Source organism: Sphingobacterium sp. DR205, from assembly GCF_011064245.1.
GTDB classification, from domain to species: Bacteria; Bacteroidota; Bacteroidia; order Sphingobacteriales; family Sphingobacteriaceae; genus Sphingobacterium; species Sphingobacterium athyrii.
The window spans coordinates 5,940,164-5,997,834 of sequence record NZ_CP049333.1 but is presented as its reverse complement, the minus strand read 5'-3'; the positions used below and the strand labels follow the sequence as shown (position 1 = coordinate 5,997,834).

The window sequence follows — 57,671 nt, the reverse complement described above, 5'->3', positions numbered from 1 at the left end:
CCACCGAAATAGACCATCCAGCAGATGCCAAACTGATCTTGGAATGAGCTGTATAGCTCCGCGAAAAATGTTTCACCCAAAGGCATTTCCACTACTTTTGCGTTGACGCTGAGGGCTTCATGGAGTGTTTTGGCTTCATCAGCATTGTCACACATCAACATGACATAAGTATTGTTGCCCTGTACATATTGCTGGCCGAAAGCAGGAATAACGTCTGCTCCCATAAGCATGCTCTCGCCATTGATTGAAATGGCGGTATGACAGATCTTGTTTTTGGCTTCATCCGGAACTGGGGGCATTTGCGGATCAGCAGGAATATCACCATATCGCATGTACCCCGGATTTTTTGTTTTAAAGACTTTTTCGTAAAATGTGAAAGCTTCTTCACAGTTACCGTTGAAATTTAAATAAGCGTGTAATTTTGCCATGATTTCTAATTTTTGGATATATTGATTTTCTCAAATTTTTCTTTCCTATAGTATAGCAACCAGGAGGGCTATCTTCGGAAGTGAAGATAAAATTAAGCGGAACTTTCGATAAAAATCTTGCCCTAAGGCAAGATTTGAAAATAGACTTTTGTCGATGGGAAGAGCATTAATTGCCGTGAACAATTTCTTTGCGGATTCGGCTCAACGAAGTATCTGTGATGCCCAGGTAAGAAGCAATATGTTTCAGCGGGGCCTGCTGAATCAGGATGGGTTTTTCTTTTATCAGGTGCAGATAGCGGCTAGTCGCTGGCTCGGTAATCATTGCGATAGCTCTATTTTTGCTGTGAACCAGTTCCTGTGCCATCCATGAACGCCCCCATTCCCTAAATTCGGGGATGCGATGAAATAATTCCTGATGATCTTCAAATCGTATTTTCCAAAGTTTTGTGTCCGTAAGCGCCTGTATATTTTCCACGGTTGGGGTGCGCTGGAAAAAAGATGCGACCTCGATCACTACGTCATTATCACTACAAAAACCGATGGTGACTTCGTTGCCGTCGTAGTCGTGTAAAAAAGACCGTGTAAGTCCATGTTCTATTAAATAATAGGCATTGGACACCTGCCCTTTGCTTAAGATAAAATCGCCTTTTTTTATTGTAATGTCCTGGTGTTTCTCTTTTATGGAATTCAGTTCGTCCGTCGTGATAGCGAGGCCACTGTAAAAAGTTCCTATTAGATCCATTGTCCTTGGTTTATTTGATTACGTAGTGAATTTAAAGATAAATCTTGAAATGCTTTGTTAATTTGATGTGTGATTATTGTAAACAAAAAGCTGTTTTGTTGCTAATTTGATTTGTTTGAATAATTTTTGTTGATAAAAATATAATAAAGTTTAAAAATTATTATGAATTTAGTTTTTAATTGTTTTACTTTGTATCAATAACATAATGTAAAAACGAAATATTTAAAATTTTCATAATATGTGTGGAATTATTGGCGCTTTTGAATTGAAGCAACCCGCAGACTCATTGAGATCCCAAGTATTGGAAATGTCGAAACGTATTCGTCACCGTGGTCCAGATTGGTCTGGTATATTCACTGGCGAGAAGGCTTTATTGGCGCATGAGCGATTAGCTATCGTTGATCCGAAATCGGGTAGTCAACCTTTGTACAGTCCAGATGGCAAAGTAGTACTGGCTGTGAATGGCGAAATCTATAACCACCATGAATTAAGAAATAGTCTTCCGGATTATGAATTTGCAACACAGAGTGATTCCGAGGTGATATTGGCGCTTTATCTGGCCAAGGGGCCATCGTTTGTCGATGAGCTGAATGGTATCTTTGGTTTCGCCCTATATGATTCACGTGATGATTCATTTTTTGTAGCCCGTGACCACATGGGAATTATCCCGTTGTATTATGGAAAGGATGCACAGGGACAACTGTTCGTGGCCTCTGAATTAAAATCACTGGAGGGGTTCTGTGAAACGATTGAACAATTTCCTCCGGGACATTATGTATATAGCAAAGAAGGTCTGGCCCCACAACGCTGGTACCAACGGGACTGGGAAACTTATGATACGGTAAAAGACAACGAGACTGATATTGCTGTTTTGCGTAAAGCCCTCGAAGATGCAGTACATCGTCAGCTGATGTCGGATGTACCTTATGGTGTATTGCTGTCGGGGGGACTTGATTCCTCGGTGATTGCTGCCGTGACCAAAAAGTTTGCGTCCAAGCGTATTGAAACGGACGATAAAGAAGAGGCCTGGTATCCACAATTGCATTCTTTTGCCGTGGGGCTGAAAGGGGCTCCGGATTTAATCGCTGCAAAAAAAGCAGCAGATCATATCGGAACAATCCATCATGAAATCAACTTTACCATCCAGGAAGGCCTGGATGCTATCCGTGACGTGATCTATCACTTGGAGACCTATGATGTCACGACCGTGCGTGCTTCAACACCAATGTACCTTTTGGCGCGTGTGATTAAATCAATGGGCATTAAAATGGTGCTATCCGGTGAAGGTTCTGATGAGCTTTTTGGGGGCTATCTGTACTTCCATAAGGCGCCAAATGCACAGGAGTTTCACGAAGAAACCGTCCGTAAGCTGAAAAAACTGTATCTCTACGACTGTCTACGTGCCAATAAATCACTGGCAGCATGGGGTGTTGAAGGGCGTGTTCCTTTTCTTGATAAAGAATTTATGGATATTGCCATGCGTATCAATCCATCGGATAAGATGATCCGTGATGGCCGAATGGAGAAATGGGTCGTGCGTAAGGCTTTTGAAGATTATCTTCCGGAAAGCATTGCTTGGCGCCAGAAGGAACAGTTTTCAGATGGGGTCGGATATAGCTGGATTGATACCTTAAAGGAACAGGCTGAAAGCAAGGTTTCAGATCAGGAATTTGCTGCCGCTGCAGAACGTTTTCCGATCAACACGCCAAAAAATAAGGAGGAATTTTTGTACCGTACAATCTTTGAATCGCATTTTCCGTCTACTGCAGCTGCGCAGACCGTTCCGTCAGTGAAGTCTGTCGCCTGTAGCACGCCAGAGGCACTGGCATGGGATGCTTCATTCCAGAACCTGAACGATCCATCGGGTAGGGCTGTAGCCTCCGTACATCAGGAAAGTTATGAGAAATCCAAAGTCGAAGCCGTGTAACTAATCAACCAATCTCATATAATGTTGTAATAGGGGTATCCGAGGATATCCCTATTTTTTTTGAGCTGTAGATTCCCAAAGTCTGATCCCTGCTTCGTAAAGGCATAGGCAGATGAAGAATTGCTTTGACATAAACAAGGGCTATGCGTATGTTTTTTGAATTATCTTTTGTAATTTTCCGAAAACCAATCCTGCCGAACCTACAGGATGCTGAACGAATTAACATACGATGAAAGAATATACGAAACAAAGAAATCTGAAGTCTTTTGGACTGGCATTTTTGCTGTTGAGCAGCACAGCTATTTTTGCGCAAAATAAGGATGCCGTCGTTGCTGCCATTGTCCGGGAAGCTCAGGTCAATTCGCAGCTCGAAAACTATGCGTTTGAACTCGTTGATATGATCGGTCCACGGCTGGTCGGAAGTCCGCAGATGCAGCAGGCACATGACTGGGTCGTGAAGCAGTATACCGCGCTGGGTGCGGATGCACGTAATGAGGCTTACGGTGAATGGCGCTCCTGGGAAAGGGGCACCTCCCAGGTGACCATGACTTATCCGCGGATTAAATCGCTCGAAGGAACACAGCTGGCTTTTAGTCCGGCGACAAAAGAAAAAGGTGTGGAAGCTGAGGTGGTGGCGATGCCGCCATTTCGTTCTCAAGCTGACTTCCAGTCCTGGCTAAAGACAGTTAAAGGTAAAATTGTCCTGATCGGGATGAATCCCATTTCGGGTCGATCCGATGCCAACTGGAAGGAATCGGCTTCTGCCAAAGCTTATGAAAAATATCAGGCGCTCAAAAGTGAGCAGCTTAGGCAATGGGAGCTCAGTATGTCCTATACGGGGAGTACGCGACGGACTTTGCCATTGGCACTGGAAGCTGCCGGAGCTATAGGGGTAATCGATTCCTATTGGACCGAACTGCCCGGTATTACCCGTATTTTTGACGCAAAATCCAAACAGATTCCGGTCTTTAATATCGCTTTGGAAGATTATAGCCTCCTTTATCGCATGGCTGAACGTGGTGTCAAGCCGCGCATACTTTTGCAGGGAAAATCCCGGGAACTGGGAACGGCGAAGACGTATAACAGCATTGCTGAGATCAAGGGGAAAGAAAAACCAAATGAATATGTGGTCCTGTCGGCACACCTGGATTCCTGGGATGGAGCTTCGGGGGCAACCGACAATGCAACAGGGGTCATCACGATGATGGAAGCCGTTCGTATCTTACGAAAAGTGTATCCCGACAACAAACGAACGATTTTGGTGGGCAATTGGGGCAGCGAGGAACAGGGGCTGAACGGCTCGTCGGCTTTTGTCGAAGATCATCCCGATGTCGCTAAAAATATTCAGGTGGTTTGGAACCAGGATAATGGAACCGGACGTATTGTGCGCATCGCTGGAAGTGGTTTTGAAAAAGCTTATGAATATATTGGCCGCTGGTTGCAATATCTGCCCGAAGAATTTCGTACTGAAATCCAGACGAGCTTTCCTGGAATGCCGGGAACCGGTGGGAGTGACCACTCTTCTTTTGTCCAAAAAGGAATTCCGGCTTTTGGTCTTTCTTCCACCTCCTGGGATTATGGAAAGGTAACTTGGCATACCAATCGGGATACTTACGATAAAATTGTCTTTGATGAGGTTCGGCAAAATGCGATTATCGTCGCGGTGTTGACTTACCTCGCCTGCGAGGAACCGACCTTGGTGTCGCGCGACAAAATTGTGCTGCCCATTGATAAGGCAGGTAAACAAATGTCCTGGCCGACAAATTTACAATCCAAAAGAACAAGTGGTAATTGATGCTGAAGAATGGACTTGTGCCTTCTGTCTTTTTCCGCTGTTCGGGGTTGGTCTTCGGCCGTACCGCCAGCGAGAAACTGCTATCTTACGGTCTGATCAGCGTTGGCTCCGATGCCTGGTTGGCCAAAGGGCAGCAGGCGCACAATGGCAGCATTTTGCTGATTCCTGGCAATGGTAATAAGTTATGTTTTTTTATTGTCTTTCCCTTGCGTAACCGGATTGTAGAATAATACCGGTATCTTCTAATCGACTAATAATACTGGGCCAAATCCTTATTCAAAGGCGCCGATCGGAAAGAAAGGCGCCTTTTATATGCTCGTCTATTTTTTAAGGTGCTGATTAAAATAATCGGCAATTTTCTCGTACATATGAATGCGGTCCTTGCCCATTACATTATGTTCGTGGGTAGGGTATAAGAAATAATCGACCTGTTTTCCAGCTTTAATGCATGCTTCCAGAAATTCCATGCTGTTTTGTTGTACAACGACCGGATCCTGTGCGCCATGGATGATTAATAAACGTCCTTTCAGTTGATCCGCTTTATTTAGTAAAGACGTCAATTTATATCCTTCAGGGTTTTCCTGTGGGGTGTCCATATAGCGTTCACCGTACATAACCTCATAAAATTTCCAGTCGATCACCGGCCCCCCGGCGACTGCTGCTTTAAAAATGTCGTTATGATGCAACATAAATGACGTTGTCATAAAACCACCAAAGCTCCAGCCGAAGATGCCCATGCGTTGTTGATCGACAAAGGATTTTGATTTCAGAAATTCAATTCCTTTTAGCTGATCGGCCATTTCATTTTGACCAAGGTTACGATGGGTAGCGGTATAAAAATCCCGGCCCCGGTAATTGGTGCCGCGATTGTCCATGGTAAATACGATGTATCCCTGTTGCGCCATATAGAGATCAAAGTAGCCTGCACCACCCAGCCATTTGTTGGAAACCAGTTGGGAATGGGAGCCACCGTACAAATAGTACATGACCGGATACTTCTTGGCCGGATCAAAATCATTTGGATAGATAATGCGGCCGGTCAATGGGTATTTGCCATCTGCCGAAGTCAGCTGGACAAATTCTATTTTTGGATTATTGATTTTTCCGTTAAACGGATTGTCAGCTTTGATCAATACCGTTCCTTTGCCTGATTTGACCGCTTTGACCTGGATCATATTCGGCGTCTTGAGATCGCTATATTGATCATAGATATATTTTCCGTCATCACTCAGCGAGGCCTGGTGTATACCGGGTTCGTTTGTTAGCTGAACTGTTTTTCCGGATTTAAGGTCTACCTCAAATAGCTGACGGTCCATGCCATTGTTGGTGACACCGATATAGCTTACTTTGTTTCCGTCCGCAGAAAAATCCAATAGATTGTCCAGCACAATATCCTGATAACCTAATTTTTTGATCAGTTTTCCTTCTGTATTGTAAAGGTACAGCTGGTTGTAGCCCTCTTTGTCGGACTGGTAAAGAAATTGGTCTGGCTTGTTAGGTAAAAATGTGAGCGGATTTTCCGGTTCTACCCAGGTCGTTGCAGTTTCCTCAAACAACGTTTTGACCAATGCGCCGTTTTCGGCATTGTATTTATTGAACTTAAGGTCATTTTGATCCCGGTTAAGTACACCCACATAGATAAATTTACCTGAAGGGTCCCAGGTTACGCAGGTCAGGTATTGTTCACTGTGGTCTCCGGTTTGTAGTGTTACCTTTTGCCCTGTCACTGTATTATAGATGACTAAAGTTACCTCTTCTGACTTCTGCCCTGTCATGGGGTATTTTATCCATTTAATCTCGGCGACTTTAGGGCTCCATTGTGGCAGTGGATAGTTGGCAACCATAGTCTCGTTCTTGCGATAATAGAGCAGTTTGTCATTTTGAGCATTCCACCACATTCCTTTTTTTATGCCAAACTCCTGACGGTGGGTATAATCACTGCCATTGACGATACCTTTGTCGCTGTCACTGGTAACTGCAGTCACTTTTCCATCTTTGTCAACGATAGCAATGTTGTTGTCGAGCAGATAAGCAACTTTTGAAAAATCTGCGCTCAATTCACGGTTTGCTCCCTGACTATCGTTTCCGATAAAACTTTCGATGCTTTTTGATTTGACGTTGTAGGTTACGGTGTATACCTTGTCCTTTCCGTTTACCTGAAGCAACAATGAATTACCATCACGCCATTTGTAGTCATAAGGAAACGTTTGCAAATGGAATGTCTCGTTTGGAATCGCGGCTTTTAAAGCTGCCTCAAGTTCTGTTTTCGACAGCAAGCTTGTTTCAGTCCAGTTGTTTTCCGCGCTTTTGGAGAACAGGTTTTGGTACGATTTATCGAGGTAAGAGAAGCTGTTTGATTTTGGGATCCAGGAAGTGGCAGGGATGGATGCTGGTGCGTAGATGCGTGGTCCAAATACCGTTTCTTCCAAATTAAGGTTTCGTTGGGCATGGCTGGTTAGAGCGCTTGCCAACAAGAAGAATAGCGCAATTCTTTTCATTAGAATATTTTATTTTTAATGATGCTGTACCATCATAAGTGCTTTTTGTCGCTATGATGGCATTTGCTTTTAAATTTTATAGGGCTAAATTAGGTAAATAGCCCTATAAAACCTAGTACAGAATTGTTGCTTGTCTAACTGAAATTGTTGCCAATGCCTATAATTTGCGGAGCCAGATGTTCCTGAACTGCACCAGATCCCCATGATCTTGCAGGATAATAGGACCTGGCCCATGGCTCACCTGTTTCGGTAGTCCGATGTATTCCGTTGTACCGTCAATCTGGGTGTTGTTTTGGACAATGACGCCGTTGTGAAGGACAGTAACTGTACCTTTGCTGATCAATAGACTGTCTTTATTAAACTGAGGTGCTTTGTAGATAATGTCGTAAACATGCCATTTGTCCGCTACAATAACCTGCGCTAGTGGTGGACGCTGCTTGTAAAGGCTTCCGGCGCCGCCATTGACATAGGTTGGATTGTTGTTGTTGTCAAGGACCTGGATTTCATAGAGGCCCTGCAAGAATATACCGCTATTGCCCCGACCCTGGCCTTCACCTTTGATCAGTTCCGGACTTTTCCACTCAATATGGAGCTGAAAGTCGGTGAAATGCTCGGTGGTCTCTATATTTCCGCTTCCGGGTTTTACTTCAAGCGTATTATTGGCTACCGTCCAATTTGCTTTCCCCTTTTCGCTCTTCCATTTGCTCAGATCCTTGCCGTCAAAAAGTACGATGGCATCACTCGGGATTCCTTTGTCAAGCGTTACCGTAGGCGGGACAGGACTATAATATTCTGTGTCGCTAGCTTTCATATTTGTCTGGGCATAGACTGCGCTGGCGCCGCATAGGATCGCCATCGTTAGTGCCGAAGGTAAAGAAAAGTTCATCTGTTGGGTTTTTGTTGTATTTAAACTTAGGAAAATTTGTTTTTATATACAATTATAATTTCAGAATAGCGCGTATCCCGCTGCTTATGTTGGCGTATTGAGGCCGTTTGCATGAGCTGGACATCATGGAATTCGCGGAGACCATTGTTTTTTTTGATTTGGAACAATTTGCTTAGGTTTGTGCATGGCAACCATTTTACAGACAGTATCCCTGAAAGAGGCGCGATTTTATGCGCCAATTGGCTATTACGAAGAAGAGCAGATTCTCGGTAATGAATTTTTTGTGTCCATTGATGTCTGTTTTCCTTTTCATAACACGGAAACAGAGGATTTGCGCAATACTTTAAACTACGAAGAGCTGTACCAGATTACGGCAAAGGTGATGCAGCCTCGACGGAAATTGCTGGAATCTGCCGCGGCAGAGATTCTGGAGCAGATTAGAACGGCCGTATCACATGCCGAAACAATCGTGGTTGTTATTCGTAAATCAAACCCACCTTTCGGCGGAGATCTGTCCTTTTCGGAGGTCAGTCTTAAATACCTGAAAGATTAATTTTCAAACTGGACCAGCTGAAGCCCGGAATGCTTGCTTAATTTTGCAGACCCATTGTATTAAAGTATTAAACTGATTAAATGAATATTTACGATCTTGTTATAGCCGATAAGGAAAAGATAGCACTAGCAGATGTTTTTTTAGCGGCTGATAGCCGGCAGAAGCTTCTGCAGCTGATCAAGGAACATCGTTATATCCGCGAACTTTCGGAATATGGCTTACCTGTAAGCAATAAGATTCTATTGCACGGTTATTCTGGCTGTGGAAAAACAACAACGGCAAAAGCGCTGGCGACAGCACTCGAGAAGCCCATCTATGTATTGAATTTAAGCAATCTGATCTCCTCCCGTATCGGTGAAACTTCACAGCATATCAAACAGGTCTTTGATAAGGCAGGTCGTGAAAAAGCGGTGCTGTTTCTGGATGAGTTTGACCAGATCGGGAAAGCACGCATCAGTGAAGAAAAAGATGTGGGTGAGATGCGACGCCTCGTGAATACGATTATCCAGCTGATCGACTATTTTCCAGCTGAAGCAGTATTGATTGCGGCAACCAATCATCCCGAAATACTGGACACGGCGATTATCCGACGATTCCAGCTTCGCCTGGCTTTTGAATTGCCCACTCAGGTACAGTTGGATGCTTATTACGATAAGTTGTTTTCGCCTTTTCCGCAATATGATGCCCTGGTATCACGCGTCTATGGAATTTCTTATGCCGAAGCAAAAGATTATACCTATAACGCCGTCAAATTTTTACTGATTGCGGCGCTGGAACATGGAGAAAAGCAGGGACAGGAAAGCTAAAGCCCTATTTTGATGTTTTGTCAAATTAAATTCTTCTGAAAACAGTTTGCCTACTGTGACGTTAATGCTATAACGGATAATTGGACATCGGCCCGTACCAATGACAAAATCGTTCAATTTTAAAGCTGTTTTAAATCTTGATGTGTCAATATGTCTTTTGTTTCTGTGATTGAATGACATTTTGTCTTTGTTTTGCGACTGGTACGTGAATTGAATATTCCCTACAAAAGAGTTAGAAAATAAAGCTTAACAAAAAATAAAAAAATTAGGAGGACAAAAAATGGCATTAATTAAATTCCCTACAAAAAGTTTAAACACCGATGCAGTAAACCCATTTGTGAATACCGTATTTGACAATCTGTTCAACGACAATTTTATCTCAGATCGTTTGGTATCACGTGTTCCTGCAGTAAATATCTCGGAATCTGAAAAATCATTTAAGATTGAAATGGCCGCTCCGGGATTGGATAAGTCAGATTTTAAAATCAATGTGGATAAAAATTTGATCACGATTTCAGCAGAGAAAAAAGACGAACAAACAAGTGAGGAAAAATTGTACAGCAAAAAAGAATTCAATTATAGTTCGTTTTCAAGATCATTTACTTTACCCGAAACTGTTGACTACAGCAATATTGAAGCAGCGTACGAAGGTGGAATATTGATCTTAACTGTCGGTAAGAAAGAAGACGCGATCATTGCAAAGCGTTTGATCGAAGTAAAATAGTTTATATAACGGGAACCGTCCGACTTAGGGTTGACGGATGTTTCATAAGATAGTTTTTAGGTTTAGTTTATGTTTTAATCCCCCGGCATCCATTTAGATTCCGGGGGATTTTTTTATCCAATTTCTTCGTATCCTGTGGCGCGTGGCACTTTGGCCAAATAGGGTTCCATTTCTTCGGGCAGTTTGGTCAGCTTTCGTCGTTTTAAATCAAGCCAGGCGCCGTCAACGTTGACCGTACAACACAGCGCTCCATCTTTGCGGTAGACCTGATGTACAAAAGAAAATCGGCTGTTTGTCTTACTGTATTTGGTTAATTCGACCTTTACCTGTACATACTCGTCGAGATGTACTTCCTTGGAGTAGATCAGCTCTTCCCTGAATAGAATCGGTCCGATCTGAAACTCGGCGAACTTATCCAGCGAAAAGCCCATTTTGTTTAACATATTGCTCCGTGCCTGTGCACAGATATCCGCATAAGCAGAATGGCGCATATGTCTATTGGCATCGATTTGCGCCCAGATGACCTGGCCTTCGTAAAATATATTTTCCATAATTATTATCCTGATTTGCCTCCTTTTTATGAACAATTTACATATTTTTAAATTAAGCTGTAACACTTTGTTTGTTTGCTATACTTATTAGCTGAAAAGATCTAAAAAAAATTACCATTGACTCATTCGGAAACAGAATTTCTTCGATTGATTGACGAAAATAAAGGAATTATCGTCAAGGTGAGCCGTATGTATATGGATGACCATGAGGGGCGGCAGGATCTTTATCAGGAAATTGTATATCAGCTCTGGAAGTCTTACGCCTCGTTTAAGAATCAAAGTAAGTTTTCGACCTGGATGTACCGTGTCGCACTAAATACCGCGATGGTATTTTTAAAGAAAGAGAAGAAGCAGCAGATTTACGATAGCCTCGAGGAACGTCATGATTTTGCGGAAGAGTCCTATAATCCGGATAAAGATGAGCAGCTAAAAATATTCTATCAGGCAGTACATGAATTAAACGCGGTGGAAAAAGCATTGATCTTTTTATTTCTGGAAGGTCAGAGCCACCGCGAAATAGCCGCGTATTTAGGGATATCTGAAGTGAATGCGCGGGTTAAATTAAATCGTACCAAAGAGCGGATTCAACAAATCATTAAAAAATACAATTATGAATTTTGATGAATTAAAAAAATCTTGGCAAGAACAGCCCATGGATGAGGATTTACAAAATCCAAATCTTAAACATTATAAGGAAGTCGGCAATATCATGGCCAAACTAAGACGTAATATCAAACGTGAATTTATTTCCTGGGTAGTCTGCATGTTTTTCCTGATTGCCGTACCTATGCTTCCTATCTATAAAATCTCTGGGTATGCGGCTTTTGCCTATTACTTTTTTATTGTGCAGATCTCCCTGTCAAGCCTGCTTTACTATCGTCGGTTTTATTATCTGATCAAAAGTGCCAAACAGATTGATCTGCTCGCATCAAGGGAGCACCTTCTCAAACTGTATTATGATCTCAAATATGCCGTAGAGACCTATCGTATTGTCGCCTACGTCATGATTCCCCAGGGCTTATTTCTCTACCTCATTATGATTGGCCAAAATAGGGCAGTCGCCTGGTTTGAAAAATTGTATCACTTCAAGGAAACTTTACAGCAGGATCCTAACTTTATTTTATGGATCATCTTGTCTGCAATTATTTCTATCGTAATTATTGTAGTGATTACTGAAATTATGATCCGTGTCTATTACGGGGATTACGTTAAACAGATCAAAGAAAATTTGGATCAGATGGAAGCTGAATAGCTTGTTTTTGGACGACCGAAACCTGCTGGAGTAAGTGAATTTTTACTTTCAGCAAACCGTAAAGCGAAAAAGGTAAGGTTTTTGTTCCGTATCTTGTTTTCGAAAATCCTTGTCCATGATGTACAATCCGACCAAGAAGTTACAGCGAAGTTCCCAGATATTGAGCATATTGGCAAAATATGGTTTCAAGGATGCTATTGCCCGGCTGCCCTGGAAAGGGTCAAGAGCGAGCTTAGAACGTAATATTGATGTTGACAAGATTAGTGTATACACACGTATCCGAATGGCTTTGGAGGAGCTTGGGCCTGCCTTTATTAAGTTAGGGCAGTCTGCTTCCACACGTGAAGGGCTGCTCCCAAAAGACCTGGTCGAGGAACTCAAACGTTTGGAAGACAATGTGCCACCCTTTGAAGTCAACATCCGGGAATACCTTGCTGAGGAACTGGGATTAGACGTTACAGCGCAGTTTCAGAGCATCGATACCGAACCTTTTGCCGCAGCCTCTATCGCACAGGTATATCGGGCAACCCTAAAAGACGGAACAAAAGTCGTTTTAAAAGTACGCCGGCCTGGAATAGATGAGGTCATGCGCGTCGATCTTGCGCTTATGCGGGATATCGCCAAGATCCTGACCATGTACAACGATGCCCTGGAGAATCTTAATCTTTCGTTGATTGTCGAATCTTTTGCAATGACGCTGCAGGAAGAAATGTCCCTGGTCATTGAACGGCATAACATCGAACGCTTTGCCAAGAATTTTAAAGGCAACAAACTGATCAAAGTGCCCAAAGTCTATCCTGATCTGTCTACCGACCGCGTGCTCTGTATGGAATACCTCGACGGATTCAAAGTGACGGATGTTGCTGAAATCAAACGGCGAGGAATGGACGTGGAGACCTTAGTGAAAAATGGGATCAACCTTTACCTGGAACAGGTGATTATCCATGGTTTCTTTCACGGCGATCCGCACCCCGGTAATATGATGGTAATGCCTGATGGCCGTATTGCCTTTCTCGACTTTGGCAACATGGGGAAATTGCTCGGAATTGACCGACGGCAGCTCGAAGAGTTTATTCAGTCCGCAATTTCCGAAGATGCAGTGCGACTCGCCGACGTTATTGAAGATGTGGCTGTCGTGAGCCATATCCCTGACCGAAATCAATTTGAGCGCTCCCTGTACGAAATATTCGACATGATCGATAATGTTTCCCTGGGTGATCTTAGTCTCGATCTGCTGTTCAATAAACTCTGGAAAATCATCGGTGATAATCGTTTGTATTTCCCAGAATATATCTATCAGCTGATGCGCGGTATCTCACTGATGGAAGGCATCGGCCGTCAGCTTTATCCTGATCTGAATATCATGGAAAGTATTAAGCCTTTTGCACGTCGGATTATGATGGAGCGGCTTTCGCCCGAAGCTATTTTCAAGAAAGGAAAGCATAAGATCGAATCTTTCGCACGGGATGTGGAAAAGCTTCCGGAAGACATGCGCGCTCTGGTGCGCCTTTTTCGTACCGGGAATTTTACGCTTAACCATCGCTTGATCAGCGCTCGCTCGTTCAATGCCATTCTCCGCAAAGGGGTAAACCGGATTGTGATCGGTATTATGTTTATGTCTCTCAACTTATTGGGTGGAATGGTTATTGTCGCACGTATTGAACCTCAATGGCTGGGGATTCCTGTTTTTGCCTGGATATGTCTGGGGTCAGCGTGGATCTTTGCCGTATATTTGTTTATCGCCATGATCAGGGCGAAGGATAATGATTAAATGGCTTGCTGGCATTAGCCTATTTTTTTGAATGATTTATGCAATGAGTAATCTCGGATAATCTAATAGCACAACACATATAATGGAAATCAATCTAATTGGAAAAAAGGCCCTGATCGGTGCCAGTTCTACCGGTATCGGCGCGGGCATAGCCCGAGTGCTGGCATCCTGTGGCGCTTCGGTTACCTTGGCATCACGCAGTGAAGAGAAATTGAAGCATACGTTGGAAAGCCTGGATACCTCAAAAGGGCAGCGGCACCAATATATCCTGGTCGACTACAATGATCACGAAGCCTATAAGGTAAAAATAGATGACTATTTTCAGTCAAATAAAGTGGATATTCTGGTCAATAATTCCAATGGGCCACAGGCGGGGACGATCGACCAGAAAAACCTGGCGGACTACCAGCATGCCTTTGAACTTTTGTTCCAGAATCATTGCTATACGACTTCCTGCGCATTGCCCTATATGTTGGCAAATCGATATGGACGGGTGATCAATGTATCGTCCTCTACAGTGAAGGAACCTGTATCCAATCTGGTTTTGTCCAATACCATCCGTACCGCATTGATCAGCTGGAGCAAATCGCTTTCGGATGATGTCGCAAAAGATGGCGTAACAGTCAATAGTATTTTAACAGGGTTATTCGATACCGAAAGGATTCAATCGTTGACCAATATGGATGCACAGCGGTTAGGTATATCGTATGAGGAAGCGCTACAGTTACGTTTAAAACAAGTGCCGGCCGCACGCCTGGGCAAGCCCGAGGAATATGGTTACCTGGTTGCCTTTATTTGCTCGGAGTACGCCAATTATCTCACGGGGACCAATATTCCCCTCGACGGCGGCATGTTAAAAGGCTTGTAAGGTAAAAAAGAAATTCGCCCGGGAACGGGGAGCTTTTGACTAAGTAAGCTGTAAGCTTTAAAAAAAAGTGGCTATCCAAAATCTTGAGTAGCCACTTTTCGTTAGTCTGTGTGATTTAATAATCTTTGCTTAGTTCAATACCAACTCCGTATTGACAATAATGTCGACATCAGAAGCAACAGCTTCTACACCCGAAGGTAATTTGTCGTTGTATTTTATACCAAAATCATGACGGTTAATTTTAGCTTTTGCTGTAAAGCCTGCACGTGTTTTCCCCCAAGGATCGGTAATGACTCCACCATTTTGGGTGACATCGAAAGTTACTTGCTTCGTTACATCACGGATGGTCAGATCTGCTACCATGATGTATTTACCTTTCACCTTGGCATTTTTGAAGGTAATTGATTTTAACGTCATTTTTGGAAATTTCTCTGCGGCAAAGAAATCATCCGTTTTTAAGTGATTGTCACGTGCTTCAATGCGCGTATCAATGCTATTGACATCAATGGAGAAATTTACTTTTGCATTGTTGAAACTTGTTGCGGTTGCAGTTTCAACTGTTCCCTCCACTTTGGTAAACTGACCGTCAACGAAACTGATGCCAAGGTGTTTGACATCAAATCGTGCATTGGTGTGCCCGGGGTCTGCCGACCATTTTACTTGTGCTACAGCAACATTAACCATTAACACTGCTACTGCCAGAAATTGGAAAAATCTATTCATGTTGTTTTCTATTTGTTTATTTATCAAACGTTTAATTGTTTAAAATGTTTGTTTGAACAAGCTTTTGCAAAGGTGAGATAATCTTAAATAGAAAAAATTGATGTAGGTCAAGAATTTCGATTGGGCTTTAAAATTTGTCTTTTTAAACGGCTTAAAAACTCTTGTGTGACCCCGAGATAGGAGGCCAGTTGCATATTTGATATCCGTGGATAGATTTTAGGATACCTTTTGATAAAATCCAAGTAGCGTTCCTGGGCTGTAAAACCTATGCTTGATATGATGCGGTGCTGGGAGGCGATTTGTGCCCGTTGGGCCATAATTCTGGAAAGCTTCTCATAGATCGGATGGTCTTCGTACAATTTATCTTTATCTGTTTTTGATAAGGTAAGTACAACCGAATCTTCCAGTGCCTGAATATTCTGCAGTGCCGGTTCCTGATAATTGAAACTGGCAATATCACCAACCCACCAGTCTTCAATGGCAAATTGTAGGATATGTTCGATACCGTCGGCTGTGACATAGAATGATTTAAACAGACCACTGAGGACATAGGCTTCATAGTGACAGATTTCACCGGCCCTTAAAAAGTATTCCTTTTTCTTGATTTTTCTGACATGATAACGCGATACAATATCATCTAATTCTTCTTCGCTGACATTGATACGCTTTTTTACAAATTCCTTGAATTGTTCCATTAGGGTGCAAAATACAAAATTTTGCTTTGCTAATTTAATAGGCTGGTTGATTTCAGCCAATTTTAAAGCAAAATAACCTAGCGACGAAACTTTGGGTGAAAGAATAGCGGTATTTGCTGGATATGAACAATATGATGGTTCAGGTATCTAGTAATTTGGACATTTTGGTGTAATATTTGAATAAAGAAAACGTAATTCAACTTGGTTTCATCAATAATTGGTATCTTTTATTGAAATTTTAAATTTTGGTAGAAGTCCAACGTTAAACATGTTCTAATGAAGTTTGTAGCACCGAATAAACTTGAAAATGATAAGGTCGTATTAAAATTGATTGACCCGGTCGATTTTGATGTCCTGTATCAAGTGGCGAAAGATCCTTTGATATGGGAACAACATCCTAATAAAGACCGCTGGAAGGAGAATGTCTTTCGTGCTTTTTTTGATGCGGCCCTGGAGAGTAAAGCAGCTTATCTTATTTTAGATAAAACAACCGGGCAATGCATAGGAAGCACCCGGTATTATGGTTTGAATGAAGCTGAAAAGTCTATTTTCGTTGGTTTTACCTTTTATGCGAGAGCCTATTGGGGAGCAGGAATAAATCCTTTGGTCAAGGAAATGATGTTTGACTTTGCCTTTAATTTTGTGGACAGGATTTATTTGCACGTAGGAGCGGAAAATTACCGTTCACAAAAAGCGGTAGAACGTTTGGGTGCGAGCAAGGTGGCCGAGAAAATGGTGTCTTATGTCAACGAGCCCGAACGAAAGAATTTTGAATATGCCCTGGATAAGTCCACATGGCTCAGAGCCAAGCGATAAACAGCTGTTGCTTAGCTGAATTATCCCTTGACTCCGCTCAATATACTGCCGATAATAACGGTCAATACAATCAATGTAATGATGATATAGAGCTTATCTTTTTCAATGATAAAACCGAAGAGGGAGCCGATTACCCGTACAATAGGTGTACAGATCAAGAGCAAAACCCCAAGTTGTATAATTTGGGGAATATTTTTGTTGAATACCCCAACAATAATCCCATGGATGGTGGTATTTGATTTTCCCTCACCGATAAAGTCTCTGTAGTTGGGTACTGAATCCTGTCCATGGACTACCAGATACCAGATACCACCGATCACCAGGATGGAGGAGGCCAGGATAACGCCTATGCGTAAAATTTGTCCCACCAAAAGTGAGATATCCTTATCACCCCAATAGTTTTTTGAAAATACCTGTTTCATCTGCAAATAATTATTTTTAAATGTTTATCGCCAACGGCAAAACGAAACGTATTATTGATATTCGTTAAAGATTTGCCTGCTTAAAATTTTTGTTGAAATCCATTAAAAATCATTTCGAGTGCGACCAATGTGATGGCTACAGCGAAAATAATACGCAAGGTCTTGGGGTTCATTCGTTTCAAAAGCTTTGACCCTGTAATAGCGCCACAAAGTACACCCAGAATGACAGGAAAGGCAATACCAGGATCCATATAACCCCGTTGTAGGTAAACCACGGCTGAAGCCGCTGCCGTCACCCCGATCATGAAATTACTTGTTGTTGTACTTACTTTAAATGGAATTTTCATCATGCTGTCCATGGCGAGTACTTTCAGGGAACCTGAACCTATGCCCAGTAGTCCCGAGAGCACCCCGGCAACGCCCATTAATGAAAAGCCGCCAACGACATTAGTCAGTTTATAGGGAACAAGCTTGCCTTCCGAAGGGTAGGTACTGTTCAGTTTTAACTTTTCGGCCAAAGCCGAACCACCGGATAGCGCATGTTCATTTTTCTTGCGCACCGTCATTGCGGCCGAAAAGATCAATACCACACCAAAGATAATGGCAATGGTGTTGGTGGGCATGTAGATCGCGATAACGGCACCAATGACAGCGCCGATTGTCGTTGCGATTTCCAAAAACATCCCGAGCCGAATATTGGTGATCCCTTCTTTGACGTAGGCTGTAGCTGCACCCGAAGAGGTTGCTATTGACGCCAGTAATGCTGCCCCAATGGCGTAACGGATGTCAACGTGGAACAGGAGGGTCAGCAGTGGAATGACGACAACCCCGCCCCCTAAGCCTGTCAGCGAACCTAAGAGTCCTGCTACAAATGCACCCAAAAGGAGGATGAGTGTAAAGGTGAGAATAGTCATATAGTTGTTTGTTGCTCCGGGGACATCAGTTAGCCTCCGGAAGATAATTTGCTGTAAACTTAAGGGCTTTTTGTTGTTTTTGAAACTTTGTAGCCCGAATAGATACAAATGTTACATCAATAGGTGCCCCATTGCATCCGGTGAAAGAGATGCTGCCTTACACCTCACGGCGTAGGCAGCAGCGTCATCTTTCTGTTTGAAGATTGCAATATTGTTTTGCCAGCAGTGTTTTCAGGACTGCCAACAATATTTTGTTGACCAGTAGCATTGGCGGTTACAGCCGCTTTCTGTTGGGCGAATGCAATTGAAATTAAAAATAGAGAAAATAGCAAGGTTTTCTTTGTCATCATGATCAAATCTTATGAAGCAAAGAAAAAGGACATAGATTAAAAGCCCCTTAATAAATGCTTAAAAAAAACTTAAAATTTAACTGTTTGACGATAAATAAAAGATGGTTCGATTTGTTTTTTAGCCCATGATGGGTAAAAATGCGAATGGGTTTGAAGGAGCGGTCTATTGAGCATTGGTTAGGATATTTGCCTCTTTAGCTGCTGGTAAGGGAAACTTTAGCACAAATATATGCGTAGATTGCTGCATATCGGCTTTGTATTCAATGTTTGCTTGATGTGAGTCCATAATGCGTTTGACAATCCTTAGGCCTAGGCCCGATCCCGTAATTTCTGAAGCGTTCTCCCCTCGGCTGAAGGCCTCAAAAATACGCTTTTGATCATTCGTGCTGAGCGGGGCACCATGACTGCTGACCACTACTTTTAGCTGGCTCGAGGACTCATGGATAACAACAGTCACCTCGGGATGATAGGAATAGAGCGCTGCATTTTTGAAAAGATTGACAAATGCTATTTCAATCAGTTGGGCGGAGCAAAAAATACTCAGTGTAGGGTCGTCGACGCCTTTTATAGAAAAGTCGATCTGCAGGTCGGGAAAGGTCTTTACTGCCTTTTCATATGCCATAAAAATAATCTCATCGATGCGTTCTTCCTGATAAGTGGTCTGTAGTGTTGCCGAATCAAATTTTGAAAGCAGCATCAACGAGTTTGTTACTTCCGAAAGATGCTGTGTCTCCTTTGAGATATTGTCAAGTATATGGCTGACGTCTTCATCCAGCTGATGTTGATGGCGGAGGTTCTCCAGTTGAAATGACATTCTGGCCAGCGGTGTCCTCAGCTCATGGGAGGCACTGGAATTGAATTCTTTTTGGGATTCAAATGCATTGGACAGCCGCTTCAACATGGTGTTGAATGCCTGGGTCAATACCGCGATCTCGTCCGTATTTCCGGCATATTTAACCGGATTGGTCAGCTTACTGGCATTGATCTGCGTGATGTCATTTTTTAGCCTGTCTAAAGGACTTAATAAACGTAGAATAAGGTTGTAACTAAAAAACCAGATCAGCAGGGCACTCAGTAAAAATAAGATGGTTAATACGATGGCCAGGTGGTCCAATTTTTCGTTGCCCGAATAATCCTGGGCCTTTACCAAAAGATAGTAGGCCTGTTGGTTAATCAGATAATATTTGCCCAATATTTCATATTGATCCTGTTTATAGAAGATGCGTTTTTCATTTTCCAGTCGGTTGATAATGTGCTGATCCCAGGCAATGGTTTTGTCTTTTACCGTGCTGAAAATAAGTTTTTTGTTCTTGTCCAGGATAATGACGTCTTCATAAGAAAGTCCATCTTCAATATCCTGGAAGTAGATTTTATAAGATTCGCGGTCAAAGGAGGGGGTATTGGCAATGTAATGTGAAATATAGTCCAGCTTATCTATCAGGCGCTGGCGGAATTGATCATTCCTGAAATCGACGCTGGCGTAATAGATAATTAGCATTGCAATTCCAAATAAAATGGAGAAGGCAATGCTAAAACCGATCGCTATTTTCTTTTTTAAAGTCATTTATCGGCAGCAAGGTAATAACCAAATCCGGGGCGGGTATGGATAAGCTTATTTTCAAAATTCTTGTCTATTTTTTTACGTAAAAAATTAATGTAGACTTCGATGGTATTTTGTGTTGTCTGAAATTGATTCTTCCATACTTCTTCTGAGATATACTGCTTGGACAAGGTGCGCCCATTGGCCTGAGCCAGGATTAGTAGTAACTGAAATTCTTTTTGTGTCAGGTTGATTTCTTCATTGGCCCGGAGGACGCGGGCTTCTTCGGGATAGATAACAAGATCATCAATAACCAAAGTTTTTAAGCTGTGGCTTTCCTTATACTGTTGCCGGCGCAGGAGCGAGTTGATGCGCATCAACAGCTCATCCAGCACAAAGGGTTTGACCAGATAATCATCTGCGGCACGTAGGAATGCTTCCTTTTTGTCGTCGATATCATCATAGGCTGAAAGAATGATGATCGGGGTCAGCGCATCATGGCTTCTTATCTTCTTACAGATTTCAAGACCGTTGATCTTTGGGACATTGATGTCCAACAGGTAAAAATCATATTTTTTTTGATGCGTCTGCGCTAGAAACTCAATGCCGTCATAAGCTAGATCACAAGTAAAGCCCTGACTCAGTAAAAAGGATTTGATTTCAGTCGAAAGAACCCTGTCATCTTCGAGTAGCAAAATGTCCACCATAATGTATGCATTGTCGTTTCGTAAAAGTAAACAAATTTTGCCAACCGCATCAAAAGTAACTTTGGGATAGCTCCCTATTGGTAAATCATTTAGTAACATAAGATTTACACGAAGAAATATGAAACAAAAAGAAATCTAAGTAGATTCAAATCGAAATTAAAGATAAACATTATGGAAAGCAGAAGAGAGTTTCTTCGAAAGACCTTGTTATTTTCAGGAGCCGCTGGTATTGCCAGCTTTATGCCGGCATCCATTCAAAAAGCCTTCGCGATAGATCCCGTGGCAGGGAGCAGTTTTCTGGATGCGGAGCATATCGTGATCCTGATGCAGGAAAACCGTTCTTTTGATCATACCCTGGGAAGCCTATCCGGTGTACGTGGCTTCAATGATCCCCGTGCCGTACGCCTGCCCAATGGTCTGCCTGCCTGGTATCAGACGGATAAATCGGGTAAGGTATTTGCTCCTTTTCGCTTAAATCTCAAAGACAGCAAGGTGACCTGGATGGGCTCGCTTCCGCACAGCAGGGCAAGTCAGGTTGACGCCTTTAATGGGGGGAAATACGACCAATGGTTGACGGCAAAGCAGTCCGGGAATAAGCAGTATGCCGCCATGCCGCTGACATTGGGTTATTTTAACCGCGAAGACTTACCTTTCCATTATGCCCTAGCAGACGCTTTTACCGTATGTGATCAGAATTTCTGTTCGGGTATGACCAGTACAACCCCCAACCGTTCGTTCTTTTGGACAGGAAAGATCACCGAGATGAAGGACGGTCTGCAGAAGGTCAATATTCGCAATGATGATTTTGGTTATGGCAAAATGACCTGGCAGACTTTTCCGGAGCTGTTGGAAAAGAATGGCATCGATTGGCGCTTTTATCAGAATGAAACAAGCTGTGGTGGCGGCTTATCGGGTGAAGAACGTGCTTGGTTGTCCAACTTCGGCTGTAATCTGCTGGAATTTTTTCAGGCCTATCAGGTGAAGTTCAAAGATACCTATGTCAGCAACCTTGCAGCGCAGGTGCGCGATCTGCCGGGGCAGATTTCGGCACTCGAAGAGCGGTCGCCCGAATCGGAGGAAAAGGCAGAGAAAATCCGTACTGATATCCGTAAGAAAAGTGAAGCGCTGGGACGGGCCGAAGCCGAACTGAAGGAATTCAATGCCGATCAGTACAATAAGCTTTCTGATTTCACCAAATCGCTGCATCAGCGCGCATTTACCATAAATAAAGGGGATGATAATTATCGTAAGCTTGAGACTCTGCAATTTAAGGATCAAGGTAAAAAACGGATGATCGAAGTACCCAAGGGTGACGTGCTCGATCAGTTCCGAAAAGATGTTGATGGCGGAAAATTGCCTGCGGTATCTTGGCTGGCTGGTCCTAAAAACTTTTCGGATCATCCCAGCGCACCTTGGTATGGTGCTTGGTACGTCTCGGAGGTCTTGGATATCTTGACCAAAAATCCCGAAGTCTGGAAGAAGACTATTTTTATCATTACTTACGATGAAAATGATGGGTATTACGACCATGTGAAACCTTTCCTGATTCCCGATCTGATGAAGAAAGATACCGGGGCCTGTTCCGCGGGGATCGACAGCGAGGTGGAAATGGTGCGGTTGGACAATGAACTCAAACAGGGGATTCCGAAGAAACAGGCCCGTGAAGGGGCTGTCGGATTAGGGTTCCGTGTGCCGATGTATATTGCATCACCTTGGTCGCGTGGCGGAAAAGTCTGTTCACAGGTATTCGACCATACGTCTACCTTACAGTTTTTAGAATACTTCTTTAATCATAAATACAACAAGAATATACGGCTAGATCATATCAGTGCCTGGCGAAGAACAATCTGCGGTGACCTGACATCGGCTTTTACGCCATTCGTCCAAAGACAGGAACAGCTTCCTTTTCTGGAGCGTAATCAATATATAGAAACTATCTACAATGCACAGTTCAAGAAAGACCCTGGCGGATTTGAGGAGATCGCCGATCTGAACCGGGCTAAACAGCAGGTATGGATGCCGCAATTCAACCGTATACAGGAAAAGGGAATTCGTAAATCGCCCGGTTTGCCTTATGGCCATGATGCCGTTGGCTATGTGCAGAACGGTCAATTTCATATGACGATGCTGGTAGATACCGTCCTGTTTGGCAAGAAGACCAGTGGTGCGCCTTTCAATGTGTATAGTCCGCTTGCCTATACCGATGTGGAGGGACAAACCGAAACCTATCGAAACTGGAATTTTGCGGTTAAGGCGGGAGATCGACTCAGCTATCAATGGGATCTTAATAAGTTTGAAGGTGGAGAATATGCCTTTGAGCTGCATGGGCCAAATGGCTTTTACCGGAGGTTCGCGGGGCATAAAGATGCGCCGGCCCTCGTGGCTACGGTGTCGCCGGAATTTAAATCACTGACCAAAGCGCCAAGCGGGAAGCTGCTGCTGACTTTAAAGAACCTCGACATCAAGGCCGTTCAGGTGGAAGTCAAAAGTTTGAATTATCAAACCTATAGAACGACAAAAGAAATCGAAGCGGGCAAAGAACTGGCCCTGATTTTGGATGTTGCCGAACAGGGCAATTGGTATGATTTTACCATTATGGGGCTGGGTGACGCAAATTTTGGGTTGCAGCTTGCCGGACGATTGGAGACTGGTACGGAAACCACCACTGACCCTTTATTGGCCTAGTTTTTTGTTCGGCAGTATAGACGGGATAAGATTGCGGCAACAGAACTGAATTCGCTGCGAAATCTTTTGCGTGGTTAATTAGGCATTGGCTAATTATGAATAGAATACCGCTATGTGAAGATACCGTGACTTGCCTTAACGCGTGGCAGATAACGGTAAAGTCGGATCTGCGAACTGCCAAACGACATTATAAGGGATCAACTGTTATATGACAATAAAGTTGGTTTCCGGAAACCGGGTTTGAATATATGTCCGCAGATAGCGCTGCGTATCTGCGCTAATGGTATTGTCTTCAGGTACAGGGAATGTGTTGTAAATCACTGTGTGCAGTTGAATCCTACGTCTGGCAATCGCCTCCAGGCTAAGAAGGGTATGGTTGATGCTACCTAATTTTCCGGACGTTACAAAAAGCAAAGGGTAGTCCATTTCCTTGATATAGTCTATAATCAGGTAATTCTCAGTGAGCGGCACCATTAAGCCTCCGGCGCCTTCAATCAGTACAGCGTCATAACGTTGGCTTAATTGGATTGTTGCCTGCCTGATTTTTTCAAAATTGATTTCCCGTTTATCTATGCATGCAGCCAGATGAGGAGAGGCCGGGTAGCTGAAAATTTCAGGCATGGTTATTTTTTGCATGTCCTCTTCCGTAAAAGTGATTCCCATAAGTTTACGGTGTAGGATAATATCTTCTGAAATTGACGTATTTCCTGTCTGCACCAGTTTTTGGGTTATTGTGCGCAGCCCCGCTGCATTCCATTGTTTTGCGATAAAGCCGGTTGCATAACTTTTTCCGATCCCTGTATCTATGCCAGAGACAAAATAAATGTTGTTGTTCATTTCTTTTTTATCATTTAATTTCTACTAAATCGTTGTTGCTAATCAATTACTTGTATTGATTAACTGCTTGCTTGTCTTTCGATAGATTTTCTTTCGATCAGCCGATGTGTATACATGCATTTTTTCTGTTTAGCGGTCCTTTCTTTTCTTTGCAATGATATAGATGGGATGGTAGGTCAGTGTAACCTCCCTTCCTACCGTATAGCGTGCCGTATAGGCGTTACAATACGCCTGCAGTTTGCCTTTTGTCCAGCCATGACTTGTTATGCCTGTCACGCCGGTTTGTTTCAGGTGATTAAGTACCTGTAAAGGGCTTTCAAGGTATAGTCTGAGCAGTTCTTCCTCCGCGAGCAGGATTTCATAACCCAGGGCGACTAGTTCTGCCACAAGTTCTGATTTCGAACCATAGCTGAGACCGACCTGTGTTGTTGCACTCATCTCGCGCATATTTTCCTCGCCAAAGGTGCTAAAAGCCAGAATGCCATTTTCAAGGAGGGCGGAATGACAGCGTGCAAAGAAAGAACCGCGGCGTTCAAACCATTGGATTGTGGAACAGGAAGCAATCACATCCAATTGTTCGGGGAGGGGACAGCTTTCGGCGTCATCACAGATAAAACAGTATTGGCTTGAAGGGTGTTGCGACTTCACCATATCCGTCACCCGGGTTATCATTTCTGGACTGATGTCATTGAAGATGATATGCTTTGGTAAGAAATGTTGGAGCAATAGGCTGGAGAAAAGGCCGGTTCCGCAGCCTATTTCCAATACACGGTCTGGTCTCATTGGAATAAATCCCTGCAACAGCGTGATCATTTTTTCGGCAATTTGACCTTGGATCACCGCTGTGGAATGATAACTCATTGCGGCTCTGGAAAAGCGGGATCTAACTCGCTGTTTGTCGATCGCTATTTTCATTTTAAACTATATGCATTTTAAACCTGCTGCAAAAGCTCTTGAACTAATTTTTTGGGGTAATGGCCAGCATCGAAAAACCTATGTGGGGTATGATTCCAGGCGCGTTGCTGATTTTCTGGACTAAAAATTCTGTCTTCCGTTCCGATGTAAGCCTGATCCCATTGAAAAGCCGTACCTGAATACGCTGCGACCTGCTCCCCAATAGCGATCAGCTCCGTTCGCAGGCTTTCGATATCACGCTTGGGTGTGTTGGCAAGAAATTGTTGCAACAGCTCCCTTGAGCCACACATCCGTAGCCGGAATTTATCCAGTGTCCGTTCGCTCAGGGTAGCGAGGGTACCTTTGAATACTTGGTTGGGAATACCTTTTTCGTTGTCGATCGGAAACGCTGTACCATTGATGGCTGTACAGGTACGGACCGGGTAATTTCTGGATTTTAGTCCGGGTAATACCTGTGCGGCAGCCCATACCCCCATAGACCAGGCAAAAACCTGGATCTCCTCATATCCCCGGAGCAGGCTTTCGTCCAGTGCCAGGGAATGGTAGTCATAGGCAATGATCAGATCCCGGTCGGACCTACCGTTTGCCAAAAAGGGCTGTTCATCCATTCCCCAGCCTGCAAAAAATAATATGAGCTTTTTGTTGGGCGGGCTGGTATAATCCATCAGAATTGGATTGTCCGGGGTTACGACATGAAGAACCGGGGGGATTTTTTTGAGTATCATAAGCTTGCTGCAAGTTGATGGATGAGTGACGTTTTTATGCCTGCTGTTAATGAAATGCGTATCCTTGAGGTTCCTTCCGGTACAGTGGGTGGGCGGATTGGGAATACATAAAACCCCTTCCGTTGTAGGTCTTCGGCTTTCAGTACTGCCGTCTTGCTGTCTCCGATAATCAGGGGAAGAATATGGCTTTCCGAACGACATTCATAACCTTTTGCGAGGATCTGCTGTTTGAGCAATTCGCTGTTTTTATGGAGTTGCTGACGGCGCTCTGTGAAACCGTCCAAGCGTTTTAGGACAAATAAACTCCACATGAGATTGACCGGAGGAAGAGCTGTTGTAAACAGTAGTGTTCGCATTTTATTGACCAGATAATCGCGGATAACTTGCCGGCAGACCAGATAGCCGCCCAGGGAAGCCAGCGCTTTTCCAAAGGTTCCGGTCAGGAAATCAATCTCAGCAATGCAATCTTGTTCTTCGGCACAACCCAGCCCCTTTACACCGCGGACACCCACGGCATGGGCCTCGTCGACATAAAGCAGTACGTTGGCATAGCGATGTTTGAGACTGACCAGGTCACCTAAGTCTGTGCAGTCGCCGTTCATACTGAAAATACTTTCGGTGACGATAACGATGCGCTCAAAGCGGGAAGCATACCTTGCCAATAATTCTTCGAGATGGGCGTGGTCGCCATGCCGGTACCGGAAATGCGGAGCCTTCGAAAGTCGGATGCCGTCAATTAGACTGGCATGTACCCATTTGTCGGCCAGGATGAGGGTGCCGCTATGGCAAATGGCAGGAAGGATACCCATGTTCATGTGGTAGCCACTGTTAAAAACCAGTGCGTTTTCAGTCCCAAACATCATGCTGAGCTGCGTTTCAAGTGCTGTGTACAACATATGGTTACCTGTCAACAGGCGTGAGGATGAGGCGCTGAATAACGCATTGTCCTTATCGAGCGACTGAAGGAATTCTTCGCGTAGTGCGGTATCTCTTGCGAGATCCAGGTAGTCGTTTGAGGAAAGATTATAGCTCGTTTGCTCTCCCTTTCGTATGGTATTTCCCTGTTGGGTAATCCAGGGGAGCTCGCGGCAATTACCTTGTTTTTTGAGTTCGTGGAGCTCTTCCGCGAAGCTATGCAATCGGTTTTTTTCCATTAATTGATTTCTTTGACAACCCGGAGCAAAGCCTGTGTTAACCTGTCTAGCTCCGCTGTACTAATGATAAAGGGCGGCATGATATAAATCAGTTTGCCAAAAGGCCTGATCCAGACACCTTCTTCAATAAATCGTTGTTGTATTTGGGCCATGGAGACTGGGCTTTTCATCTCGATGACAGCGATGGCGCCCAGCACCCTTACATTTTCCACCTGAGGGAAGTCTTTTGCTGGAGCAAGTGCTTGCAACAGCTGTGCTTCGATGGATTTGACCTTTGCTTTCCAGTCTGTAGACAATAATAATTTGACCGACGCATGGGCTACAGCACAGGCCAGCGGATTTGCCATAAAAGTCGGGCCGTGCATAAATGTGCCGGGATTACCATTGGAAATCGTTTTTGCAATAGCAGTAGAGGTAATGACGGCCGATAAGGTCATATACCCACCTGTCAATGCCTTGCCGATGCAGAGGATATCCGGTTCTACGGCGGCATGTTCGTAGGCAAAGAGCTTTCCCGTGCGGCCGAATCCCGTGGCAATTTCATCAAATAGCAGTAGGATGTTATGCTCTCTGCAAAGTTTAGCTGCCCGGCGCAGGTATTCGGGATGGTAGAAACGCATCCCGCCGGCACCCTGGACAATGGGTTCAAGGATTAGTCCGGCCAGTTCGTCCCGATGTGTTCGGATCAGTTCTGCCAGGGAAGCAATATCGCTCTCGTCCCAGGATTCATCAAACCCGATCTTAGGGGCTTCTGCAAAATAACGTATTGGAAGGGTATTGCCGAAAATGCGGTGCATTCCGGTTTCAGGATCGCATACCGACATGGCATTCCAGGTGTCACCATGGTAGCCTGAACGAACGGTGACAAAATTAGTTTTGTGAACCATGTTTTGCGCTACCCAGTATTGTACGGCCATTTTAAGTGCCACTTCCACGGCAACGGAACCGGAATCGGCGTAAAATATTTTGTCGAGCGAAGGTGGAGTGATCTCGAGAAGTGTTTTACCCAGCGCAATCGCCGGTTCGTGTGTCAATCCGCCAAACATCACATGGGACATGCTACCGAGCTGGGCAGTTACCGCAGCATTTAGTACCGGGTGGTTATAGCCATGGATGGTACACCACCAGGATGACATCCCGTCGATAAGCTGCTGCCCGTTATCCAGTTCGATGGTACAGCCCTCGGCGCGACTGACCTTGTAGGCAGGTAGTGGATCTGCGATGCGGGTGTATGGATGCCATAAATGCTGTCTGTCGAAATCGTCCGTAGCGTTGTATTGTGTCATTATTTTTATTTTGTTTTCAAAAGCTGAACACTGACTTTGTTTTATTTCTCCTGTTGTTTGGCAAGGTTTCGTTCAATGCTATGATCAGGTCTCGACCATTGCGGGCGTTCACCCAAAGCATGATATTGGGCAGCTTCTGCCGCGATGGTTTCGGGCTGGCTTTTTTTCTCAAAGGGCTGTTGCGGAATCAGGCCCAGGGTTTTGAACATCGCGAGGTCTTCATTGATGTCGGGATTAGGGGTCGTAAGTAGTTTGTCGCCTGCAAAAATCGAGTTGGCACCCGCAAAAAAGCATAGTGCCTGTCCCTCGCGGCTCATGTTACTACGGCCTGCGGATAGACGGACCTGTGTCTGTGGCAGTAAAATACGTGCGGTAGCCACCATACGTACCATTTCCCAGATGGATACTGTCTCCATTGCTTCCATCGGTGTGCCCGCGACGGGAACCAGCGCATTGATTGGTACTGATTCAGGTTGTGGTAGGAGAGCGGCAAGTGTAATCAGCATATCCGCACGGTCGGCTATGGTTTCGCCCATACCTATAATACCCCCGCTGCATACAGTAATGTTGGTTTTACGCACATTTTCGATGGTCTCAAGACGGTCACCGTAACTTCTGGTTGAGATGATTTCTTCATAATATTCGGCAGAAGAGTCCAGGTTGTGGTTATAGGCATAGAGTCCGGCCTCCGATAGCCGTTGTGCCTGATTTTCGGTCAGCATCCCCAAGGTGCAGCATACTTCCATGTCAAGCCTGTTGAGTGTACGTACCATATCCAATACCTGGTCAAACTCAGGCCCGTCTTTGACATTACGCCAGGCAGCCCCCATGCATATCCGCGAACTGCCGCCAGCCTTGGCGGCCAGGGCCTGCGCTTTGACCTGCTCAACGCTCATCAGTCGTTCGGCCTTCACATCAGTATGGTAGCGCGCCGCCTGGGGGCAGTAGGCACAATCCTCCGGACATCCCCCTGTTTTTATGGAAATCAATGTGGAAACCTGTACTTTATTCGGGTCATGGTGACGGCGGTGGACTGTCGCCGCTTCGTACAGTAGTTCCATAATCGGCTTGTTATATAGGGCGACGACTTCGGCTTGTGTCCATTTTCTTTCTATACTCATGTTCTTCTGTTTGATCGTTTGTAAACCAATGTGTTGTTGTGGTGAAATTACCTGTGTTTTAATTTTTTATAGACGTGTTTTTGTTGATGAATTGCAAAGATTACAGTTTAAACATTAACTTTGGTAGTCCGAAATAAACATAATGAGTAGTCCGGTAAATATAGCTTTTCATTCAATTATTAAGATTGATCGCCGTAAGGAGGATGCTGTTTATATACAGATCGTCTATCAATTTATTAATGCTGTCAAACGCAACTTGCTGGAGGAGGGGGATCTTCTCCCGGGAAGCCGAAAGGTTGCCATGGATCTGAAGGTACACCGGAAAACCGTCGTCGCCGCGTTAGCCGAACTGCAAGAGCAGGGCTGGGTGGAGATTCTGCCAAATCGAGGTACCTTTGTGAAAAACCCCGAACGTGTTGTTAGTGCAGCTTCTCCGGCTGCAGCTTTTCGGCAGCCTCCGGATCGGGCTCCATATCCTTTTAGACGGGAATTGATTCTGGATACGCCTGTGTTTGAGATTCCCGAAAAATATTATTTTACGGACGGTACCCCGGATTACCGGATCATAGAGAGCGAAGAACTGGTACGTTTTTATGCTTCGATGGTGAAACGGAAAAAGAAGAGCGATGAATTGCCGGCCACGGCTGACGGGAATCTGTTTTTCAGGGATCAATTGAGTTATTATCTCAACCTAACACGTGGGTTTCATCTCTCCCGCAACTTTTTACTGCCCATTGCCAGCCGGGAACAGATCTTTTCTATTTTATCACGTTTATTGATCCAGCAGGGAGATATCGTGCTGATTGAGAGTCTAAGCTATTTTTTGCCGAATATGATCTTTAGCCAAGCCGGCGCCAGGCTTAAAACGGTGCCTTTGGATGCCGCGGGGATGGATATTGATTACATCGCGGCACAATTTAAGCCGGGTGAGATCAGATGTGTGTATATCAATACAAAATGCCAGTACCCGACTACCATGAGCCTTTCGGAAAAAAGAAAAATACAACTGCTGCAGCTGGCCGAGCAGTATGATTTTATAGTGATCGAAGATGATGTTGATTTTGAGTCTTCGCTGGTCAAGGGCAAAGAGGAATCCCTTTTTCGGAAGAATGGCGGTCAGCGTGTCATTTACACAGGTACTTTCGGCCGTTTTCTGGATCCCGGCTTTCAAATGAATTTTTTGATTGCCCCCCAGGATCTTTTGGAAGAAGGGAAAAAATACCTCAATCTCTTTGGGAAGCCCAATTTTATGATTGAAAAAACATTGGGTGAAATTATCCATCAGGGTGATATTTTTCGTTATCAGCGCAAGTTTCAAAAAATAGTCGCTGAGCGAAAAGACTTATTTACGCAACTGCTGCATAACCATTTTGGAGATCAGATCACCTTTGAGGTTCCGGTGTCGGGATTGGCCTTTTGGGTCCGGTTTAATTCCAGTTTTTCGCTAACCGCCTTGCAGGAAAGAGCAAAAGAAAAAGGTGTGTTGCTGCCCAGTAATTGCCTGTATCAGAACAGGACCATCACTGCTCTCCGATTAGGTTTTGCCCATCTCGATGAAAGGGACCTATGCGAAGCAATTCAGCTGCTGCATGAGGCTTATCAGGAACTGGAACCTGTGCTTGTAGTCTAAAACCTATTATGCCCTATGCTGAAGATATATGGCGGATTGTAGAATTATTGACGATTGTTATGTTTGTAGGGATGGGGTAAATATAACTAATTATAAAATCCGGGCAGAAAATCCTAAGCAAGCCGCATTCGGAGAAGCAGAGAAGATCCATCGAAGATTGATTGCTGTCGGAGTGAGCATCATGCCGGGGAAGCGAAAATAAAAATGACAGGAAAAAGCCCGGAGAGGAATCAACCGGGCTTAGAGATTATATAAGGGGAATAATACTTGCTTAGAAAAGTGAAGACCTAGTCTTCATCGGTGATAATGTCATCACCATCTAACTCGAAACCTTCACCAAGGAAGGTATGTTCTAGTTCGAATAAATCTGAATCTTTAATCATTTTATTTCTTCTTTTTTGATATTCAAATTTATCACCCTTATTTAAGCTTATCGTCAATATAACATGAAGTTTTTGTTAAGGTGTCGATTAGATTTTCTTTAATGAAATATCCAGTTTCTGTGCTTGGATGATCCGGCTAAAAAACTCTTTTAGATCAAAATACTCTTCGGGTAGAAACAGTGGTTTGTTGAATTGGGTTGCGCTCTCAATAAGAAGGACATTCGGATCTGTATTGCTGACCTTAAAAATATAACGGGCTGCACGTTCCGGTAAGGCCATGCTGATATTTTTTAATTTTGTTTCGGGAGCGTAGGTGTATCCTTTGGGCAGTTTTATCTCCATGTAACTTTCTTCCTGGATCAGGGAGCCAAAATCAATCGGGTAATTACGTTCGGTCAGATTAAATGGGTTTTTGGTGGTTTTGCTATCAAGATAGGGATTAAATGCCAGTTGGTCATTTTGTAGATTGGCAAAATTTTCAATTTCAATTTCAAACTCTTCTTTAAGCGGTTTGTCCAGGGAATCCCGATTGGATACCTTAAAGCTGTTGATTTTGATCCGGTTGTTTTCCTCATCCCATTTTTCGTAAAACTCCTCTTCAGAATTGCTTTCTTGTAGACGTTCACGCATTCTTGACGCCATATAGCCATTCCGGGAGGTTATCCATTTTCCTTTAAGCGTGCCGTTCTCCATTAATTCACCAGAAAAGAAATTATGTTGCGAGGAAGACAGTTTTGATTCCAGTTTCACCCAGTCGGACTCGCCGCTCAAAGGAATAGATCGGCCTTGATAATTGACGCATTTTAAGGGGATGTTTCCGAAGGGTTCATAGGGCGAAGTGGCATCCAATAAATAATATTCCTCCCCAAGTTTTACCTGGGCAACGACATGGTTGAATTCCGATATTGCGGGTGCATACAGTCCTGCATAACCATTGTCGCGAGTTGATAAGATCACTGGGATAGCCTCCAGTTGGGCGTAACGCAGCGCATTGACTAGTCCAAGATTGATGTCGGCGCTGTTGCCCGTTCTTTTCTCCAGCGCTTCTTTAATGTTTTTTGCGTAGATGGAGTGCTTATTGTTCCATTTGATCTGTTTCTGGAAGTAGGTGTAGAGACGCGACGCCTTTGCGATGTCATTATTTGCCCCCCGCAATACAGGTTCAATAAAATCCTTCAGCGCACCTTTTCGTTTAACCTGGCCACCAAAACTTTCATCTGCGACCAATTTTTCCCGCACATTCTCCCAAGTAAGAGAGAAGTCTTTTGTGGGACCCATTGGGATACTATACCGCCCGAGTTCAAAAAATAGAATAGACCGAAAGTTTTTCGAAGAGGTCATATAGTCTTCACTGTGGAAGGCCGGAATATTCTCCATGATATAGGTCGTTCTATTGCCCAGAATATCGCCGATTTCACTATGCAATCCTGTGTTGTAATTATCAGTTTTACGGTCTTTGATGGGAAATCCCCCCTTTAAATTGGATTTATAATGACAGATTTCCGGTATACGCGTGACATACTCACTATAGATTTTGGGGATTTCCTCCTGAAATTCCCAGGCATTGAGGTTGAAAATAAAGGGTGATTCCGTTTTATAACGATATTCAATAATTGTTCCCTCCTGGACTTGTGGGATGGCTGCCTTGGTTAGGGAAAGGTTTTCCGATGAATTTTCGTTAAAGATATTGGCCTTTGTCATTTCGGTTTCGACAACTTTGTCTCCCTGAAGATGATAGGAGGCTCCTTTGATATCAGTGACAGTTTCGCGGTCATTTCCACTTTTGTAGAGTGGGATGCTGAAGTTTGCATGCTGGTAACCTTCCTTGTTCAATATTTTGATCCGGACGTGTTTGACGAATTCGACAACAAGGCCGGCATGCGAAGTGTAGTTGACCTGGGCGGAACCGTATTCTCGGATCACAAATGCATTGGCTGCGGTGTCCAGCTTACCAATATCAATGGCGAAATCCTCTTTTTTTACTTTACCAAATGAAAAATCTTGGGCATGAGCCAAAAAACTGCCGAAAAGAAGCAGGCCGGTGAAAAAACATTTCATAAAAAGTCACTATATGGTTAAGAATTATATAGCGAATGTATGAAATAATTTTAAATTTTATCAACTAAAATTTCGTGTTGATGCTAATTATATAGGCTTTATTATTGCCCTGGTTTTGTCGGACTTTAATAGGTGAAATCGAAGGTTAGTGTGACGTATCGGTTGTCTTCACCTTTCCATTTTGGCCCTGAAAGTAAGATCTCTTTGGCTTTATTGTCCAAATAATCATTTGCACTTTGTAGGATGTTGATATTGGACGGGAACCCATCTTTATCTATATAGAAACTTAGGCGTACTGTGCCTTCATATCGGCTGTTGGCTGTTTTTTTCTTGACGTAATTGTTAAATGATTTCCAGCCCCAGACCGGTTCTGCGCTTTTTGTTTTCCGGGAGGACATGGTTGTGACGACCACCTCGTCCAGTGTTGCACCGGAAGGCTGTAGTTTTACGTTCAGGTTCTTGTTGCGGCGCATATTTAATGCAACTGTATTATAGCCCACAGCCATAATATCAACCAGCGAGTCTACTGTGCTTGGCTGAATAGTGGCTTTGCCTTGTGCATCGGTATTTGTAGCCAGTTTACTGTTTGGCTGCATGATCGTAACACCCGATATCGGCAGACCTGTCTCTTTATCACGTACAGTGACCTGTAAAGGGCTTCCGCTCGTTTGAGGGCTAACATTTATGCCAGCTACACGGCCGGCAAGAGCATTAAGCTGTTCGCCTCTGATAATAACATTACTTTCTGTGACACTTTGTTTTGCTTTTGGAGCGTAACCATAAACAACGGCACTGTCCATCAATTTTGAATCGCGATTGGATCTATCCGATTGAATACCCCTGCTCATTTCAACCGGGGCTATACGCAGGGATTGTTCCTTTAGCGGGGGGATGCTCTCCTCCTCTCTGTGCTGAGGGATATCGGACGGCTTGCTGTTGTTAGCCAAATGAGGATTATCCGGTTCCTTGAGATCGGGTTCAATAACAGTTGAGGCAGCAGAATCCGCTTGAGGGCTTAACTTTGATGACGGTGCATCAGCCGGCATGGCAACATCGGCTGTACGGTTTGCTTCGGACGGGCTTTTCTGTTGTTGGAAATAGATAATTCCTATGCCTAAAATAGTAACCACACTGGCGGCAATGGCCAGTCGTTTCCAGTCAAAGACTTTTACTTTTGTCTTTCTATCGTCTTCGACACGTCGTGCAATACGTGCATTGAGATCGGAAGGAACAGCGTTTTTTTGATCTATTTCTATACCCATAAGAATATCTGCCAACATGGGATCACGTTGGGCCTCACGTTCAATGGCGTACATCTCTTTGGGAGAAAGTAGGCCGTTGACGTATTTCTTTAAGTATGCTATGTCGTAATTACTGTCGCTCATTCCAAGCCTCCATGCAATTTTTTAAATTCCGCTTCCCATTCTGGATATAACTCTTCACTTCATTTAAGCTATATCCTGTCGAGTCGCTGATCTCTTTGTAACATTTTTCCTCCAGAAAAAAGAGTCTGACGGACTGTTGCTGTTTGTCCGGTAGTTTTTCCAGACAGCCTTCCATGGCCGTCAATTGTTCCTCTTTTTCATCATGTTGTTCATACTGATGCAGATCTTCGGGATATTTCACAAATTCATCCAAAGAAATTTGTGATTTGTTCTTTTTCGATCTTAAATACATCAGGCAATGGTTTTTGCTCAATACATATAACCATCGTGGAAAGTCTTTGATTTCTTGCTTATTAACTTTGTAGATAAGCTCTTCAAAAATATTCATCACCGCATCTTTGCTCAGTTCCGGATCTTGAAGATACCGTAAACAGACATAATATACCATTTCAGTATGTCGTTGATAGAGGTCGCCCAATACCTTGAGATCTGTTGTCTCCTGATATTGTTGCAAGAGCTCATGGTCTTGCGTTGAATCCTTTTTTGACGACTTGAATGCGAACATTTTATTTGCTAAAAATATTTTTTTTTTCTGGTTTATGGAAATTTAATATTTGTCGCATCCCTTGACAAAAATTTGAAGGATATGAGAACAATACTTTTTTTAATGAGCCTGCTGTTATCCATCGGTGGATATGCCGGGCAAAAATATGAGGTGAAAGGGAAAGTAACGGATGCAATGACCAAATTAGCGTTAAGCGGTGTGGTGGTAACAAATGTGCAAACGACAGAAAGCACATCCACCGATCGTGATGGGAATTACCGGATTCAGGCGGAAGCAGAAACGACAATCCTGGAATTCAGTTATCTCGGTTATATTACACAACGTATCCAGGTAAAGCGCAAGACGAAAGTGGACGTAGCCATGGTGCAGGATAATCGTGCATTGGATGAAGTTGTCATTATGGGTTATACTCCAAAAGCCAAGCAGAGCGTGGTCGGTTCAGCACAGATGGTCGCAGCATTGTCTGGACAGTCTGCGAGTTTAAACATAAGGAGAATGGGCTATGTGCCGGATCAAAATCAGGAATCCTATCAAAAAATCAAAGAAAATAAGTTTATCAATCCACTGAAAGAGCCGCTGTCAACATTTGCTGTTGATGTGGATGCTGCTTCATATAGCAATATCCGTCGGTTTATCAACGCTGGCAGTTTACCCGATAAGATGCCGTACGTGTTGAGGAGATGATCAATTATTTTCAGTACCGCGTAGCAGGACCGAAGAACGGCGAACCAGTAAATATTGTAACCGAATTGACCAAGGCCCCCTGGAACAATCAGCATCAGTTGATGCGTGTGACTTTAAAAGCCAAAGATATTCCAACGGACAAACTCAAAGCCTCTAATTTAGTCTTTTTAATTGATGTATCCGGATCAATGATGGGCGCCGGGCGATTGCCTTTGGTAAAATCTTCCTTAAAAATGTTGGTGGATCAGCTGCGTGATATTGACCGTGTTGCTATTGTCACCTATGCTGGTTCGGCCGGCGTGAAATTGGAAAGTACAAGCGGTAGTCAGAAAATGAAAATCAAAACAGCCATAGATGAACTTGAGGCTGGAGGAAGTACTGCCGGTGCTGCAGGGATCAAAAAAGCCTATGCCATTGCCCGCCAAAATTTGGTTAAGGGTGGAAACAATCGGATTATCTTGGCGTCCGATGGTGATTTCAATGTGGGCGAGAGTAGCGATGAGTCTATGGAAGAACTGATTGGTAAAGAGAGCAAATCGGGGGTTTTTCTGACTGTGCTCGGTTATGGTATGGGAAATTTGAAAGATAGTAAGATGGAGATCTTAGCGGATAAAGGACATGGCAATTACGCTTATATCGACAATATTTCCGAAGCCAGGAAAGCGATGGTCACCGAGTTTGGCGGCACATTATTCACAGTGGCCAAAGATGTCAAGATTCAGGTCGAGTTTAATCCAAATTATGTTCAGGCCTATCGCCTGGTCGGTTATGAAAACCGCCTGCTTGAAGCGGAAGATTTCAACAACGATCAAAAGATGGGCGGCGATATGGGGGTAGGTCATGTGGTTACAGCGCTTTATGAAATCGTTCCTGTCGGGGTCAATTCGACGATGGTTGGGACAGTAGATCCATTAAAATACCAGAAAAATTCGACGAAATACATTGAGGTCAGGGGAAATGGAGAATTGGCAGCAGTCAAATTTCGTTACAAAGAACCTGAGGGTGAGAAAAGCAAATTGCAGCAGCAGGTCGTGCCGACTAAGGTGACTGATTTGAATAAGGTCAGTGAAGATTTACGCTTTGCAACTGCAGTGGCCGAACTGGGGCTTTTACTTCGTGATTCGGACTTTAAACAGCAGGCTGATTTTGATCGTTTGATCGCACGGGCGAAGACCGCAAAGGGAGCGGACGATGAAGGCTACCGTGCCGAATTTATCCGGATGGCTGAAAATGCACGTGACTTATCGAAAGCAAAATTGTAGTTAATTTCCCTGTTTAAATTTAAAGGAATAACGTGTTGAGGAAAAGAAGGGGAAAGACCCGGTGCAATTGATTGACAAATTGCACCGGGTTGTTTCATTTTAAAGTGTTGTACAGAAAGAATGGCTATCAATTTGTTGTATGTTAAGTTTGTGCAAGCAGACTTTTGAAAAATAGGCATCGGAAAATCATAAATAAATAGATATTTTTAAGGCCGAATAATTGCTTACCGTTTTGTGTTCCGGCATGAACACCAGCACAGATTCAGAAATAGCAGATAAATAACAAATTTCGAATGAAAAATTTCCTTTTATGTTGCTTCCTTTTAATAGGAATGGGGACACCGTCACAGGGGCAACATACGGCGCTCAACAAACAGCAAACCATAGTCTATATCAACAAGCTGTATAAGATGGCTTACCACTACAAAGAAACCAAAATTGACACCGTTACGGTGGACGGGAAAGTCCTGACTGTATTTCTGTCAACAGGGCAACATTACCGGAGTGATATTTCTAAGTCGGAACCCCTTATCATCGCAAGGGTAAAGGCCGGCTATCAGATCCGCTATAAATCGGCTGCGAGTACCGAAGAAATCTTATGGGCTATCCAGACCGAAGATGATGCCAAACGTTTGCAAAAGGCCTTACAGCATCTGATCGGGATCCTGAAAACAGAAAAGAAGACTGATCCTTTTGGAAGCTAATAGCTGAATAGGGCACCGTTGTTAAATTTATTTTGTGTTCTAAGATGTTCGGCGATACACGAACTCGCCGAACATAAGAGAAAGCAGTGGACCTCCACACAGAAGGTGTGTTTCGGAGTTGCTGAGTGGGTTAACCAAAATGTCCACTGATATAATTACGGGTGGTTTCGTGTTGTGGGTTGTTAAAAATCTGCTGTGTATCCCCCTGCTCGATAATCTCACCGAGATACATGAAAACTGTTTTGTCGGCCACACGCTGTGCTTGCTGCATATTATGTGTGACGATGACAATCGTATATTTTTTTTTCAAATGGTGAATAAGTTCCTCAATCTTCAGAGTACTCACCGGATCTAATGCCGAACAAGGTTCGTCCATCAAAATAATTTCGGGGCGCAAGGCTACCGCGCGGGCGATGCAGAGTCTTTGCTGCTGTCCGCCGGAAAGCCGGGTAGCAGGCTTTTTGAGATCGTCTTTGACCTCTTCCCAGATATATGCTTCTTCCAATGCCTTTTGCACGGTTGCCTTGTCAGCAATCAGATTGTTGATCTTGAGGCCATAGGTGATATTCTCGTAAATACTTTTGGGGAACGGATTGGCTTTTTGGAATACCATTCCCACACGCTTGCGCAAGTCCGTGACCTCCACATCCTTTTGATAGATCTCGCGGCCATCCAGTTTGATCTGTCCTTCTATCCGGGCTTCTGGATAGAGGTCATGCATCCGGTTGAGGCTTCGCAAGAGGGTACTCTTGCCACAGCCGGATGGCCCGATCAATGCCGTAACTTTATTTTCTTCAAATTCGATATTGATATTCTTCAACACCTGTTTGCTCCCAAACCATAGGTTGAGATGTTCAGCGACCAATTTACTTTTCATTATTTCTAAACTTATACCGAATATAGAAAGCTGTTAAATTCATAAGGAAGACCACGACGATAAGAACTAAAGCGGTACCGTAGGCGATGGGTCTGACCTCTTCGATAGACTGATGTTGTGTTGACAACATATATAGGTGATAGGGCAGTGCCATAAACTCCTGATTGATGTTGCCAAAGGAATTGGTGATATAGAATGCAGCCCCTGTAAAGAGAATTGGGGCTGTTTCGCCGGCAGCTCTGGAGAGTGTCAGGACAATTCCCGTCAGTATACCGGGCAAGGAAGCGGGAAGCACTACGTCTTTGATGGATTCGAATTTGGTGGCACCCACGGCCAATGCTGCCTCACGCATGCTCCGGGGGATACGGAGCAGGGCCTCCTCAGTTGTTGTGATAATATAGGGAAGGGACAAGAGACCCAAGGTCAGTCCAGCTGATAAAATTGAAGTTCCGAAATTCAACGCCTGAACAAACAACGCCAGACCAAAGAGACCATAGATAATAGATGGGACACCGGATAAATTACGGATGGAAGCACGGATCGTTCGGGTCAGCCAGGTGTTCTCAGCATATTCGTTGAGGTAAATGGCACAACATATTCCAAAGGGAATGGAGAAGATCGCTGTGATCAATGTCAGAAATACAGTACCAATAATTGGGGTTAGAATGCCGCCCTGTGTCATGCCATTGGTAGGCAGTTTGGAGACAAATTCCCAGGAAAGCACGTGATAGCCTTTGGTAAAGATATCGTATAGGATCACGCATAAAAAAAAGCAGACTAGTCCTGTGGAGAGGAGAAGTGTACCCCATTCGACGATCGGCGCCAGTTTTTTGAATTTATGCTGCATGATATTTTCTAAAGCGGTTAATAAAATATTCACCAATTAGATTGGCTACCAAAGTCATAAAGAATAAGACAATCGCTATGGCAAATAAGGCATAATAGTGTGTTGTCTGATAAGGTACTTCACCCATTTCAATGGCGATCGTTGCGGTAATGGTTTTGACCGAATCAAAAAATCCTTTCGGAAAGATCGCTGCATTGCCAGTTGCCATGAGCACGGTCATGGTTTCGCCGATCGCTCTTCCCAGTCCCAGCATGACCGCTGCAATGATTCCCGGAGCTGCTGCCGGGATCGTAATCTTGCGCAATGTCTGCCAACGCGATGCGCCGAGGCCATAACTTGCTTCACGATAGGTTTGTGGTACCGCATGAATGGCGTCTTCGGAAATGGTAATGATGGTTGGCAGGGCCATAATCGCTAGTAGGATCGCACCATTTAACGCATTTAGTCCATTGGGCAAGTTGTTCAGATCTGCTATTCCGGGGCCAACGAGCACGATTCCCAAAAAACCGATCACGACGGAAGGGATTGCGGCAAGCATCTCTATGGTCGGTTTTAAAACTGTTTTGAGTTTGGGACTCGCATATTCGGAAATAAAAGCTGCTGTTCCCACACCAAGTGGAATGGCAATTAGCATGGCGCCCAGCGAAACAATCGAGGTGCTCACAATTAAAGGTAGGATACCGTATGCAGGCTCTGCAGCAGTGGGATTCCATTGGCTTCCTGTAATAAAATCGAGCGGTGAAACTTCCAGAAAGAAGGCAATGGCGTTATAGAGCAACATAAAAAAGATGCCTCCCAGAAGCGCAAGGACCAAATATCCGGTAGACTTGAATATGATTTTGGCGATCTTATCGATGGTTATTCGTTTTTTGTACTGCATGTTATTTTATTGGATAAGGTAATAACCTGAGTTTTCAATAATCTTCGTTCCTTCCCCTTTGGTCTCGAATTGGATAAATGACAGGACCTTGTCCCATGATTTTTCAGGAATAAACTGATAGAGGGGCCGTTGGAAAAAGTACAACCTATTTTTTATAGCTGTCGGATCTAAGGGGGAAATGGCATTGGAATCTACTTCATTTTTGATTTTCAATACCTTGATTCCTTTGTTGTCCTGAATCTTTTTGGAAATATAACCGGCACCGACATAACCGATACCTGACTTGTCGATTTTGATGGCTTCCAGTATCTGTGCATTACCGGTCATTTCTTTGGCCTTTTGGCTATAGGCTATTTTTAGCTTCTTGCGAATAAATGAATAAGTTCCCGAACTGCTCTGTCTACCATAGATATTGATCGGGACATCCTGTCCAGAAATTGATTTCCAGTTTTCAACCTGTCCACTCATGATTTTTGAAAGTGTTTTTACATCGATTTCCGTGATCGGATTGTCGCTATGAACAACGAAAGCGGTAGCATCTTCGGCAAAAACAACAGTTTTCAGCCGTATATCTTTCTTTTGAAAGAGTGTCTTCTCTTCGTCGGTAAGCGGGCGTGAGGAGTTGGCAATATCTGCCTGTCCATTCAAAAGTGAAGTAATACCCAAACCTGAGCCGCCGCCGGAGATGGCTATACTGAAGGTTGGATCCGTCTTGTTATATGCTTCGGCAAGATTAACAGCAAGGTTGACCTCGGTATCGGAACCTTTCATCTTGATGGTATGGTCATTATTGCCACAGGCGCATAAGAGGATACTGAAACTTAAAAGTACAGTAGAAATAAGACGATGGAAAGTCATGTTATTCATTCTTACTAAGTTAAACAGAAGAAGAATGATTTTGTGTTAGCGTTATGTTATCTTATTGTGAAGTCATATTTTGTAAATATATTTTCTGCTATCTGCCCATTGCACTCCTGAGTCCCTTTGGCGGAAAAACGATCACTTTTTTATGAACTTTTTAACAAAAAAGGGTAAGCGGACACGAAAAATGAAGAAAGATATACAATAGGGTTTGATGTTGGACGGGAGGAGGAGATGTGGATCGTGCAAAAAAAACAGGCATAAGCCTGTTTTTGTGTTATTATATCATAATGAATTTCTACAGGATGTTTTAAAATAAGAGTACTGCGAAGACTGGGATCAGTGCGACCAAGGAATACATGACAGCTGTTCTTTTTTGGAGATAAAGACTGATGGATAGTAATAGCTCATTGTTTTCCGCACTCGCTATTGTTCCACTATTTCCCATAGCGGAGGGACTTACTTCAGCAATTTGGCCCTGTTCGTTTTCGATTTTCCAGGCTGACATCCACATATTTCGCGGGCTCCATTTGTATTTCCTGTCAATGAGGCTAATGGTCGCTCCACCGGTCCAGTTGTTGTATTCGATGTCACCGATCAGTTCACCATGTTTATTGCGTATTTCAGTATATGGGTTGAAAAGTCCTTTGTTTTTAAAACTATATTGATCTGAGCGAATAGAAACATTGGCATCTAGTGTCCAATCATTGGATTCCAACGAGCCGATCAGGCTATCATTGTTATATAACTTTGATTTATTCCCTAATAAATTGCTTTTCCAGTTGTAAATAGATCTCTTTTCCATAATTGTCTAGTTTAATATGTTTATTTTTCAAATTAGTATTCGCATCGGGAATTATGTTACAGTTTTTTTTAGTAATGTGAAAAATATCTTATAGCCATCCCTATTCTAATAAAAAGGGCGGCGATGTAAAGTGACCAATGGCGAGCCTGGGGGCGATCAAACGCCTGTTGACAACGCCAGATGTTGTTTTGGGCGGTCTATTTCGTTTGCATCGTATGTTCAGTGATATGGACCGGGAGGTCGAGAATGGAAGCCTGAAAATCGAAACTTCATCAAAATTGAAACGGATCATGTTTCTGAGTATTGTACCAGTCACTATTTTTGCACATGTGGTTCTATATTTCTTCTTTGCTGGCGCTCTATTGGATTGGTTAAATGGACGTTATGTTTTGGTAGTAGGTTTTCCACAGGGTGTGGATAACATGTTGATAAGTCTAAATGTGGTTATCTATACTATTCTGTTGCCTAATTTATTACGCCAATTCTGTTTGCATTTTATTCCTTCCAATATGCATTATTTCGGTGATGTGAAAGAGGGGAATGTGATTGAGCAGACGCAGGTGCTCAATATCTGGTGGACTTACCCGATGCAACTGTTCTATTTCTTTTTTTGCTGGACACGCAGCATTCATCATTTTGTCGTCAATGAAACTTTCTATGTACGTCATATCGGGCGTAAGAAAGCTCAGGAAGTGCTACGGAAGTACGGTGTTCGATTTAATGATCCAGGCACTTTCAAAAGGGCTAACCGTTTTCGGAAGGTTTCGACGTAGTGCTGCTTTTTTTTCGATATTCCTTAAAATTACCCCGTTGTTTATATTCCAGTGCACCCTCCTCGCAGTAAGCGGAAAGATGCACGGAGAACTTGTTGCTTTGGCTTTTATCCACGCCCAATTCATCTAGAACCTCTGCCACGCGCTTAGGCGTATGAAAGAAACTGGAATGATAAACCAGATCGTCCAACTTTTTGCTAAGGGCAATTCTTTCCTGTACATCGGGAGGTAGGGAATAAGGAGGCTTGAATTCGATATCTTTTTCAAAGAAAGTTTTGGGCTGGATCTGGAGACTTTGACATAATAACAAAAAGTTCGTTAGGGTAAGGTCTTTTCCCTTTTCTATTCCATTAAGTGTACCTGTAGAAATTCCAGTCAGGTTTGACACATCCCGTAAGGAATAATAAAGCTCATGCCGTTTTGCACGAAACCGTAGCCCTATAGCTTGAAGTTTTCCTCTATCGTTATCCGTCATGCAACGAATTGAATGATAATTTGCGCAATAATATTATTAAAATTTTGTTTAAAAATTTGCAGTTATATTTTTCTTTTTTATATTCGTTGTAATATGATATTTAGAGAATATTTGGTATTTCAATTTTAAATATCTGTTCTTTTAGTGATATGTTGTTGAAGTGATGTTTTCTTTTTGGTTAGCGCATTTTAAAAATTGCAAAATTTCCCTATATCTGTTGTTCCGGGATAAACCGGTACATACCAATGAAAAGCAATAGAAATAAGTCGACTTGCCCAGCTCCGGCATTCCATCGAATCCGTCAATTTCGCCGAAGCTGGGGTAGGTTGCACAAGAGTATACATGTAATGTAAGGATCTAGCGCATAAGTGGCTAAGCAAACTTTGGCTCGGGTAAGCTCCTTTGATGCCAGCTGGTATCCATGCATTCTAATTGTGCAATTAGAATTATTACAATTTTATCAAGAAGATAAAATATAAAGCTAAGACGGTACACAAAAAACGTGCACTCACCTTTAATCTGCACTCATAAAATAATAGATCAAATAAAATACAATCAGCACACAAACGGCAATGATTAATGTGCGTTTGATATTGCGGCCTGCAGGTGCATCGTCTTTTTCTTCAACGGCTACATCAGGTAATTTTTCCTCCGGCTTGTCCTGGCTATGCTCTGGAGTATTGAATTGATTTTCCATCTTTTTTTGTGTTGTCCTATGCATAGAACATGTTTGGTGGGTAAATCGTTTAATATGTTCAATTTTTTGGAAGAAAAAAGATTCCTCTTGCTATAGAAAACAGGCGGTGTGAATAAATAAAAGTCCAAAAGCGTTGCGTTTTTTAGAGTATTTGCATACATTGCAACTGCACTTAACACGAATAAACCTAAACAACCCGTAAACGTATGTTTACCATAACTTTCGTGTTGGATAGGTCGGTAATAAATAAAACACATGAAAAGAAGAACGCTTATCGGATCATTCATGGCTGGCTGTATGCTATTGGCCATCAATCCGACTTTTGCGCAACAGAAAGCCGCAAAGAAAGAAATTGGTCTACAGTTGTACTCCGTACGTGAAGAAATTAGCAAGAACCCAAATTTCGATCAAATTTTACAAAAGATCGCTGCACTTGGGTATACGGGCGTAGAAGCTGCAGGTTATAATGCCGGCAAACTATACAATCTGAGCCCGCAGGAATTTAAAGCCAAGGTAGAAAAAGCAGGGATGAAGGTCCTTTCTTCCCATGCAACCAAAACATTGTCTGCGCAGGAGCTTGCCTCTGGAGATTTCTCCGAATCCTTGAAATGGTGGGACCAATGTATCGCTGCCCACAAGGCCGCTGGAATGAAATATATTGTGACACCTTGGATGGATGTGCCTAAGACACTCAAAGACTTAGAAACACAATGCCGTTATCTGGATGCTGTGGGGGCAAAATGCCGTGAGCAGGGATTGCTTTATGGATACCACAACCACGCTCATGAATTCAAAAAGGTTGAGGATAAAGTAATGTACGATTACATGCTGGAGCATACCAATCCCGAAAATGTATTTTTCGAAATGGATGTCTACTGGGCAGTAATCGGTGATGTCAGTCCGGTTGATTACTTCAACAAATATGCGGGTAGATTTAAGGCTTTACATATTAAAGACCACCGTGAAATCGGTCAAAGCGGAATGGTCGGATTTGATGCGATCTTTAACAATGTCAAAACAGGTGGACTGAAATACTTGTTTGTTGAATTGGAAGAAACACATAATGATATTTACACAGGTCTTGAGCAAAGTATAGACTACCTGAAAAAGGCTCCTTTTGTAAAGGCCAGCTATTCTAAATAGCCGTTAATCGGGAGAAAATTGACGATGCTGAGACAATTGTCCGGTTGATAGATTTATTATTTTTCGTTAACTTGAGTGGATTAAAAAGGGATTTTTTAATCGTATTAAAACGGAAAATATGAAACGGATTATTGTTGCTACAGACTATGCTGAAGAGGCAGAACATGCCCTAAAGTTTATACTCGAAGTTTTTGCTGGTAAAAAATATGAGATCATCTTGTTCTCCCTGCAGAACCCTTCAATACATGCGATGAACGCACGTCTTTCTCCCGATTCCATGTTCAAAATTTTTGAACATCAAAACAAGGTTTTAACCGATAAAGCGGAGGGTATCACGCGGCAAAGTGGGGTGCCTGCTGTTCCTTATCTGGCAACGGGTTTATTCTACGATCAGATTACAAAATGCATTCAGGAGACGGGTGCCGACCTATTGGTCATGGGTATGGCCAAACGCTCGTTTGACCAGGATATGTTGGGTAATACTACTACGTCTGCCATCAGTAAACTAAAAATTCCTATTCTATCTGTTCCACTTGGGGCACAATTTAGCGGGCTTAAGCATATCCTCTTCGCCTGCGACATCGTACGCGGGGTGCAAAAAGAGATTCTTGAAAAGGTGAAAGATTTCGCAACTGACTTTAATGCCGTATTGGAAGTGCTTAATATCCGTAAAACCGTTGAGCAGCTAAATGAAGAAAAGGGAAATGAAACCCGGGCGGCAATCGGAGACGTCATGGGCATTGTCAGCTACTACTATAAAAATGTAACGTCTAATGAGGTGGTCAAAGCCATTCGTGACGAAGTTAAAGAAAGTAATACTGATCTTTTGGTCATGATTCCCTATAAATATGGTTTCTGGAACTCACTGACGCATCGGAGCAAAACGCGTATGATGGCCTCAGGCCTGGATGTTCCGCTGCTGACCATTTCAATATAATTGGTCAGGTCTCCTGGATTATTTGTAGTGTCTATAAAACTTGTTGTTGAAGAGTTCCGAAGGATCGTATTTTATTTTAGTTCTGAAAAAACTGCATGCTTGCGGATAGACTTTTCTCATTTTGTCTTTTGCGATATGTAGGCGATAGGGGAGATAGTATGTCCCCTCGTTTTTAATGGCTGCATCTACCAGAAGATTCGTGAGGCTATGCATATCAGTCTCTTGCAGGGCTGTTTTTTTCTGATTGAACAAGAGCACAAAACCAAATACATCTTCCCGCGCATAATTTAAATAAGCGTCATGGTCCCGATTGACGGCGCGGATGGTAATGTTCAGCAGATCCAGTTTCGATTTTAATAAAATAGGTTTTATGTCCTGAATGAAATTCATGAAATTTCGTTCAGGAATAAAGTATTCGTGGAGCAGATCTGTCGATGTGGTATCTTTGTTTTCGATTAAGGAGACTTGGCTATCCATGATCTCATTTCGGGTAAATGTGAGATGCCGTGCAGGAATGGCCGAAGATGTTTCAAGATCCCAGCGGAGCCGCTTTCCATATTCGCTATTGACACTACCCCTAAATATCAGTCTTTTGGTTTCTTCAATTTTCTTTTCCTGTCGGAAAAGCTGTATCGGCGGTTCTTCTGTCTGTTCAAAATAATTGAGTGTCGCCTCCGCTAGAAAATGTTTTTTGGAAACGCGTAATCGCCCAAAAACCAGATCTACTTTCGGATTGTCAAGAATATATTTTTTATAATACTTCGTATAATTTTCTGGAGCTAAGTTGACGTAATGATATTTTAGGGACTGATTATCGACAACTTTGAGCTTTACATCGAGTATAATACCAAATAGACCATAGCCACCAAGCACATGATGAAACAGTTCCGTGTTCTCGTCGCGGCTGCAGAGGAGTACCTGACCTCGGGCATTCATTAGTGTAAATGAAAGTACGCTGGAAGCTAAGGGCGGCGAATTCTTTTGCCATCCATGTCCATTGACACTCAGTGATCCGCCAACAGAAAATGAACTAAAAGCTTGCATCACAGCAATTGATTTACCATAATGGTCTAAATAGTGAATGGCATCCGACCAAAGTGCACCTGATCCTATGCTCAGTATATTGTTTACTGTGTCAAGCTGCATGTGGTTATAAGGGAGCATATTGATCACTATACCACCGGGATACATTGTATGCCCGCCCATACTGTGACGGGCTCCAGCCAACGCTATTTTTAACCCCTCGGTATTTGCATAATGCAGAATTTGCCGCAATTGATTTTCAATTGCCGACCTGTCTTTTGGTATAGCAATGATGGTATCGACTTTGGTCAGGTTAAGCGCGCTAGCATCATCCACATGCCGAGCAGGAAGCACCCTGTGATTATCTGTTTCTCTCCATTTGGTTCTGAGGAGATGGATAATGGGGAATGCAATAACCACTAAAAGAATAAGCAAGGTTAGCAATGAATAACGTTTGGTCCTTTGGGTTATACGCATGGTCTCCGTTCAATTTAATAAAGTGAACGATCACAAGGATAGTTCACTACCAAAATAATATAAATTTATTGTTTTTTAATTTTATTTTTATCCGAAAAGATAGTTAACCGAGTTCTGTAAAAAGTCTCAAAAAAAATAATATGCGTTATGGAATTCCGTTGCTTGCTGCATCCCTGTTCAAATTATTACTTGAAAAGATGATAAAATATACCTCTTTGTGTTTATTTATCTGTGCTGCTCAGACGCTATTTGGTCAGGTACAACGTTACGAAGGTAAGATTACAGACGCCGTCGGAAGGCCATTGAAAGATGCTGCAGTGATTCGTGTTGCCGACAATGTCGTATCCAGTTTTGACGAACTGAATGCCGGATTACATAAAGGCAAGGTGATACACACTGATATCAATGGTGTATTTGGAATGGATCTCAATGACCGTGATAAAATACAGTTATGGAAATATCCAGTTCAGTTACCTAAGGCTTACCAGTTATATGAGTTTCGATCGGATCCCTTTGATAAGTCCGGAGGTTATCTTGTGGAGCTTGTGGCGGCAAGAGAACAACATACCGACGTGAATTTGTTTCCAATGGATACCTCGATCGCCAGAAGCTCCTCCAGACCTGTCGTTTTGAGAAATAATGGCGGTTCTTACTATAGCATGAGTGAGAACAAAAATCGAGTGTATATCTATCAGAACCCAAAGCCGGGGTATGGATTACTAGATATCAATCTGACACTTGGTGGATCTATCAATAAAGCGGATGATCGTGTAAAATTACAAAGGGATTATGTACAGGGGCATGCGCTGAGTGGGCAATTGGTGGCTTCGAAAGATGTTCCTTATAGCTGGGGACCTTTGGTCGCCCAGACAGACCTACCTACAGTTTACAATAACAAAAATATCTATCGGAGCGGATATCAAGCCTCCACGACACTGGATATGACCTATAAGCAAGATGGCCTGGGAAAATTCTATGGAGAAGTCGAATATAGCAAGAAGCAGGGGGTATTTGATCCGAACAAAACTAATTCCTGGGGGGCGCAGCTAAATTATTCCCGTCAATTTGGAATAGGACATCGGCTCCAGGTTTTGAATAAATTCAATCAATCCGATGAAAAAATGCCTATGATAGGTAATAACTACGCTAATGTACTCATGGGAGCTTATCTATCGCCAGTAAATTTTGATGCTAAATCACAACCGAATGCTAATATTTCAACTGTATATACCAATCCCTGGTTTTTATTAAAAAATAATCGCGATAATCAATTCAATCAGAAATATCTAGGTACACTGAAATATGATTGGGATCATAACCGTTTTTTTTGGGGGGCACAGCTCAGTTATCAATACCAACAAAATACATTAAACTATGGCCTTGTTGGAAACATGGACGAAGGGGACCGGGATATATTTGTCAACCGTAAATTAAAAACAAAATTGTTTGATACGAATATACAGGGTAAGTATTATTTGGCGGCAGGCAAAAAGTTGTATTTACAGGGGAATTTCTGGTACAAAAACCAATGGATGTCTTTAAACCGTTCTGTAGCGAGTTTTGCGCCGGTCTCTTTGCTACATCGGTCTTCGGAATTCCAGGCCGGACTGGTAGCGAAGGAATTTGGTGGTTACAATAACAACTGGACCTTTGACCTATTGCCGAGTATGTTGGTAAGCAACAAAAGCAAAAATAAGACAGTCTTCAATTTTGTTGGCCAAGTGGAAAGAAGGTTTGATTTTGATTTGTTTGACCGGGGAGATATTATCGCTAATGTATGGGGGCAATTCAATCTTTCACATCTTGAACCCAATCAGATCAATAATGATATACAATTTGGTCTGATGCGATATTCCATCAAGGATTTTCAATCCTTCCTACCCATGGACGAATTGCTATTGCGGGATCCTGTGGATAAATTGCAACGGAAAGTTAATTATGAGTTCGGTGCTTCTCTAAAACGACATGGGTGGAGCCTTGAAGGGAATTTTTATCAATTTTATGTGAAGAACGGTTATGCCCCAATTTGGCAAGACAATCAATATCGCTTGAACAATGCGGTTGATTATCAACAAAAGGGATTTCGGATGGCCATTTCTTCTCAGTTTGGAATCTTCAATAGCCCGTTGAACTGGTATCCAAGACTGGATTTTCACCGCTATATCAATAAGGTAGATAAAATCCATTTGGAAGCTGATCGTATCCAGATAGCTGGTATGCAGGAGATCAGTAAAAACTATATTGTTGGACAACCAGTCGGCGTGATTATGGGAACAGCATATGCGCGTACCGCTGACGGCCAGCTACAGATTGATGGAGATGGCTATCCTATTGTGGCCCCTGAGCAAAAGATTCTGGGAAACCCAAATCCCGATTTTGCTTTGATCTTTGGCAATACATTGCAATATAGGGGAATCCGTTTCGATATTGATCTCGAATGGAGCAGGGGAGGTAAAGTCTGGAATGGAACACGACAAATGCTCAATTATATGGGGCGCTCGTTAGAAACCGCCTCCGGACGATTGTTAAAAGATCAATTATTTCCGGGGATTGACGCACAGGGAAATAGAAATAATAAATTGGTAGACTATTATGATCCAGCAGCGGGTATTGAAAATAATAGGTGGGTGCGTTACGGTCTATCAGGAGTGGCAGAAGATGTTATCGAAGACGCAAGTTACCTACGTCTTTCCAGAATAAATCTCTCACGTAGTTTTGATATATCCTGGCCATATCTCAACAAAATTGATCTGACGCTTTATGCGGAGAACCTGATGTATTGGAGTAGATATAAAGGGAATTATCCCGGGGCATCCCTCTTAGGGCAGAGTAATGCCGTGGGCTTGGATTACTTTAACTCACCATTGATGAGGACTTTTGGTTTTAACGTTGTACTGAATTTTTAACCTAGATGCCATGATTAACGACAATATAAATGCTAAGGGAAAAAGGCTGGATAAAGGATCTGTGTTTGAGACCAGATCGCGGCTAAGCAAAAAGAGAAAGCACTATAACCTGAAAAATTATATCGGATCTTTTTTGAGTTGTTTTTTTACAATAACATATGTGTTATTTACAGTTAGTGTTTTTGGTCAGGCACAGGTAGTCCAAAATAAAATAACGGAGTACGCAGGTTTTCTGCCTTTGGAACGTGTATATGCACATACAAATAAGACGATTTTTGCGCCGGGAGAGACAATTTATTTTACAACTTATCTCTGTAATACTGACTTCGGTGAATCCGATCGGAGTGATCTTGTTATTGTAGACTTGATTGCACCAAATGGACAGGTCATTCAACATAAGCAATTTGCCGCAAATGCAATTTATGCCAAAGGAAGTCTCCAATTGGGGAGACAGCTTGCAGGAGGTATTTATAAATTGAAAGTGCAGACTCCTTGGATGGTCAATTTCCCAAATCTCGCTTATGAGAAAGATATCACTGTCATGCGGACTAATCCACCACGGCTCATCATGCAGTTGGAACTTGAAAAGGAATCTTACGGAAAAGGAGAAACTGTCGCTGCAGATTTTGTGATTAAAGACCTGGGGAATCACCCACTTTCAAATCAGTCTTTTGCTTATGAAGTGAGTATCGGTGGTCAGTTGTATCTTTCACAGGTGGCTAAGACTGACCATTTAGGTAAATCCCAAATAACATTTGCATTGCCGGCAGTTTTGGAAAATAAACATGTGAGCTTGAATGTCCGTTTTGTACATCAGCAGCTGATTGAGTCGATATCTAGGAATGTCCCTATTATTCTCGAAGATATCGATCTTAAATTTATGCCTGAAGGTGGCTATCTTCTGGAAGACTTTTCTAACGTGGTGGCATTTAAAGCTTTGAATGCAGAGGGATTTCCGGCTGATATCGCGGGGGCCATCTATGACGATGGGGGGAATAAGATCTGCAATTTTTCCTCCTTTCATCAAGGTATGGGAAAGTTTTCATTCATCCCTAAAAGAGGGCGAACCTATTATGCGCAATTGGAAAAGCCTTATCGTACCAATAAGCCCATTGCGCTGCCTACGATGAAAAACAGCGGTATAAAGGTGCAACTGGAAGAGCAATCAAAAAATGAATTGAGCTTGCGGGTCATCAGTAGTATGGACAGCCGAGTGGGGTATTTTATTCGGAAGGAGGACAAAATCTTTCGTACAGGCGAGATGACAGTAACTAAGGGGACAAATTCGCTCAGGTTATCAAAAGAAGGCTTACCACAGGGGGTACTAAGTATCTCTATTTTGCAGGGTAGGCAAATCTTGAGCGAACGGTTATTCTTTAATACGATGAACGATGGACTACAGATTCATGTAACGAGCGATAAAGCGATCTATAAGACTCGTGAGGATGTGAAGCTGACGATTGAGACTCAGGATGCTAGGGGTAAATCTGTGCCGGCAGCGATATCACTGAGTGTTGTCGATGATAAGGTTTTAAGTTATCTGAACGATAAACAGCATGATATACGCTCTTGGATGTGGCTGGGCGCCGCAGTGCAAGGCGAAATCTATCAACCCGCCTTCTATTTTGATCCAAGCAAAGACAAACGTACACAAGCCCTTGATATGCTTATGCTGACACAGGGCTGGCGAAATTATACCTGGGATAAGGTGTTGAGCAACGAAGAGCTTACGGTGGTCAAGACACAGCCGAATAATATGCTCAAGGGAGTAGTCTATAGACAGGGCAAGGGACAAAATACGGCATATTCTTCAAAAATGTATGTCGTTGCAGATAGCTTGTTGTACACGGTAACTCCGGATAAACAAGGGCGTTTTGCAATTCGCACTATCCCGTGTGATTTCTGGCGAATCTATATCCCGACACATCGGAAAAATGAGTTTTATTATGTTGCTGCATCTCAAGATGAAGTCGCGGTTTCAGTAAGGCAAAAGCGGCAGGCGACTGATCCTGTTTTGGTGAAATTGGAGACGACTCCATTGGTCCAACACATCAATGATGAAATGTCCCTTCCGCCGAAAATAGAAATGGAGCCACAGGCACCTGATGGGGATGCGATCCTGGAAGAACTGGTTGTCCTCGGCTATAATGTAGATCGAAAGACAACAGTGACGGGGTCAACAATGGCGATCAGTAGCAGCGATCTCTATGCACAAGCGAATTTAATCTCGGCCTTATCGGGCAAGGTCGCTGGAGTGATTGTCAGCCCTTTGGCTGAAAGGTCAAATGCGCCAGTTGTAATTCGTGGGATGAACTCCATTGGTGGCACCGGTGGTCCTCTTTTTGTTGTGGATGGGGTAGCCTATAACGAAGCCAATATGACGAATTTTGCTGGATTTCCACCTGAATTGATCCAAAGTATTTCGATATTAAAAGATGCATCGGCAACAGCTATTTACGGTGCCCGTGGAGCCAACGGTGTGATTCTTATCACAACGAAAGGCGGGAAAGGGATTGAGGGAGATGCTCGGAGCCTTTTTAGCAATAGCCATCTTGTCGGGGGGCAAAAATACCTGGCCTTGAACACGGTATTTCGAAAGGTTCGTTTTGATCAGCCACAGGAGTTTTATGTACCCAAGTATAAAAACAGACAGGCCTTGATCAAAGATGATTTTCGGGATAATATCTATTGGAATTATCATATCGAGACCGATGTCGAAGGGCGAGCCCAGATTACCTTTCCCAATGCGGATGAGCATACTTCTTATCGGATCATAACGGAAGGGGTTGGTAAAAATGGTCTAATAGGACGTAGTCAACAGACAACATATCAAGTGAAAGACGAAATAGGCTTAGACGTCAAACTGCCTTTGTATGCTTCTCAGGGAGATTTGATCAATGCGCAATTACTGGTTGATAATACAAGGAAGGAGCCGCTATCCGTCAGTAGCCGGGTCGACTTGATTGGAAACAACCTTGAATGGAAATCTGAGGTTAACGCTACAAAAATAGGGGCACAGGAACAAAGCCCGCTGCTTGTACCACTTGAAGTAAAGCAGCCTTCGAATGAAAAAGACAAGATCCGTTTTTCTATCCGTAGCGATTCCACGGTACTGGGAATTATAAAGGATATCAAATTGTTTAATAAAGGATTTCCTGTGGAGTTCGGGCATTCAACATCTAAATATCTGGAATATGAATTTGAACTTAAAAATGCAATCAAGGGTTCGCAACGTCTTTCGGTGGAGCTATATCTCAATCCATTGAAGCAGATTACGCAGGGACTGGAACGCATTGTACGTGAGCCATACGGTTGTTTCGAGCAGGTTTCTTCATCCGTCTATCCCAATATATATGCACTTTCCCTCCTTCAGCAAATTAGGGGGGATGAATCCTTGCAACGCAAAACACAAGAGTTTTTGACTAGTGGTTATAAAAAATTAGCGGCCTACGAAATCAAAGGAGGGGGCTTTGATTGGTATGGAAAACCGCCGGCACATGAGGTGCTTTCAGCTTTTGGTTTAATTGAATTTATGGAAATGAAGCCATTTATCGCTGTAGATCAAAAGATGATCGAACGTACTCAGAACTGGCTTTTATCAAAAAAAGATGGTCGGGGTGGATACCATCAGGGAGCGGGAAGGTACGCTTTTTCGGGGAATCGTGAATTGATAAATAATGCTTATATCACTTATGCGTTAAGCGTTGCAGGTGTAGGGGCGGAGATCGAGCTGGAGTTTCAAAAGGCTTATCAGGAAGTCCTGGGGTCAAAAGATCCTTATCGTATGGCAATAATAGCGCTTACCGCAAAAAATCTCAATAAAGCAGAGCAATTGGAAAGCCTGAAATTACGCATAAAGGAACTGCTTCCCATGGTAATTGAAGATAAGAAAGGCTTGGCCGAAGGAAGTATTACGAATTCGGATGGACGCTCGTTGCGAAATGAAACGCTGGCCTGGATCGCTCTCGTTTTTCAATTGGAAAACAAAGCATCCCAGGAATTGACCGCTTGTATGGATGCACTTGTAAAATCTGCAGATCGGGGCTACTATGGTTCAACCCAGGCAACGGGACTCGCCTTGAAAGCTGCAACAGGATATTATCAACTGTTTGATCAGGATATGCGCGCGAAAAAAGGAAAAAAGATGGAGCTATGGCTGGACGGTCAACTACTGATCCGCGATACCACACTCCAGGCTGATTCGCTGAGCAGACTATTTTTGACAGAGCTGCCTGCAGGAAAGCATCAAATCTCCATCCGCTTGGAAAACATGGATTATGCTGTGGCTTCCTACCGGTTTAATTATATGACAACGGTGCCGCCAAGCGCTAGGGATCGCGTATTGGATCTTTCGACATCATTATCCAGCAATCGCATTCGTATGGGCGATAATACAGTACTCAAGGTACGGCTATACAATACACGGGATAAGGCGGCTTCTATGCCATTGGCGAAGATCGGTATTCCAGGGGGACTAACTCCCGAACCACAGCAATTGAGGGATTTAATGGAAAAAGGTTTTGTGGATTACTATGAAATTTTTGAGAATTACCTGGTGTTATATTGGCGCGGAATTGACGCCAAAGAAGCTAAAGAGCTGTCCATAGACCTCAAAGCCCAGGTACCGGGAAAATATCAGGGCGCCGCATCTTCGGGCTATTTATATTATACCGAAGAACTAAAAGATTGGCAAGAAGGATTAAAAGTCGAAATTGAGTAATCAAATAAACTATTTGTACGATCGGATTAAAGAAAGCCTGTCAACATAATTTTGACAGGCTTTCTTTTGTTTTAAAAGTTTTATTGTAATAATGGTAAAATTTTGTTCCAGATCTGCTGGTAAATCTTATCATCTCGAATGATACCTTTATTTTCGTCGTAATAATTGGGAGAATCAAAGCTTCCGCCTCTACGGCGTTCGATCAGGAATATATTGAGGACAATTTTAGCTGTTCTATCGGATAAGGGACTAACCAAAAAATTGGAAATTTTTGTATCGCCTTCATTACTAAATAATCCTGTGTTTTTGTTGTATGCACTTGTCTGTATAAAACCTGAAGAACGGTCTAATTTATCAATATAATAGCCGCTTTCATGGAGAGCCTGTACAATTTTTGTATAGGCAGAATCTGCAGGGATCATGATGGTCTTGGTCCGCTCTGGATTTTGCGCTGAGGCTGGATTGATCCAAAAGAATATAGATAGAAACGACAATAGCAATGTGTGTGATCGTGGAGTCATACCTGTGGCTTTAAGCGTATAAAATAATTACTTAAAGCTAATGATTTTTCTCTTGAAAGCCAATTGTGTGACTTAACTTACCCTTTTACCCAATATTTTTAAACTCCGTTCTACACCGTCCAGCGTAGCGATATTTGGGAGATTCGCCCATTCCTGGAATCCCATTTTTTCAAATAGTGTAATGCTCGGGACGTTATGCGCAAAGATGAAGCCTAATAAGGTATGTACTCCGAGTGCCGGAGCTTTGTCTATACAATACTGAAGGATTTGTTTACCCAGTCCACGGCCCCGTTGCTGTTCATCCAGGTAAATGCTGATCTCAACTGTGGCATCGTAGGCCGGCCGGCCATAGAACGATTGAAAACTCACCCAGCCTAGGATATTGTTATTTTCGTCCTCTACCAACCAAAGGGGTCTTTTTGACGGACTATGCTCGTCAAACCATTTCAGTCTACTTTCTGCTGACACTGGACTGGTGTCAGCTGTGACCATTCTGGATGCAATGGTGGTATTGTATATCGCAACGATACGGGGTAAGTCTGCCCGGCTGGCGTCCCGAAATATTAACTGACTCATGCTACAAGTTATTTTAGATCTTAATCCAAAAATATCAGTTTTACCGTATAGTTGATGCTTTTTGTCAAAGTTTTTCCTCCTGATGAATGCACGGTTGTCTTTTGAAAAGCTACAAAATTGCTAAACAGATTGATACTTAAATATTTTGTGTAAACGGTGGACTATCATTGGCCTTATGCAAGGGGTAATCACATCAATATGCTATTCAAAAAACTCATTCACCTGTGATATGATCTAACTACCAACTTATAAGAGCAGAAATTACACTAATTTGAACATTTTTTTCGCTTGAATATGACTTAATTTTATCATCTTAGGATAAGCAAATAGCTTTTGTTTGCTCAATATAAACCTTAGTACAAGAAAAATGATATACGCTCAGTTTATGATGGCTATATCTTGTGGTTTTTAATTCTTTGGAGCTGCCGATCATGCGGGATAGCATAGGAACTGAGTGTTTGGCCTGTGTGATAGCTGATTTCTTGGGATTTATCGATAGCATTATGGATCAACAACAACCTAAACAATCAATTCGAATCCGCTCAATGGATGTCATGCGTGGTATGACGCTATTTCTTATGTTATTTGTCAACGATTTATTCGCTCCTGGTGTTCCCAAGTGGATGCTGCATACGGAAGCGGATGTCGATGGCATGGGATTGGCAGATTGGGTTTTTCCGGGATTCCTTTTCATGGTGGGAATGGCTGTACCTTATGCCGTGGCCGCGCGGGAAAGGACGGGGGAGTCCATGGGGCTTATCTTTTCCCATATTGTCATCCGTACGGCGAGC

At 43.1% G+C, this 57,671-nt stretch carries 52 protein-coding genes and 1 pseudogene (2 of these 53 running past the window's edge); 22 read left to right on the top strand and 31 right to left on the bottom strand.

What is annotated here, in order from left to right:
* Nucleotides 1-428: the 5' portion of a VOC family protein gene (locus G6053_RS25635; protein ID WP_108636829.1), read on the bottom strand. Its footprint begins 34 nt before the window's first position; 428 of the gene's 462 nt are visible here — the first part of the coding sequence; the start codon lies at nt 426-428; the stop codon falls past the left edge of the window.
* A 166-nt stretch (nt 429-594) separates the two neighbouring features.
* Complete coding sequence (locus G6053_RS25630; protein ID WP_165309016.1) at nt 595-1,170, bottom strand: Crp/Fnr family transcriptional regulator; 576 nt, start codon at nt 1,168-1,170, stop codon at nt 595-597.
* Nucleotides 1,171-1,408: 238 nt separating this feature from the next.
* Between G6053_RS25630 and asnB the strand changes: the two genes are divergently transcribed.
* The 3 genes from asnB to G6053_RS25615 all read left to right on the top strand — a co-directional run bounded on the left by asnB (nt 1,409) and on the right by G6053_RS25615 (nt 5,122).
* Nucleotides 1,409-3,097: an asparagine synthase B gene (gene asnB, locus G6053_RS25625; RefSeq protein WP_165309015.1), complete on the top strand. Its 1,689-nt coding sequence runs from the start codon at nt 1,409-1,411 to the stop codon at nt 3,095-3,097.
* A gap of 229 nt (nt 3,098-3,326) precedes the next feature.
* A complete protein-coding gene (locus G6053_RS25620) occupies nt 3,327-4,892 on the top strand; it encodes a M20/M25/M40 family metallo-hydrolase (RefSeq protein ID WP_165309014.1) in 1,566 nt (521 codons plus the stop codon).
* Entirely contained in the window at nt 4,892-5,122 is a 231-nt protein-coding gene (locus G6053_RS25615; protein ID WP_165309013.1) for a hypothetical protein, read from the top strand. The genes G6053_RS25620 and G6053_RS25615 overlap by 1 nt, the downstream gene beginning before the upstream one ends.
* A gap of 90 nt (nt 5,123-5,212) precedes the next feature.
* On the opposite strand, the gene G6053_RS25610 is transcribed toward G6053_RS25615, so the two are convergent.
* Together G6053_RS25610 and G6053_RS25605 are read right to left on the bottom strand one after the other, a co-directional pair.
* Nucleotides 5,213-7,390 carry a DPP IV N-terminal domain-containing protein gene (locus tag G6053_RS25610; RefSeq protein ID WP_165309012.1) on the bottom strand — a complete coding sequence of 726 codons (2,178 nt, stop codon included), beginning with the start codon at nt 7,388-7,390 and terminating at the stop codon, nt 5,213-5,215.
* Nucleotides 7,391-7,547: 157 nt separating this feature from the next.
* Entirely contained in the window at nt 7,548-8,276 is a 729-nt protein-coding gene (locus G6053_RS25605; RefSeq protein WP_108636833.1) for a DUF1080 domain-containing protein, read from the bottom strand.
* 184 nt (nt 8,277-8,460) lie between these two features.
* Here G6053_RS25605 and G6053_RS25600 point away from each other — a divergent pair, with 184 nt between their 5' ends.
* The 3 genes from G6053_RS25600 to G6053_RS25590 all read left to right on the top strand — a co-directional run bounded on the left by G6053_RS25600 (nt 8,461) and on the right by G6053_RS25590 (nt 10,359).
* A complete protein-coding gene (locus tag G6053_RS25600) occupies nt 8,461-8,829 on the top strand; it encodes a dihydroneopterin aldolase (RefSeq protein ID WP_108636834.1) in 369 nt (122 codons plus the stop codon).
* Nucleotides 8,830-8,909: 80 nt separating this feature from the next.
* On the top strand, nt 8,910-9,635 hold the full coding sequence (locus G6053_RS25595) for an ATP-binding protein (RefSeq protein WP_165309011.1): 726 nt from the start codon (nt 8,910-8,912) through the stop codon (nt 9,633-9,635).
* 280 nt (nt 9,636-9,915) lie between these two features.
* Nucleotides 9,916-10,359, top strand: coding sequence for an Hsp20/alpha crystallin family protein (locus tag G6053_RS25590; protein ID WP_121126728.1), 444 nt, complete (start codon nt 9,916-9,918; stop codon nt 10,357-10,359).
* A 113-nt stretch (nt 10,360-10,472) separates the two neighbouring features.
* Here G6053_RS25590 and G6053_RS25585 read toward each other — a convergent pair whose 3' ends face one another.
* Entirely contained in the window at nt 10,473-10,910 is a 438-nt protein-coding gene (locus G6053_RS25585) for a thioesterase family protein (protein WP_165309010.1), read from the bottom strand.
* A gap of 117 nt (nt 10,911-11,027) precedes the next feature.
* Here G6053_RS25585 and G6053_RS25580 point away from each other — a divergent pair, with 117 nt between their 5' ends.
* The 4 genes from G6053_RS25580 (at nt 11,028) to G6053_RS25565 (ending at nt 14,801) form a co-directional block, all read left to right on the top strand.
* A complete protein-coding gene (locus G6053_RS25580) occupies nt 11,028-11,531 on the top strand; it encodes a sigma-70 family RNA polymerase sigma factor (RefSeq protein ID WP_165309009.1) in 504 nt (167 codons plus the stop codon).
* Nucleotides 11,521-12,162, top strand: coding sequence for a hypothetical protein (locus tag G6053_RS25575; RefSeq protein WP_165309008.1), 642 nt, complete (start codon nt 11,521-11,523; stop codon nt 12,160-12,162). Before G6053_RS25580 ends, G6053_RS25575 begins: the two co-directional genes overlap by 11 nt.
* A gap of 115 nt (nt 12,163-12,277) precedes the next feature.
* On the top strand, nt 12,278-13,933 hold the full coding sequence (locus tag G6053_RS25570; protein WP_165309007.1) for an AarF/UbiB family protein: 1,656 nt from the start codon (nt 12,278-12,280) through the stop codon (nt 13,931-13,933).
* An 82-nt stretch (nt 13,934-14,015) separates the two neighbouring features.
* Nucleotides 14,016-14,801 (top strand): SDR family oxidoreductase, encoded by a 786-nt coding sequence (locus G6053_RS25565; protein WP_165309006.1) that lies wholly within the window; start codon nt 14,016-14,018, stop codon nt 14,799-14,801.
* 129 nt (nt 14,802-14,930) lie between these two features.
* Here G6053_RS25565 and G6053_RS25560 read toward each other — a convergent pair whose 3' ends face one another.
* A complete protein-coding gene (locus G6053_RS25560; RefSeq protein ID WP_165309005.1) occupies nt 14,931-15,524 on the bottom strand; it encodes a YceI family protein in 594 nt (197 codons plus the stop codon).
* Between the two features lie 107 nt (nt 15,525-15,631).
* Nucleotides 15,632-16,219, bottom strand: coding sequence for a Crp/Fnr family transcriptional regulator (locus tag G6053_RS25555; protein ID WP_146191151.1), 588 nt, complete (start codon nt 16,217-16,219; stop codon nt 15,632-15,634).
* A gap of 276 nt (nt 16,220-16,495) precedes the next feature.
* Between G6053_RS25555 and G6053_RS25550 the strand changes: the two genes are divergently transcribed.
* Nucleotides 16,496-17,035, top strand: coding sequence for a GNAT family N-acetyltransferase (locus G6053_RS25550; protein WP_165309004.1), 540 nt, complete (start codon nt 16,496-16,498; stop codon nt 17,033-17,035).
* A 20-nt stretch (nt 17,036-17,055) separates the two neighbouring features.
* On the opposite strand, the gene G6053_RS25545 is transcribed toward G6053_RS25550, so the two are convergent.
* From G6053_RS25545 to G6053_RS25525, 5 genes are all read right to left on the bottom strand, one after another.
* Nucleotides 17,056-17,457: a DUF1634 domain-containing protein gene (locus G6053_RS25545; protein ID WP_108636844.1), complete on the bottom strand. Its 402-nt coding sequence runs from the start codon at nt 17,455-17,457 to the stop codon at nt 17,056-17,058.
* A gap of 80 nt (nt 17,458-17,537) precedes the next feature.
* Nucleotides 17,538-18,371, bottom strand: a complete 834-nt coding sequence (locus G6053_RS25540; protein WP_108636901.1) for a sulfite exporter TauE/SafE family protein — start codon at nt 18,369-18,371, stop codon at nt 17,538-17,540.
* A 164-nt stretch (nt 18,372-18,535) separates the two neighbouring features.
* Entirely contained in the window at nt 18,536-18,721 is a 186-nt protein-coding gene (locus G6053_RS25535) for a hypothetical protein (RefSeq protein ID WP_165309003.1), read from the bottom strand.
* Between the two features lie 163 nt (nt 18,722-18,884).
* Entirely contained in the window at nt 18,885-20,285 is a 1,401-nt protein-coding gene (locus G6053_RS25530) for a HAMP domain-containing sensor histidine kinase (RefSeq protein ID WP_165309002.1), read from the bottom strand.
* Entirely contained in the window at nt 20,282-21,067 is a 786-nt protein-coding gene (locus tag G6053_RS25525; RefSeq protein WP_206531821.1) for a response regulator transcription factor, read from the bottom strand. Before G6053_RS25525 ends, G6053_RS25530 begins: the two co-directional genes overlap by 4 nt.
* 72 nt (nt 21,068-21,139) lie before the next feature.
* Here G6053_RS25525 and G6053_RS25520 point away from each other — a divergent pair, with 72 nt between their 5' ends.
* The gene (locus G6053_RS25520) at nt 21,140-23,653 is read left to right on the top strand and encodes a phospholipase C, phosphocholine-specific (protein ID WP_165309001.1); all 2,514 of its coding nucleotides are present in this window, start codon (nt 21,140-21,142) and stop codon (nt 23,651-23,653) included.
* A 204-nt stretch (nt 23,654-23,857) separates the two neighbouring features.
* Here G6053_RS25520 and bioD read toward each other — a convergent pair whose 3' ends face one another.
* The 6 genes from bioD to bioB all read right to left on the bottom strand — a co-directional run bounded on the left by bioD (nt 23,858) and on the right by bioB (nt 29,691).
* Nucleotides 23,858-24,490, bottom strand: a complete 633-nt coding sequence (bioD, locus tag G6053_RS25515) for a dethiobiotin synthase (RefSeq protein ID WP_165309000.1) — start codon at nt 24,488-24,490, stop codon at nt 23,858-23,860.
* 129 nt (nt 24,491-24,619) lie between these two features.
* Nucleotides 24,620-25,405 (bottom strand): malonyl-ACP O-methyltransferase BioC, encoded by a 786-nt coding sequence (gene bioC, locus G6053_RS25510; protein ID WP_206531820.1) that lies wholly within the window; start codon nt 25,403-25,405, stop codon nt 24,620-24,622.
* 17 nt (nt 25,406-25,422) lie between these two features.
* Complete coding sequence (locus G6053_RS25505; protein WP_165308999.1) at nt 25,423-26,130, bottom strand: pimeloyl-ACP methyl esterase BioG family protein; 708 nt, start codon at nt 26,128-26,130, stop codon at nt 25,423-25,425.
* Nucleotides 26,127-27,284 (bottom strand): 8-amino-7-oxononanoate synthase, encoded by a 1,158-nt coding sequence (locus G6053_RS25500; protein WP_165308998.1) that lies wholly within the window; start codon nt 27,282-27,284, stop codon nt 26,127-26,129. Before G6053_RS25500 ends, G6053_RS25505 begins: the two co-directional genes overlap by 4 nt.
* On the bottom strand, nt 27,284-28,570 hold the full coding sequence (gene bioA, locus G6053_RS25495) for an adenosylmethionine--8-amino-7-oxononanoate transaminase (RefSeq protein ID WP_165308997.1): 1,287 nt from the start codon (nt 28,568-28,570) through the stop codon (nt 27,284-27,286). The genes G6053_RS25500 and bioA overlap by 1 nt, the downstream gene beginning before the upstream one ends.
* Before the next feature lie 41 nt (nt 28,571-28,611).
* Nucleotides 28,612-29,691, bottom strand: a complete 1,080-nt coding sequence (gene bioB / locus G6053_RS25490; protein WP_165308996.1) for a biotin synthase BioB — start codon at nt 29,689-29,691, stop codon at nt 28,612-28,614.
* Between the two features lie 142 nt (nt 29,692-29,833).
* On the opposite strand from bioB, the gene G6053_RS25485 reads away from it, so the two are divergent.
* Nucleotides 29,834-31,321 carry a PLP-dependent aminotransferase family protein gene (locus G6053_RS25485; protein ID WP_165308995.1) on the top strand — a complete coding sequence of 496 codons (1,488 nt, stop codon included), beginning with the start codon at nt 29,834-29,836 and terminating at the stop codon, nt 31,319-31,321.
* 470 nt (nt 31,322-31,791) lie between these two features.
* On the opposite strand, the gene G6053_RS25480 is transcribed toward G6053_RS25485, so the two are convergent.
* The 3 genes from G6053_RS25480 to G6053_RS25470 form a co-directional block, all read right to left on the bottom strand.
* The gene (locus tag G6053_RS25480) at nt 31,792-33,762 is read right to left on the bottom strand and encodes a transglutaminase domain-containing protein (RefSeq protein WP_165308994.1); all 1,971 of its coding nucleotides are present in this window, start codon (nt 33,760-33,762) and stop codon (nt 31,792-31,794) included.
* A 125-nt stretch (nt 33,763-33,887) separates the two neighbouring features.
* Nucleotides 33,888-35,147, bottom strand: a complete 1,260-nt coding sequence (locus tag G6053_RS25475) for a carboxypeptidase-like regulatory domain-containing protein (protein ID WP_165308993.1) — start codon at nt 35,145-35,147, stop codon at nt 33,888-33,890.
* Entirely contained in the window at nt 35,134-35,712 is a 579-nt protein-coding gene (locus tag G6053_RS25470) for a sigma-70 family RNA polymerase sigma factor (RefSeq protein ID WP_108636857.1), read from the bottom strand. The genes G6053_RS25475 and G6053_RS25470 overlap by 14 nt, the downstream gene beginning before the upstream one ends.
* Nucleotides 35,713-35,793: 81 nt before the next feature.
* Here G6053_RS25470 and G6053_RS30860 point away from each other — a divergent pair.
* The 3 genes and pseudogenes from G6053_RS30860 to G6053_RS25460 form a co-directional block, all read left to right on the top strand.
* A pseudogene (locus G6053_RS30860) lies at nt 35,794-36,443 on the top strand (von Willebrand factor type A domain-containing protein); the annotation flags it as partial.
* 54 nt (nt 36,444-36,497) lie between these two features.
* Nucleotides 36,498-37,658 carry a YfbK domain-containing protein gene (locus tag G6053_RS30855; protein WP_346774529.1) on the top strand — a complete coding sequence of 387 codons (1,161 nt, stop codon included), beginning with the start codon at nt 36,498-36,500 and terminating at the stop codon, nt 37,656-37,658.
* Nucleotides 37,659-37,951: 293 nt separating this feature from the next.
* Nucleotides 37,952-38,362 (top strand): hypothetical protein, encoded by a 411-nt coding sequence (locus G6053_RS25460; protein WP_165308992.1) that lies wholly within the window; start codon nt 37,952-37,954, stop codon nt 38,360-38,362.
* Nucleotides 38,363-38,492: 130 nt separating this feature from the next.
* Here G6053_RS25460 and pstB read toward each other — a convergent pair whose 3' ends face one another.
* From pstB to G6053_RS25435, 5 genes are all read right to left on the bottom strand, one after another.
* Entirely contained in the window at nt 38,493-39,239 is a 747-nt protein-coding gene (gene pstB / locus G6053_RS25455) for a phosphate ABC transporter ATP-binding protein PstB (protein WP_165308991.1), read from the bottom strand.
* Entirely contained in the window at nt 39,229-40,086 is an 858-nt protein-coding gene (gene pstA / locus G6053_RS25450; RefSeq protein WP_108636861.1) for a phosphate ABC transporter permease PstA, read from the bottom strand. The genes pstB and pstA overlap by 11 nt, the downstream gene beginning before the upstream one ends.
* The gene (pstC, locus tag G6053_RS25445; protein WP_108636862.1) at nt 40,076-40,966 is read right to left on the bottom strand and encodes a phosphate ABC transporter permease subunit PstC; all 891 of its coding nucleotides are present in this window, start codon (nt 40,964-40,966) and stop codon (nt 40,076-40,078) included. The genes pstA and pstC overlap by 11 nt, the downstream gene beginning before the upstream one ends.
* Before the next feature lie 6 nt (nt 40,967-40,972).
* Nucleotides 40,973-41,833, bottom strand: coding sequence for a PstS family phosphate ABC transporter substrate-binding protein (locus G6053_RS25440; protein WP_241254836.1), 861 nt, complete (start codon nt 41,831-41,833; stop codon nt 40,973-40,975).
* Nucleotides 41,834-42,137: 304 nt separating this feature from the next.
* Nucleotides 42,138-42,632 (bottom strand): hypothetical protein, encoded by a 495-nt coding sequence (locus G6053_RS25435; RefSeq protein ID WP_165308990.1) that lies wholly within the window; start codon nt 42,630-42,632, stop codon nt 42,138-42,140.
* Nucleotides 42,633-42,769: 137 nt separating this feature from the next.
* On the opposite strand from G6053_RS25435, the gene G6053_RS25430 reads away from it, so the two are divergent.
* The gene (locus G6053_RS25430) at nt 42,770-43,405 is read left to right on the top strand and encodes a hypothetical protein (RefSeq protein WP_165308989.1); all 636 of its coding nucleotides are present in this window, start codon (nt 42,770-42,772) and stop codon (nt 43,403-43,405) included.
* Here G6053_RS25430 and G6053_RS25425 read toward each other — a convergent pair.
* Nucleotides 43,377-43,880 carry a helix-turn-helix transcriptional regulator gene (locus G6053_RS25425; RefSeq protein WP_108636864.1) on the bottom strand — a complete coding sequence of 168 codons (504 nt, stop codon included), beginning with the start codon at nt 43,878-43,880 and terminating at the stop codon, nt 43,377-43,379. The two genes, G6053_RS25430 and G6053_RS25425, sit on opposite strands and share 29 nt — an antisense overlap.
* A 514-nt stretch (nt 43,881-44,394) precedes the next feature.
* A complete protein-coding gene (locus G6053_RS25420) occupies nt 44,395-44,577 on the bottom strand; it encodes a hypothetical protein (protein ID WP_146191154.1) in 183 nt (60 codons plus the stop codon).
* A gap of 255 nt (nt 44,578-44,832) precedes the next feature.
* On the opposite strand from G6053_RS25420, the gene G6053_RS25415 reads away from it, so the two are divergent.
* Together G6053_RS25415 and G6053_RS25410 are read left to right on the top strand one after the other, a co-directional pair.
* The gene (locus G6053_RS25415) at nt 44,833-45,720 is read left to right on the top strand and encodes a sugar phosphate isomerase/epimerase (protein ID WP_108636866.1); all 888 of its coding nucleotides are present in this window, start codon (nt 44,833-44,835) and stop codon (nt 45,718-45,720) included.
* A gap of 118 nt (nt 45,721-45,838) precedes the next feature.
* On the top strand, nt 45,839-46,657 hold the full coding sequence (locus G6053_RS25410) for a universal stress protein (protein ID WP_165308988.1): 819 nt from the start codon (nt 45,839-45,841) through the stop codon (nt 46,655-46,657).
* A gap of 18 nt (nt 46,658-46,675) precedes the next feature.
* On the opposite strand, the gene G6053_RS25405 is transcribed toward G6053_RS25410, so the two are convergent.
* Complete coding sequence (locus G6053_RS25405; protein WP_165308987.1) at nt 46,676-48,157, bottom strand: FAD-binding oxidoreductase; 1,482 nt, start codon at nt 48,155-48,157, stop codon at nt 46,676-46,678.
* Between the two features lie 140 nt (nt 48,158-48,297).
* On the opposite strand from G6053_RS25405, the gene G6053_RS25400 reads away from it, so the two are divergent.
* Both G6053_RS25400 and G6053_RS25395 read left to right on the top strand, forming a co-directional pair.
* Entirely contained in the window at nt 48,298-51,063 is a 2,766-nt protein-coding gene (locus G6053_RS25400; protein ID WP_165308986.1) for a hypothetical protein, read from the top strand.
* A gap of 160 nt (nt 51,064-51,223) precedes the next feature.
* A complete protein-coding gene (locus G6053_RS25395; protein ID WP_165308985.1) occupies nt 51,224-55,783 on the top strand; it encodes a TonB-dependent receptor plug domain-containing protein in 4,560 nt (1,519 codons plus the stop codon).
* 80 nt (nt 55,784-55,863) lie between these two features.
* Here the strand turns inward: G6053_RS25395 and G6053_RS25390 are convergent, their stop codons facing one another.
* Both G6053_RS25390 and G6053_RS25385 read right to left on the bottom strand, forming a co-directional pair.
* Nucleotides 55,864-56,304: a hypothetical protein gene (locus G6053_RS25390; protein WP_165308984.1), complete on the bottom strand. Its 441-nt coding sequence runs from the start codon at nt 56,302-56,304 to the stop codon at nt 55,864-55,866.
* A 72-nt stretch (nt 56,305-56,376) separates the two neighbouring features.
* Nucleotides 56,377-56,880: a GNAT family N-acetyltransferase gene (locus G6053_RS25385; RefSeq protein ID WP_165308983.1), complete on the bottom strand. Its 504-nt coding sequence runs from the start codon at nt 56,878-56,880 to the stop codon at nt 56,377-56,379.
* Nucleotides 56,881-57,383: 503 nt separating this feature from the next.
* Between G6053_RS25385 and G6053_RS25380 the strand changes: the two genes are divergently transcribed.
* A protein-coding gene (locus tag G6053_RS25380) for a DUF5009 domain-containing protein (RefSeq protein ID WP_165308982.1) crosses the window boundary here: on the top strand, nt 57,384-57,671 show its start. It continues 906 nt past the right edge of the window; 288 of the gene's 1,194 nt are visible here — the first part of the coding sequence; it begins with the start codon at nt 57,384-57,386; its stop codon lies beyond the right edge, outside the window.

What these genes read in the sequence shown, in the direction of transcription:
- G6053_RS25530 (WP_165309002.1), bottom strand. Translation starts at nt 20,285, where the DNA reads ATGACTTTAAAAAAGAAAATAGCGATCGGTTTTAGCATTGCCTTCTCC.
- G6053_RS25470 (WP_108636857.1), bottom strand. Translation starts at nt 35,712, where the DNA reads ATGTTCGCATTCAAGTCGTCAAAAAAGGATTCAACGCAAGACCATGAG.
- G6053_RS25575 (WP_165309008.1), top strand. Translation starts at nt 11,521, where the DNA reads ATGAATTTTGATGAATTAAAAAAATCTTGGCAAGAACAGCCCATGGAT.
- G6053_RS25390 (WP_165308984.1), bottom strand. Translation starts at nt 56,304, where the DNA reads ATGACTCCACGATCACACACATTGCTATTGTCGTTTCTATCTATATTC.
- G6053_RS25570 (WP_165309007.1), top strand. Translation starts at nt 12,278, where the DNA reads ATGATGTACAATCCGACCAAGAAGTTACAGCGAAGTTCCCAGATATTG.
- G6053_RS25605 (WP_108636833.1), bottom strand. Translation starts at nt 8,276, where the DNA reads ATGAACTTTTCTTTACCTTCGGCACTAACGATGGCGATCCTATGCGGC.
- G6053_RS25600 (WP_108636834.1), top strand. Translation starts at nt 8,461, where the DNA reads ATGGCAACCATTTTACAGACAGTATCCCTGAAAGAGGCGCGATTTTAT.
- G6053_RS25430 (WP_165308989.1), top strand. Translation starts at nt 42,770, where the DNA reads ATGGCGAGCCTGGGGGCGATCAAACGCCTGTTGACAACGCCAGATGTT.
- pstC (WP_108636862.1), bottom strand. Translation starts at nt 40,966, where the DNA reads ATGCAGTACAAAAAACGAATAACCATCGATAAGATCGCCAAAATCATA.
- G6053_RS25595 (WP_165309011.1), top strand. Translation starts at nt 8,910, where the DNA reads ATGAATATTTACGATCTTGTTATAGCCGATAAGGAAAAGATAGCACTA.
- G6053_RS25475 (WP_165308993.1), bottom strand. Translation starts at nt 35,147, where the DNA reads ATGAGCGACAGTAATTACGACATAGCATACTTAAAGAAATACGTCAAC.
- G6053_RS25615 (WP_165309013.1), top strand. Translation starts at nt 4,892, where the DNA reads ATGCTGAAGAATGGACTTGTGCCTTCTGTCTTTTTCCGCTGTTCGGGG.
- G6053_RS25420 (WP_146191154.1), bottom strand. Translation starts at nt 44,577, where the DNA reads ATGGAAAATCAATTCAATACTCCAGAGCATAGCCAGGACAAGCCGGAG.
- G6053_RS25405 (WP_165308987.1), bottom strand. Translation starts at nt 48,157, where the DNA reads ATGCGTATAACCCAAAGGACCAAACGTTATTCATTGCTAACCTTGCTT.
- G6053_RS25540 (WP_108636901.1), bottom strand. Translation starts at nt 18,371, where the DNA reads ATGACTATTCTCACCTTTACACTCATCCTCCTTTTGGGTGCATTTGTA.
- G6053_RS25545 (WP_108636844.1), bottom strand. Translation starts at nt 17,457, where the DNA reads ATGAAACAGGTATTTTCAAAAAACTATTGGGGTGATAAGGATATCTCA.
- G6053_RS25520 (WP_165309001.1), top strand. Translation starts at nt 21,140, where the DNA reads ATGGAAAGCAGAAGAGAGTTTCTTCGAAAGACCTTGTTATTTTCAGGA.
- G6053_RS25480 (WP_165308994.1), bottom strand. Translation starts at nt 33,762, where the DNA reads ATGAAATGTTTTTTCACCGGCCTGCTTCTTTTCGGCAGTTTTTTGGCT.
- G6053_RS25425 (WP_108636864.1), bottom strand. Translation starts at nt 43,880, where the DNA reads ATGACGGATAACGATAGAGGAAAACTTCAAGCTATAGGGCTACGGTTT.
- G6053_RS25410 (WP_165308988.1), top strand. Translation starts at nt 45,839, where the DNA reads ATGAAACGGATTATTGTTGCTACAGACTATGCTGAAGAGGCAGAACAT.
- G6053_RS25630 (WP_165309016.1), bottom strand. Translation starts at nt 1,170, where the DNA reads ATGGATCTAATAGGAACTTTTTACAGTGGCCTCGCTATCACGACGGAC.
- asnB (WP_165309015.1), top strand. Translation starts at nt 1,409, where the DNA reads ATGTGTGGAATTATTGGCGCTTTTGAATTGAAGCAACCCGCAGACTCA.
- bioA (WP_165308997.1), bottom strand. Translation starts at nt 28,570, where the DNA reads ATGACACAATACAACGCTACGGACGATTTCGACAGACAGCATTTATGG.
- G6053_RS25525 (WP_206531821.1), bottom strand. Translation starts at nt 21,067, where the DNA reads ATGTTACTAAATGATTTACCAATAGGGAGCTATCCCAAAGTTACTTTT.
- pstA (WP_108636861.1), bottom strand. Translation starts at nt 40,086, where the DNA reads ATGCAGCATAAATTCAAAAAACTGGCGCCGATCGTCGAATGGGGTACA.
- bioD (WP_165309000.1), bottom strand. Translation starts at nt 24,490, where the DNA reads ATGAACAACAACATTTATTTTGTCTCTGGCATAGATACAGGGATCGGA.
- G6053_RS25555 (WP_146191151.1), bottom strand. Translation starts at nt 16,219, where the DNA reads ATGGAACAATTCAAGGAATTTGTAAAAAAGCGTATCAATGTCAGCGAA.
- G6053_RS25550 (WP_165309004.1), top strand. Translation starts at nt 16,496, where the DNA reads ATGAAGTTTGTAGCACCGAATAAACTTGAAAATGATAAGGTCGTATTA.
- G6053_RS30855 (WP_346774529.1), top strand. Translation starts at nt 36,498, where the DNA reads ATGCGTGTGACTTTAAAAGCCAAAGATATTCCAACGGACAAACTCAAA.
- G6053_RS25585 (WP_165309010.1), bottom strand. Translation starts at nt 10,910, where the DNA reads ATGGAAAATATATTTTACGAAGGCCAGGTCATCTGGGCGCAAATCGAT.
- G6053_RS25565 (WP_165309006.1), top strand. Translation starts at nt 14,016, where the DNA reads ATGGAAATCAATCTAATTGGAAAAAAGGCCCTGATCGGTGCCAGTTCT.
- G6053_RS25440 (WP_241254836.1), bottom strand. Translation starts at nt 41,833, where the DNA reads ATGAATAACATGACTTTCCATCGTCTTATTTCTACTGTACTTTTAAGT.
- G6053_RS25560 (WP_165309005.1), bottom strand. Translation starts at nt 15,524, where the DNA reads ATGAATAGATTTTTCCAATTTCTGGCAGTAGCAGTGTTAATGGTTAAT.
- G6053_RS25500 (WP_165308998.1), bottom strand. Translation starts at nt 27,284, where the DNA reads ATGGAAAAAAACCGATTGCATAGCTTCGCGGAAGAGCTCCACGAACTC.
- bioB (WP_165308996.1), bottom strand. Translation starts at nt 29,691, where the DNA reads ATGAGTATAGAAAGAAAATGGACACAAGCCGAAGTCGTCGCCCTATAT.
- G6053_RS25485 (WP_165308995.1), top strand. Translation starts at nt 29,834, where the DNA reads ATGAGTAGTCCGGTAAATATAGCTTTTCATTCAATTATTAAGATTGAT.
- G6053_RS25590 (WP_121126728.1), top strand. Translation starts at nt 9,916, where the DNA reads ATGGCATTAATTAAATTCCCTACAAAAAGTTTAAACACCGATGCAGTA.
- G6053_RS25620 (WP_165309014.1), top strand. Translation starts at nt 3,327, where the DNA reads ATGAAAGAATATACGAAACAAAGAAATCTGAAGTCTTTTGGACTGGCA.
- G6053_RS25385 (WP_165308983.1), bottom strand. Translation starts at nt 56,880, where the DNA reads ATGAGTCAGTTAATATTTCGGGACGCCAGCCGGGCAGACTTACCCCGT.
- G6053_RS25400 (WP_165308986.1), top strand. Translation starts at nt 48,298, where the DNA reads ATGCGTTATGGAATTCCGTTGCTTGCTGCATCCCTGTTCAAATTATTA.
- G6053_RS25435 (WP_165308990.1), bottom strand. Translation starts at nt 42,632, where the DNA reads ATGGAAAAGAGATCTATTTACAACTGGAAAAGCAATTTATTAGGGAAT.
- G6053_RS25460 (WP_165308992.1), top strand. Translation starts at nt 37,952, where the DNA reads ATGAAAAATTTCCTTTTATGTTGCTTCCTTTTAATAGGAATGGGGACA.
- G6053_RS25415 (WP_108636866.1), top strand. Translation starts at nt 44,833, where the DNA reads ATGAAAAGAAGAACGCTTATCGGATCATTCATGGCTGGCTGTATGCTA.
- G6053_RS25505 (WP_165308999.1), bottom strand. Translation starts at nt 26,130, where the DNA reads ATGATACTCAAAAAAATCCCCCCGGTTCTTCATGTCGTAACCCCGGAC.
- G6053_RS25535 (WP_165309003.1), bottom strand. Translation starts at nt 18,721, where the DNA reads ATGATGACAAAGAAAACCTTGCTATTTTCTCTATTTTTAATTTCAATT.
- pstB (WP_165308991.1), bottom strand. Translation starts at nt 39,239, where the DNA reads ATGAAAAGTAAATTGGTCGCTGAACATCTCAACCTATGGTTTGGGAGC.
- G6053_RS25610 (WP_165309012.1), bottom strand. Translation starts at nt 7,390, where the DNA reads ATGAAAAGAATTGCGCTATTCTTCTTGTTGGCAAGCGCTCTAACCAGC.
- bioC (WP_206531820.1), bottom strand. Translation starts at nt 25,405, where the DNA reads ATGAAAATAGCGATCGACAAACAGCGAGTTAGATCCCGCTTTTCCAGA.